Source organism: Microcoleus sp. B5-D4 (genome assembly GCF_036705145.1).
GTDB lineage: Bacteria > Cyanobacteriota > Cyanobacteriia > Cyanobacteriales > Microcoleaceae > Microcoleus.
Genome location: NZ_JAUBTV010000010.1, coordinates 1 through 57,671, shown reverse-complemented (window position 1 = coordinate 57,671; position 57,671 = coordinate 1). Strand labels below are relative to the sequence as shown.

Sequence of the window (57,671 nt, the reverse complement as noted above, 5' to 3'; positions counted from 1 at the left end):
TTTAACAGAAACTCAACTTTTTCCGGGTCTAAATCTGCCGGAGTCAAATCCTGGGGAATCGACGCTTTCACCTGGCCTTCTTCGTTTTCAGATTCGAGGTAAGCGCCGTATTTACCGATGCAAACTTTTGCCGTGATATTCTCTAATACCACAGTTCGGGCAACTTTCGCGTCAATCTGACTTTCCTGTTCCTTAACTTGGGTAGCGAGCCCGGTTTCGCCTGTATAAAACTTTTGCAAATACGGCAGCCATTTCGCCTCGCCGGTGGCAATTTCATCCAGGGTTTGTTCCATTCGGGAAGTAAAACCGGTGTCTACTAAATCGGGAAAATGTGTTTCCAATAAAGTCGTGACGGCGAAAGCGGTGAATGTCGGAATTAGGGCGTTAGCTATTAATTTCGCATATCCCCGATCGACAATTGTACCGATAATACTCGCGTAGGTACTCGGACGGCCCACGCCTTCGCTTTCCAACATTTTAACGAGTGAAGCTTCAGTGTAGCGGGCGGGAGGTTGAGTTTCGTGCCCAACTGCCCCTAAATCCTTACAATTAGGTTTATCCCCCACCTTCAGCGCCGGCAAAATTACCTCTTGGTCTTCCAACGCCGCATCTGGATCGTCGGAACCTTCCACGTATGCCCGCAAAAAGCCCGGAAAATCAATGCGTTTGCCGCTGGAACGGAAACCGGCATCTTCTACCTGAGTTTGTACAGTGACGTGAGTTTGGCGGGAATCGGCCATTTGAGAAGCCACAGTCCGCTTCCAAATCAAATCATAGAGGCGGAAATCAATCCCATCCAATCCGGTTTGCTGGGGAGTCCGAAAAGTGCTGCCGGCAGGACGGATAGCTTCGTGGGCTTCCTGCGCGCCTTTGCTTTTCGTCGTATATTTGCGGGGTTGGGGGCTGAGGTATTCGCTGCCGTAAAGTTCTTGGACGCAACTGCGCGCCGCTGCGATCGCCTGTTCGGACAAATGCACCGAATCCGTCCGCATATAGGTGATAAAACCGCGTTCGTAGAGACTTTGGGCAATTCGCATGGTTTCCCGCGCACCCAGCCGCAGCTTGCGGTTAGCTTCCTGCTGCAAAGTCGAGGTCGTAAACGGTGGCGAAGGTTTGCGGGTGACTGGCCGTTCTTCGAGATTGGTGACAGTCCAAGGTTTGTTTTGAATGCGTGAGAGTAAAGCCCGCGCCTGTTCTTCGTTCAGCAAAAGTACGCGGCGGCCGGAGATAATTTGCCCGGTATTTTCATCAAAATCGCTGCCGTTTGCAACTTTCACATTGCCGACAGTCACGAGTTTGGCATCAAATGCACCCCCCTGTCCCCCCTTACCAAGGGGGGGATTGTCCGAAGCCCCCCCCTTACCAAGGGGGGGATTGTCCGAAGCCCCCCCCTTACCAAGGGGGGGGTTGGGGGGGGTCAAAGTTGCTTTTAAATCCCAGTAACTACCTTGGCGGAAAGCGCGGCGTTCCCGTTCTCGGCGCACCAACAGGCGTACAGCGACTGATTGCACCCGGCCGGCCGACAAACCCCAAGCGATTTTTTTCCACAGTAGCGGGGAGAGTGTGTAACCGACGAGTCTGTCGAGAATGCGGCGAGTTTCCTGGGCTTGTACAACTCGATTGTCGATATCGCGGCAGTGAGTTAAGGCGTCGCGGATTGCTTCGCGGGTGATTTCGTGAAACACCATCCGCTTGATGGGCACTTTGGGTTTGAGGATTTGCAGCAAATGCCAGGAAATGCTTTCGCCTTCCCGGTCTTCGTCAGTGGCTAGAATCAGTTCTGTGGCGTCTTTGAGGGCGTCTTTGAGTTCTTTAACAATTTTCTTTTTATCTTTCGGGATGACGTAGAGGGGTTCAAAGTCTGCTTCCACGTTTACGCCCAGTTGCGCCCATTTTTCTCCTTTAACGGCTTCTGGTATTTCTTCGGCGGAGGATGGTAGGTCGCGGACATGGCCCATCGATGCCTCTACACGGTAGGTGGAGGGCAGGAAGTTGCGGATGGTACGGGCTTTGGTAGGAGATTCGACGATGACTAAGGTTGACATGGCATCTTTTAAATATGGATGGCAGCGCAGCTAGAGGGTCTAAGTTAGAGAGTTTAGGTCAGATGTCAAGGTTTCTTTCAACTTTGGGCGATTATTTTCAAACTACCTTAATTTTTAACTTACTGCCGATCGGGTGGCAGGTGACAATATGATGGGATTTTACTGCTTTGGGGGCAGAGGCTGCGAATCGCGTCTCTACAAGATGCACGGGATGATGACCTGACTTTAGCAGAATTGTCGCTAACTGGATGTTGAGACTGCTGGATGCGGGCGGATGGTTCCTCAATCTGCTTGTAACTTGAAGCTTGGGGAAGGTTGGGGCGATCGATTTTAGATTGGGAAAGATTGACTGAGTAGAGGTTTGGGACTATCGATTTTAGATTTTAGATTTTAGATTTTAGATGGGGAAAGATTTACTGAGTATAGGTTTTGGACTTTGGTACAGTACGCTGTGCAGCATCAGCGTGGCGATCGGAAAAAAAGCAATCACAGAGGATTAAAATTATTTGAGCGATCGATCGATTCTCTGAACAATGCTATGACATTTGAATTCGACCATCTTTTCATCCTTACTGATATTGGTGCTTCGGAAGCTAATCGTTTATCCTCATTCGGTTTAGTTGAGGGTGCATCTCGCATTCATCACGGACAAGGTACAGCCAATCGCTGTTTCTTTTTCCATAACGCAATGTTGGAATTGTTATGGATTCACGATCCAAAAGAGGCGAAGTCTGAACCAATTCATCTGACTCGTCTTTGGGAGCGATCGACAAATCGGAATAATGGTGCGTGTCCGTTTGGCATCTGTTTGCGTCCACCCAAAGGTTCTGAGGACACAGTTGCATTTTCTAGTTGGGCATATCGTCCACCTTATTTATCTGAAACGATGAGTATCGCGGTGGCTACAAATAGTGATGTGTTGACTGAGCCCATGCTTTTCCAAATTTCCTTTAGTAAACGTCCCGATCAATACTCTGCTGATAAGTCACAGCCTTTGGATCATGGTGTTGGTTTCCGCGAAATTACTCGCGTAGAATTAGTCAGTCCTGCTGCCAATAATCCGTCACCGGAACTGCAAGCAGTGCTTGAGAGAAATCCGCTAAAGTTACGGATAGGAACCGAGTATTTTGTGGAGCTTGGTTTTGATGGAGAAGTGCAGGGACAACAAATAGATTTTCGGCCGGGATTGCCGCTTATTATCAGTTGGTAAGGTAAGCTGTAGGAATCATACCCGTAAGCTGATGAGCTAGGGCATGAACAATTGCTAAAAATTAGGCGAGTTCCTTCGTGCCATTTGACATGGGACGCTTGTGAAAAATTACTTTTCTGGTTGCTGTATGCACGCCTCTGTATTCAACATCACCCGGATTACCAATACATGAAGCCTCGACGCAAATACTATCTACGATCGGTTTACTTACAGGCATAATTTTTCCTCTTGCCTTAGCTTGATATTTCCCACAAAGTTGGTGGATGCTATTTATAGCAAACTACAAAAAACCTTGTGACATCCTTCTGAAAAATCTGCGTCTGCTTCCTCAAAGTCGATATTTCTCAATGCTAAATGGGTAATTTTTTGCTAATCTTGCCGCAACATTCCCGAAGCTTTCGTCAGTTCCCAAAAGACGCCCCGTAGAACCAACAACCTCCGCAGCCATCGCCGCTAAACTTGTTCCGGTGGCGATATCTAGAACAAGCTTGCCCGATCGCACTTTTGTCAATTCTACTAACCGAGTTGCAGCCTGTTTGTGAAATTCATTCTCGTAGTCGGGGCGGTTGTTGAAGCCCTTGGAAGTCTGCCGTTTGTAGGCACTTAGCGAGTCAGTCATGCCGAATTACTGGTTTAACTTTCTACATTGTGGCAGTTATGGTCGATCGCGACTCTCGTCGGAGGTGACATCAGTCAGCAATCTCTACAATGCCCGCAAATGTATGCAAAACCGCTACCGAGTATCAACTCTCCGGCAACAAACACCCGCCCAATTGGGATCGCGAAGCTGTAATCCGCTACAATCTGTGTTTGGTAAAGAATTTTTACAAGTTCACAGCCCATTACAGCCTTTGCGGCTTGTACTACCCAACCTGCCTGAAAATATGGATTTTGCTACTCTTGCTGCCCAGCTAAATGCTGGAACTATCTTGCCAGAGGGAATTGTCATCATCACCCTCTTGGTGGTTCTCGTCGGCGATTTAATCGTAGGCCGCAGTTCCTCGGGTTGGACTCCCTACGTTGCCGTTGCGGGTTTGTTGGCCGCCGTCGCTGCCTTGTGTTTGCAGTGGGATAACGTTGATACCATCTCGTTTCTGGGCGGTTTTAACAGCGATGCCTTGAGTTTAGTGTTTCGTGGCATTATCGCTTTGACTGCGGCTGTCACTATTTTGATATCCGTCCGCTATGTACTGCAAACTGGTACGGCTTTAGCGGAATTCATCGGCATTTTACTAACCGCTACTTTGGGGGGAATGTTCCTCAGCGGCGCTGATGAATTGGTGATGATTTTTATTTCGTTGGAAACTCTGAGTATCTCGTCTTATTTGCTGACGGGTTACACAAAACGCGACCCGCGTTCCAATGAAGCTGCTTTGAAATATTTGTTAATTGGGGCTTCTTCTTCGGCGGTGTTTCTCTACGGGATTTCGCTGCTGTACGGGTTGTCGGGCGGCGAAACTCAGTTAAGTGCGATCGCGGCTAACCTTTCTACTGTGAATGATGGTCAATCCCTCGGTTTGGTGATTGCTTTGGTTTTTGCGATCGCCGGAATCGCTTTCAAAATCTCTGCGGTTCCCTTTCACCAGTGGACTCCTGACGTTTATGAAGGTTCTCCTACACCCGTTGTTGCCTTTCTTTCTGTCGGTTCCAAAGCAGCCGGTTTTGCCCTAGCAATCCGCTTGCTAACAACTGCTTTCCCCGCACTTATCGAACAGTGGCACTTCGTGTTCACGGCTTTAGCCATTCTCAGCATGGTGTTAGGAAATGTGGTTGCCCTCGCCCAGACTAGCATGAAGCGGCTTTTGGCTTATTCGTCGATCGCCCAAGCCGGTTTTGTGATGCTGGGTTTGATTGCAGGAACAGAAGCCGGTTACTCCAGCATGATATTTTATCTGTTGGTTTACCTGTTTATGAACTTGGGTGCTTTCGCTTGCATCATCCTGTTCTCCCTGCGGACTGGAACCGACCAAATTAGCGAATACTCCGGTTTGTACCAAAAAGACCCGCTGTTAACTTTAGCCTTAAGTATTTGCCTGCTTTCTCTGGGTGGAATTCCGCCCCTGGCTGGATTTTTCGGCAAAATATATCTGTTCTGGGCCGGCTGGCAAGCAGGACTTTACGGCTTAGTTATTCTGGGATTAATTACCAGCGTAGTTTCGATTTACTACTACATCCGCGTTGTCAAGATGATGGTAGTAAAAGAACCTCAAGAAATGTCAGACGCGGTAAAAAATTATCCCGAAGTTCGCTGGAATCTTCAGGGAATGCGGCCTTTGCAGGTCAGCGTTGTACTCACCTTGGTTGCGACAACATTGGCGGGAATTTTGTCTAACCCTTTGTTTAATTTGGCTAATGATGCTGTTACCAAAACTCCCATGTTGCAGTCGGCATTGAGTCATGTGCAACCTGTTGTGGGTGCGAAACTTGAATCTAATTGGGTGTCTCGCCGGGATTAATTTTTCCGGGTTTTGAAATAGTGGAAAACGCCTGACTCTTTGCGGTTGGGCGTTTCTTTTTTGTTGTGATATACTATTAATTATGATTTTTGACCGCAGATGTAGGCAGATCAACGCAGATTAACGCAGATTAAAGTTAGTACAGAGGCAACAATGTTAGTACAAAGTAAGGAAAAGTTTTATACTCCAGATGAGTACCGGGAGTTAGAGGAAACTGCTGAGTTTAGAAATGAATACCGCGATGGAGAAATTGTACAAATGAGTGGTGGTAGTATTAATCACAGCCGGATTATCCGAAATTTGAGTAGAGTCTTGGGAAATTTGCTTGAGGGGCAGCCCTATGAGCTTTTTCACAACGATTTGCGGTTGTGGATTCCTCGGTATCGACGGGGAACTTACCCGGATGTGATGGTGATTGAAGGGGAGCCAGTTTTTACCGAGGGACGCAGTGATGAGATCCTCAATCCGATGCTCATCGTGGAAGTGCTTTCTAAGTCTACCAAAGATTTTAATCGAGAGGATAAGTTTCGGTTTTATCGATCTATCCCTGAATTCTGTGAATATGTGTTAGTCCATCAATCTGAGTTTTTAGTCGCACAATATATTAAAACCGAATCGAATGAATGGTTATTTCGGGAATATGAGGGAGAGACAGCAACAGTTTCTTTTGCTTCCTTGGGAGTGCAAATGTCGATGAGCGAGATTTATGCAAAAGTGGTATTTGAAACCTCTGAAGCAGAAGTACAATAATCTAATTAATTGGTAGGTTTCTGCAAATCCCCGACTGCTGAATAAAATTCATTGGCGATCGAGATTGTAACCAAGAATTAGGGTATTTACTTGGTTTATTCCAGAGTTTCACAAGTTAAATTAAGAGTAAAATTAGATGAATGTAATTTGGTTACTGTTAAAGGCTTCTTGGTTAAATGTTTCCATTGCCATACTCACAGGCTTAATCAGCGGCGGTTGCAGCGCTATGTTAATTTCCCTAATTAACCGTGCAATCAGTGACAATTCCAATGGTAATTTAGTCTGGTATTTTGCGGGATTAGCAATCTTGGCTCTTTTGAGTGGCTTTGTCTCCCAATTTTTGTTAATCTACCTTTCTCAAGAAGCTGTTTACAATCTGCGTCTGAGTTTGAGCCGTGGCATTTTGTCTACTCCTTTGCGGAATTTGGAAGAGTTGGGCGCTAACCGCTTGCTGGCAACTCTGACTGATGATGTGGGAACGCTTTCTAATACTATATTTTTGATTCCTTTTCTTTGTGTTGATATCGCCGTTGTCGTGGGCTGCTTAACTTATTTAAGCACGATTTCTGGGACGGTTTTTGTTGTTGTCTTTGGTTTTCTGGTGCTGACGATTGGCACGGTGCAGTTGTTGCTCAGCAAAATGCGGAAATTCTTCGATTTAGCCAGAGAAGAACAAGATATATTGTTTAAGCATTTTCGCAGTATTACTGATGGAATTAAGGAACTAAAACTGCATTCCTTGCGCCGCCAAGAGTTTTTTACGGAACAATTGCAGGTGAGTGCTGATGCTTCCCGCGATTATAACGTGACTGCTTTGAATACTGGTGCAGTTGCGATGGGAGTTGGGCAGTTGCTGTTTTTTATGCTGATGGGTTTGTTGTTATTTTTTTTACCCAAATTTGTGCCGATTTCTACTCCGGTTTTGTCAGCTTACATTCTGACAAGTACCTATTTGATGTCTCCGTTTAACAATATTTTGCAAAGGTTGCCGGCGCTTTTTCGTGCTAATACTTCGGTGGAAAAGATAGAGAGAATGGGATTGGCTTTGGCGAGTCAATCTGAGATGAATTCAACGGTTAAACCGTTTCAAAATGCTGAGTGGGAGACACTGGAGTTAAATCGAGTAATTCACAGCTATCCGGGAGAAAAAGAAGACAGCAATTTTAGTTTGGGCGAGCTGAATTTGAAGTTTCATCCGGGTCAATTGGTGTTTATAATTGGCGGTAATGGCAGCGGGAAGTCTACTTTAGCTAAGTTGATCACTGGTTTGTACATTCCTGAATCGGGAGAAATTATCCTAGATGGCCAGCCCATTACTGAGGAAAATCGAGAGTGGTACAGGCAGCATTTTTCTGCTATTTTTTCAGATTTCTATCTGTTTGAAAGGCTTTTGGGGATGACTAATCACGATTTGGATAAGCAGGCGGCTGAATATTTGCGAGAGTTTCATTTGGAAAATAAGGTTCAGGTGAAGGATGGAGTTTTGTCAACTACGGCTTTGTCTCAGGGACAGCGAAAGCGGCTGGCTTTGCTGACGGCGTATTTGGAAGATAGACCGATTTATTTGTTTGATGAATGGGCTTCTGATCAAGATCCGTTTTTCCGGGATATTTTTTACAAGCAGTTGCTACCGGAGTTGAAGCGGCGGGGGAAAACGGTGTTTGTGATTAGTCACGACGATCGCTATTTTGATTTAGCCGATCGCGCAATTAAACTAGATTACGGTAAAGTAGAGTATGACCGATAAAATGGATAACTACCGAATTGTCGAAACTTTGACCGAAAGCCAGGTTTCCGACTTGATGGATTTGTACAAAAACGAGTTTTGGAGCGACAAGCGGACGCGGGAGGATGTTGTGAAAATGCTGGCGGCGACTGATGTTATCATTGGTTTTGTCGATGAGAGCGATTCCCTGCGGGATAGCTACGCTTCACGACTAATTGGCATTACCCGCGTCATCACCGATTTTGTCTACAGAGCGATGATTTTTGATGTCATTGTCAAGCCGACGCACAGAAAGATGGGACTGGGTGCGAAGTTGATGGATGCAGTTTTAAATCATCCAGAATTGCAAGCTGTCGAGAACTTTGCTCTTAATTGTTTGCCAAACATGATGCCGTTTTACGAGCGTTGGGGTTTCACAGATGATGTGGGCGAAATTAAGTTTATGCGGCGAACAGCAGGCTGAACTCAGCCCTTTGAAAGCCCCAATCTTTCTAGAATTACGTCTTCTTTGAAACCTACTAAAACAGCCGTTCCATCTTTAACGAAAAGAGGACGTTTCAGCAGCATCGCATCCTTTGCAAAAGCCTCTACCCACTCTTCGCTAGTCCAATTATTCTTGTGCTCGCCCAAAGCGCGGTAAGATTGACCGGAAGTATTTCGCATGGGTTGAAAACCCACAGCAGCTACCCAGCTTTGAATTGTTTCGCGAGTCGGCGGCTGTTCTTTTGTGTTAATGAACTCGTAATTAACATCGCTATCTTTGAGCCACTGGAAAGCTTTTTTGCAGGTGCCGCAGTTCGGTATTCCGTAAACTTGAATTGACATAATAATGACTGTTGACTGTTGACTGTGGACTGTTGACTGTTGCCTAATAACAACTAGCAAATGACTACTGACTAATGACTACTGACTAATGACTACTGACTAATGACTACTGACTAATCTAGCTTGTTGAACCCATTTTTGCACGCGATCGACTGAAGGAGTCAAGTCATTGCGCTGCATTGTCGCTACGTGCAGCCTTAAAACTTGTTGGTGCAATCTCTCCACGGGCATTTGAGCCAATTGAGCCGGAGAAGCAACGCCGGCGTGCAGTAACAGCCCGCAATACTGACACCCTACACTTGGAATTCGAGCCAAATTTGCCATCGCTACCCATTTATTAATATATTGAATGTTAATCTGTAATTGATTGGCTAGCAACACTTTCGCCGCTTGCGTTTTCGTCAGGCGAATTAGTTGTCCGGTTGTGGTGATGCTGCACTCTTCCAGTTGAGATTGGTTTTCCTTGCTCAATCCCGGTAAATGTGCGATCGGCCAGTCGCGTACTTGCACAGAAGTTTGAGGAGTTTTGTGAGAAATTTTCATGTTTTTTCACTTAATTTTACTTATACTTTAAAGTCTCATATATCAAACAGTCAATAGAGGCGATCGCTCATGTCACAAAATCAACCACAACCAAACAAACGAATTTGGCTGGTGGCGGCTGTTGCCGCCTTGCTGCTAATTGTCGGTGGAGTAGCACTTTCAGCCTTTTTGTCCTCGCGCCCAGACAGCATCCCGGCCCAAGAAAAGCAGGATGATGATGACGACAAAGACGATAAAAAAGACAGCAAGCAAGACGATAGCCAGAAAGAAGATAAAGATTAGACTTTGTGAAAAATGGCTGCTAATTTTGAAGTCTGGACTTTATTTATTTAATGCCAAGAATTGAATGACTGAAGTCCTTACTGCAAACCCAAGTCTAAATAATCGGTTTTTACCCATGAAAATTACAAACAGCGATAAATTGTTAGCAAATAGTTTACACCAACGGCGGCAAAAACTGGCCGGTTTAATTAATTTTCCGGTAATTTTATGGTCGGGGCGCAGCATTCCTCGCAATTATCCGGCACTTACTTATCCCTTTCGTGCCAGTAGTCACTTTCTATATTTTGCTGGTTTGCCCTTAGAAAATGCTGCCATTCGCTTAGAATCGGGGAAATTAGAATTGTTCTTAGATGACGCACCTGCTAGCAGCACTCTTTGGCACGGAGAAATGCCGAAAAGAGCAGAAATTGCCGAAATAATTGGGGCTGATGCTGCTTTTCCAATGGCCGAATTGAAAGCGCGATCTACAAATGCAGCAACAATAGCCGTTCAGGATTCTTGGACTCAGTTGCAACAGTCTCAAATTCTCGCTCGCCCTCTGGCATCGCCGAAATCGCCAACAGGAATCGACCTAGAATTAACCAAGGCAATTATATCTCTGCGCCTGAGCCACGATGCAGCCAGTTTGGTCGAATTGCGTCAAGCTGCGGCTGTTACTGTAGAAGCTCACAAAGCGGGGATGGCGGCAACTCGAAATGCTCAAATTGAAGCAGGGGTGCGCGCTGCAATGGAAAGTGTCATCATCTCAGAAAACATGACCTATGCCTATCCCAGTATAGTTACAGTACACGGGGAAGTTCTGCACAGCGAACATTATCACAATCCCCTACAAACCGGAGATTTGTTGTTAGCAGATGTTGGTGCGGAAACATCAACGGGATGGGCGGCTGATGTGACTCGCACTTGGCCGGTTTCTGGCAAGTTTTCTCCGACTCAAAGAGCGATTTATGATGTAGTTTTGGCAGCACACGATGCTTGTATTGATAAAGTTAGTCCGGGCGTGGAATATCAAGATATTCATTTGTTAGCTGCTCGGATTATGGCGGAAGGATTGGTTGATTTAGGGATTTTGCGGGGGAATGTTGAAGATTTGGTAGAAATGGATGCTCACGCGCTATTTTTTGTACATGGTATCGGGCATTTAATTGGTTTAGATGTTCACGATATGGAAGATTTAGGAGATTTGGCGGGCTATCAAGAAGGAAGAACAAGAAGCAGTCGGTTTGGGTTGGGATTTTTGCGGCTGAATCGAGTTTTGCGTCCGGGAATGCTAGTATCGATCGAACCGGGATTTTATCAAGTTCCGGCAATCTTAAATAACCCCGAAAATCGTGCCAAATATGAAGATTTCGTAAACTGGGACGAGTTGGAAAAATTTGCCGATGTGCGGGGGATACGCATAGAAGATGATATACTTGTCAGCGAAAAGGGGAGAGAAGTTTTGACAGGCAAATTGCCGACCCAAGCTCCGCAGATTGAGGAGTTAGTTGCAGTAACTAAGTAAGTATAGCCGAGTTCGATCGCACATAGGCAGTTCCATTAAAGGTGAAAATAAATAAATAAAGATGAAGAAAGGTTGGCAAACAAGTCTTTTGATATTAGTTAAAAAAGTGATCTCGCAAGTCAGAAAATTCGCAGCAATAATACTTCCACGCAGTGTTCGTAAACCTATATCCTCGCGGCCTCCGATGCAAGCTGCACCTTTGCCCAGCAACGAAGAAGAGAGGCTAGAAGCACTTCACCGCTACAACATTCTCGACACAGAAGCCGAAGCAGCTTTTGATGACCTAACAGCTTTAGCATCTTATATTTGTGGCACTCCGATTGCTTTAGTAAGCTTAATAGATTCTAACCGACAGTGGTTTAAATCCAAAGTTGGTCTGGAAGCGCCCGAAACTCCGAGAGAGTTAGCTTTTTGCGCCCACGCTATTTTAAATCCCAACGAATTGCTAGTTGTACCCAATGCTCTAGATGACGATCGCTTTGTCGGCAATCCGCTAGTAACTTCCGATCCAAATATTCGGTTTTATGCTGGAGCCCCGCTAGTAACTCCTGACGGTTATCCGATCGGCACTTTGTGCGCGATAGATACAGTTCCTCGTAATCTCACCCCACAACAGCTAGAAGCGCTGCGGACTTTAGGACGGCAAATTATCAACCACATGGAGTTGCGAATAAATATAACTAAATTAAAGCGCGCACAGATCAAGAACAAACAAGTAGAAGAAAAACTCCGTTCTACAGACGAGCAAATTGTCAATTTTTTAGAAGGAATGAGCGATGCTTTTTTTGCTTTCGACACCCAGTGGCGATTTACTTACGTCAATTACAAAGGATCGCAATTTTTGAAGCGATCGCAGGAAGAACTTTATGGTAAAAATTTTTGGGAAGAGTTTCCCGAATTCGTGAATTCTGATTTTTATAAAGAGTATCATGAAGCTGTAGCTAAACAAATTGGAGTTGCTTTTGAAAAATATTATCGTCCCTTAAAAGTGTGGTTGGAAGTCAGGGTTTTCCCTTCTCATGACGGCATTTCTGTGTTTTTTCATGATATAACTAAGCGCAGGCAGATGGAATCTGCACTCAGAAAAGAACAGAAAAAAACTGAAAGTTTACTGCTAAATATTTTGCCAGAACCGATCGTCGATCGGTTGAAGCACGAACCGGGGGTGATTGCAGACAAGTTTGAAAGAGCAACAATTCTTTTTGCTGATTTGGTGAATTTTACCCAAATTTCTACCACCATGTCCGCAACTAAATTAGTGTACTTGCTGAATGAAATTTTCTCAGCTTTTGACCAACTGAGTGAGAAGCACGGCTTAGAAAAAATCAAGACGATCGGGGATGCTTACATGGTAGCAGCCGGTATTCCCATTGAACGCCCAGACCACGCAGAGGCGATCGCCGAAATGGCGCTGGATATGCTAGCAGCAATTAAGGAATTAAATGTGAAGCTAGACGCGAAATTTGACCTCCGCATCGGGATTAATAGCGGCCCGGTGGTAGCGGGGGTAATCGGCACTAAAAAATTCATTTACGATTTGTGGGGAAATGCGGTAAATACAGCCAGCCGTATGGAATCTCACGGCATAACAGGTCGCATTCAAGTCAGTCACTATACTTATGACTTACTGCAGGATAAATATGAATTTGAAGATCGTGGCGAGATCGAGATTAAAGGTAAAGGGGAAATGCGGACTTATTTGCTGACGGGCAGGAAAATAGCAAGCGATCTGAAAATCTCAGCGTAAATAAAACTAAGACTTGAAAGTACCTGATTGTTGAGGGAAACTCCCCAGGCTGCGATCGATCGCCTCGAAGGCGCGATCGTCCGCTCGGCAGAACGGCTGCTGCAGATCAACCAAATAAGATTATGCTAGAGACAGAGATATCGGAGCAATCCTAGGCGCGGTACTCGACATTATATAAATACTAAGTTGAAGTCGTCGGAGCCTTTAATAATGGTTCAATTTCATATTCAAACCGATAGCGATATTCCAGCATCCACCCAACTATTCAATCAAATCAGGTTTGCGATCGCCTCGCGACAATTTCCGCCCGGACACCGCTTGCCCAGCACCAGACAGCTAGCCATGCAGACGGGTTTGCACCGCAACACCATCAGCAAAGTATACCGCCAGCTCGAAAATACCGGACTCGTAGAAGCCCAAGCAGGATCGGGCATTTACGTCCGCGCTCAAGGCAACGAAGTTGTAGGCAACAAACTCAAATCTCCGATCCTCGAAGAATATCCCCTTGCCAACAAAATAGTACAAGGAAGTATCGATCAACTGCTGGAACAGGGCTGTACCCTCAACCAAGCGAGGGAATTATTTTTGGCCGAAATTGACTGGCGGCTCAGGTGCAGCGCCCGCGTGGTCGTCACAGCCCCCACAGAAGACATCGGCGTGGGTGAACTGATGGCGAAAGAACTAGAACAAGCTCTCCGCATTCCCATACAGTTAGTGCCGATGGAACAGCTAGGTACTTTTTTGGATCAAATCTCTTCGGGAACTGTGATCACGAGTCGATATTTTATCGGAGAAGCAGAATCGATTTCGGCACCGCGTTCGGTGCGAGTTATTCCCGTAGACATCTATGACTACAGCCAGGAAATCCAGCTAGTCGGGAGTTTGCCGAAAGACAGTTATTTGGGTCTCGTTAGCCTGAGTCCGGGAATGCTGCGATCGACCGAAGTCATCATCCACAGCATCCGGGGAGAGGATTTGCTGGTGATGACGGCCTTGGTGTCAGACGAGTACAAGATTAACTCGATCGTGCGATCGGCCAGAACAATTTTTTGCGACCAACCGAGTTTTGCTACAGTAAAAGCTGCCATCAATGCGGCTAGAGAAGATATTATTCGTCCTCCGCAACTGATATGCTCCGAAAATTACATCGGATCTAAGTCGATTAATTTGCTCAAGCGTGAGTTGGGCTTGGGGTAAGTCAGTTGACAGTTGACAGTTGACAGTTGACAGTTGACAGTTGACAGTTGACAGTTGACAGTTGACAGTTAGCAGTTAGCAGTTGACGGTTGACCGTTGACCGTTTGCAGTTGATAGTTGTTGTTCTAATTTCCAATCACCAATTCTCAATTACCAATTACCAATTACCAATTACCAATTATCCATGACAATTGAAATCCAACCTTCAATTAATGTTAAAACGGCGATCGAAAGCCGGCGGGCCGCGCGCAGCTTTCAACCCGATCCGATTCCCCCAGCAATCTTGGCAGAGATTTTGCGATTGGGAGTGCGATCGCCCTCTGGTTACAACTTGCAGCCTTGGCGGTTTATCGTACTTCAAAACGCAGCCAGCAAAGAAAAATTAAAAGCTTGCGCCTTCGATCAGCGCCAAGTGGTAGAAGCCCCAGTAGTATTAATCTGTTGTGGCGATCGGCGCGCCGCCAGACCCGAAAACACCGAAGCCGTCATCGAATTGGGCAAAACCACAGGCGCAATGAATGACAATTTAGCAGGTTATATGCGACAAGCAATCCCGCAATTGTTCGAGAACCGTCCCTGCTTCGAGTCCCTAGAAGCTTGGACAAACAGACATACAATGCTCGCAGTAGCCCACTTAATGATTGCAGCTAAAAGTTTTGGGGTAGACAGTTGTCCGATGGAAGGTTTTGTCAGCGCTAAGGTGAAAGAAGCCTTTCAAATTCCCGAAGAAGTAGATGTTTGCTGTTTGCTGCCGCTTGGTTATGCAGCAGCACCTTTGAAACAATATGGCGGGCGTTTTGACGTGACTCAAGTTTATTACAGCGAAAGTTATGGACAGGCTTTGCAAGCTGAGATTTGAGAGTTAAGATTTTGAGAGTTAAGATTTGAGAGCTGAGAGTTGAAGGAGTCGGTACAAGTTCAAACCAATCGGAAATACCGACGATTTCGCAATCCGAAATCTAAAATCTAAAATCTAAAATTTCAAGTGGTGAGATCAGACAGAGGAGAAAATATGACAGCAGCAACGATCCAAAGCAACGCCCAAATTCTCGAAGTAAAATTGCAGCAGCACTTGCAAGCAGCCGGATTTAAAAACTTACCGCTTTATATTAGTTGTGATTTTCGAGATGAATCTTTAACGGTTGTGGGAGAACACCCGCGCAGTTTAGTTCTCAAAGCCAAACCGACTTTTGCGGTGCTAGAAGCAGCAATTCTCGAAATAGAACCAGAATCTATTCAACAGATTGGACTTTGCCTAAAAATTACCGGGCAAAAACAGCCTTATGCTTTCCATTCTTTTACCATGCACCACCCTGTTTTGTCAAGACCAAAAACAGTGCTGTTGTTCAAAAAAACCGAGAATCTCCCTGCTGAAGAAACGGGGATAGTCTTAACAGAAAATGTGGCCGAGACGGCGGATGTAGAGGAGGAGATACCCTTAGAAACGGATGATAAAGATGCGTGGGATGAAGAATATTTCCCCAATTTGTCGGAGAGTTCCAGCAATTCCGATCCGATCGCCTTTAGGGTAGCTGCAATCCCGGCAGATATTGGAGACAATCCCTTCAATCCGCTGGATATGGAAGCGGTAACAGTTCCCCAAAAACCCAAGCATTCACCTTTTGCGATGCTGGCTGCTGCAGGAATGGTCAGTGTCGCCGCGCTAGTTTTGGCCGGCGGTTATTATATGCTGAGCCGGCCCTGCGTCATCGGAGGATGTAGTGCATTAGCTAATGCCAAACAGTTGAGCGAGAATTCGACGAAGACGCTGAAAACGTCAAAAGTTGCCAACAGCCCCCAAGAAGCGCAGAAACAGTTAAAACAGGCGATCGCCCTTTTGGAACCGATTCCCTCATGGTCAATTCATCGCGGTGAAGCTCAAAACGCTCTGGAAAGCTACCGTTCGCAAAATCAGAATTTAAACTCTGCGATCGATGCAGCGCGCCTCGCACAGTCAGCAGCCCAGAAAACCCAAAATCCGCCTTATTCTGCCGAGGACGGGCAGGAAGCGCAAGCTCTGTGGCAAAGTGCGATCGCCGAACTCGGAGAAATCCCCAAAGACAGCCCAGTTTATCCCTTTGCTCAGAGAAAGACAAAAGAATACCGGAAGAATGTAGCAACAGGAAATCGGCAGTTAAGCACAGAGAAAAAAGCCGAAAAAACGCTGCTCGCGGCCAAAAATACAGCCCAAATAGCAGAAGCTCGCGAAGCCGTAGCTCAGACAGCCGAGACTTGGGCTCAAGTGCAATCAGGTTGGGAAGAAGCCCTCGTAATCCTATCAGAAATTCCCACGGGCACGACATCTTACCAACAAGCTAAACTGCTAGTTCCCAAATACGAAACCAAACTTTCAGAAGCTCGCGAGCGCAAAAATGTCGAAGGAATTTCGGAAAATGCGTATACTCAAGCTGTGACTTTAGCAGCGGAAGCTCAAATTTTTGAGGGCAAAAACGCCTGGTTTAAAGCATCAGAATCCTGGCGAAGAGCTTTGAGTTACGCGGAGCAAGTGCCGGCGGCAACTGCCTATTCTCAGAAAGCCCAACCGCTGATAGCTTCCTACAAAACTTCATTGCAGCAAGCAGAAGTAAGGTTGCAGGAAGAAAGGAACCTGCAAAAAGCCCGCACTGATTTAGATAGAACTTGCAAAGGCAACCCCAAGATTTGCGACTATACTGTTAGCAAAGGTTTGATTGCCGTGCAGATGACTCCAGGTTACGTGCAGAAGCTGCAACAAACCTTCATCCAAGCAAACAACAACAATGCTGTGAAGACTCGCCAAGCTGTAGAAAACCACGTTCAAACATTGCAAAAAGCTTTGGAGGCGATCGCCGAAAATGCCAAAATCCCGATGCAGGTGTACGATGGCGAAGGCAAGCGGATTGGGAGTCACGAACCGAAGTAGTTGTAGTTGTAGGGTGCGTGAGGGCGAAAAATTTGTCAGAGCGATCGCAATATTTACACTCACGCATCGCCAGCAATTTCACCGGGGGTCAATCCAGCTTGAAAAACTTGTTTCGCCGTCAAATTCAACTCAGGAAAAGTGGGCGACTCTATTGTCTCATCTCCCCGAAATAGACTAACTTCATACTCACCATCAACCAACTGATAAATCGAAATAGTCGGTTGCTTGGGATTCCCGATAAACCTACGGCCGCCCAAACCGAGATGATCCACAATCCAATATTCAGGAATCCCGATTAGTTCGTATTCGCCTACTTTTTTGATGTAGTCATCTTGCCAATTCGTGCTAACGACTTCAACAACAAGCGGAATTGATGCCCCTTGAGTCACAGTGGAGAAATTTTCCCACAGAGGTTCTGATGCTAAATTGGTTTCATTTAAGATCAGAATATCAGGTAAATAAGCTGACTCATTTTCCAGTGGCTTAACTAATGCTTGTTTAGGGATGAAGTATGGAAGGTTTAATCGATCGAATTGCGCGGTCAATTTTCTGGCTGAAAAACCGACAACTTTTTCATGCTTTCCTAATGGCTGTGACATTTCAACAATCTCTCCATTGTGCAGTTCATAACGTCCGTTTTCTGGCTTCCATTCCGCAAATTCTTCAAAAGTTAGCGTTTTAGTTGCTGTTTGAATCATGGTTATTCTCCTTAGTGATGGCTAGGGCGGGCTAGAAGCCCACCCCACAAGATAACTCACTCTTTGTGGAACAGGCATCTTGCCTGTTCATAAAAATACTGCCACATACAAGTTCCTACCTACATTATATTATCAATTCCCAATGCCCAATGCCCAATGCCCAATTCCCAATTCCCAATTAGCATTTGATCAATTGTGCATCTTGATTGAAAAACTTCCGGGACAATCCCTCAGTCAACAGCAGAGTTGCGATTACAGTTGCCAGCGCTAACACAAACATAATCAAAATCTGGTAAGATGCTGCATCGAGAGGACTGACACCGCTCAACATTTGACCTGTCATCATTCCGGGTAAAGTCACGATTCCTACCACCGTCATTGTATTTAAGAGGGGGATTAATCCAGCTTTGATGGCATCTTTGCGGTATTGTTTGACTGCTTGCTGCGGCGTCGAACCTAAACTTAAATGGGTTTCTATTTCTAAGTGGCTGCTATTAACTGTACTCACAAGTCTTTCGCCCGCGATCGCCCCGGAATTCATGGCATTGCCCAATATCATACCCGCTAAAGGAATCAGGTATTGCGGTTCGTACCAAGGGTCAGGTTGCAAAATTAGCAAGTTTGTATAGGCAAGAGTCAAGGCCGTACTGATAAAAATTGAACCCCAAACTAAGGGCAGTAAGTTCTTGATTTTTTTGCTGATGCGGTTGCTGGCAACCATGCTAGCAGTTGTCAGCATGATTGCTAAAACTGCTAAAACCAGCCAAGGATTTTTCCCCTCCGGGTCAAATACGACAGCGAGCACGTACCCGACTAAGATTAGCTGGATCAGGGTGCGCCCCGCCGCGATCGCGATCGCCCCCTCCAGCCCCAATCCCTGCCACGCCGAAAGCCCGATCGCGATCGCCACCATCCCCAAAGCCCAACCCAAATCTGTAAAATCTAGCTCAATTAACACCGGCCCACCCTTTAGATAACGTGATTGTTTGCCTGTCCAAATATAAGATATTTGAATAAACGTTTCAGGGAAACAGTTTTGCTGCAAGAATTTGCTTTGATAATGCTTGAAATTTATGGTGTGAAGAGTGAATAATGTTCCCCCCCTCGACTTAACCCGCCAATACGCGCAGATTGGCGACGAGATAACCGCTGCGGTGCAAAAAGTGCTTGCCTCTGGCGGCTACGTAGGCGGCCCGGCCGTGAAGAGTTTTGAACGAGAGTTCGCCGACTACACTGGAGTTTCCGAGTGCGTTGGCTGCAACTCCGGCACTGATGCGCTGATTTTGGCTTTGCGAGCTCTCAAAATTGGCCCTGGCGATGAAGTGATTACCACTCCTTTTACCTTTTTTGCTTCGGCTGAGACAATTAGCGCCGTCGGTGCAACTCCGGTGTTTGTCGATATTGACAGCGAGACTTTTAATCTGGATGTCGAACTCCTCGAAGCGGCAATTACCGACAAAACCAAGGCAATTATGCCCGTCCACATCTTCGGCCAACCGGTAGACATGACTCGGCTGATGGAAATTGCGACTCGACACAATTTAGCCGTAATTGAAGATTGCGCCCAGTCTGTCGGGGCCGAGTGGCAGTCTCGAAAAGTCGGCAGCATCGGCCATGTCGGCTGCTTCAGTTTTTATCCGACCAAAAATTTAGGCGCTTGCGGTGACGGTGGCGCGGTGACGACAAACGATCCAGCCCTCGCAGCAGAAATGCGAATGCTCAAAGAACACGGACAGTCTTCTAGGTATTTCTACGAAGAAATCGGCTACAACAGCCGTTTAGATGCCCTGCAAGCGGTGATTCTCAGCATTAAATTGCGGTATCTCGACAGTTGGAACGCCCAGCGACGGGAGAAAGCGGCACTTTACAGCGAATTTCTCTCGCGCGTGCCCGGAGTTGCCGTCCCCAAAGAATTGCCGTTCGCAAAAGGAGTTTGGAATCAATACACGATCCGGCTGACAAGTCCAGAAGACGGGCAAAATCTCTCTGGCGATTTTCGAGATTGGATGCGGGCTCAGTTGCAGGAATGCGGCATCGGTTCGATGGTTTACTATCCGTTACCTTTGCACCTGCAACCTGTTTACAAATCTTTGGGTTATCAAGCAGGTCAGTTGCCAAAGGCTGAGCAAGTTTGTCGCGAAGTCTTGTCTTTGCCGATGTTCCCGGAACTGTCGAGGGATCAACAAGAGCGGACGATTTATGGTCTGAAAGATTGCTTGGCAAAGGCCGATCGCATCCGGTAGCTGTGGCGCGATGGCATCAGTGAGGGAAATGCAGGAGGAGAAAAAAATTGCAGGGTTGCATTGCTGTGAGAATGTGCAGCGTTCAGGGAGAGCTGTTAAGTATTTTGACCGATCACTTGTACTTTTATGTACTATATTTAATGAAAAGAAACAAATTTAGGCTAGCAATCCGCCTCGCACGGGTGCATTTTCCGCTCGCCTAAACCTTGCAGTGCGATCGGTCAATGATGAAGAAGGAAGTTCGGCAACGGATTCTGTAACGGATGTAACGGATGTAACGGATGTAACGGATGTCAGGAAGAGGAAAGAGGGAAGAGGGAAGAAGGAAGAATAATTAATGTTTTAACTTTGAATTTTCGACTTTCAATCCCCGATGCTTTTATGCCCGATGGCCGATGGCCGATGGTCGATGGCCGATGGCCGATGCCCAATTCTCAATTTAACCTGTAATTTTCAGAAGATAAGAGGAAAATAAACGAGTGCCTCAGTATCAATTCACTCAGGCTAGACGCTACGATCCACAAGCGATCGCTCAGTATTACCGCAAACGTCCTTGGAAAGCAATTTGGCGCGCAATTACCGTTATTTGGTCTTTTGCAGGCTTTGTGCTGGGGATGCTGTGGGACAGTTGGCAGCATGAAGTCGCAGCACACCAGCCGGAACGGGCCACCCACCTGCGACAAATACTTACTCGCTTGGGCCCCACTTTCATTAAAGTCGGCCAAGCCCTTTCTACCAGACCGGATTTGATCCGCAAAGACTTTCTCGAAGAATTGATCAAACTTCAGGATCAATTGCCGCCGTTTGACTCGGTGCGCGCTTTCGAGATTATTGAAGCGGAACTCGATCGCCAAATTAGCGAAACCTACAGCGAAATCTCCCCCGAACCTGTCGCCGCGGCAAGTCTCGGTCAAGTCTACCGAGCTCGCCTCCTCACCGGGGAAGCAGTAGCAGTCAAGGTTCAGCGACCGAATTTGCTGCCAGTCTTGAGCCTTGACCTTTACTTAATGCGCTGGGCGGCTGGATGGTTGGGCCCCTTGCTGCCGCTGAATCTCGGTCACGACCTTTGTTTAATAGTCGATGAATTCGGTATCAAATTGTTCGAGGAAATTGATTATATCAATGAAGGACGCAACGCCGAGAAATTTGCTACAAATTTTGCCGACGACCCGACAGTAAAAGTTCCGAGCATTTACTGGCGTTATACTTCAAATTGCGTTCTCACTCTCGAATGGATTGACGGCATCAAGCTGACAGATATGGCAAGTGTTAAAGCCGCAGGTTTGGATACCGATAGTTTAATTGAAGTCGGAGTCCGTAGCGGTTTGCGGCAGTTGCTGGAACACGGATTTTTTCACGCTGACCCCCATCCGGGAAATCTGTTTGCCTTAGCGGACGGCCGCATGGCTTACATTGATTTTGGGATGATGGATCAGATGGAAGAAACAACTAAAGAAACTTTGGTTGATTCTGTCGTTCATTTGATCAACAAAGATTACTTACAGTTAGCCAAGGATTTTGTCAAACTTGGCTTTTTGACGCCAGATACAGATATTATGCCGATCGTCCCGGCGTTGGAATCTGTACTGGGTGATATTGTCGGCGAAAAGGTGTCAGATTTTAACTTCAAGACGATTACAGACCAGTTTTCGGAGTTGATGTACGATTATCCTTTCCGAGTGCCGGCGAAATTTGCCTTAATTATTCGCTCTCTGGTGACAGAAGAAGGTTTGGCCCTGACGCTGAATCCGAATTTCAAGATAGTCGAGGTGGCGTATCCTTATGTAGCACGGCGTTTGTTGAACGGAGAATCTCCGGCACTGCGGCGGCGTCTGATTGAGGTATTATTCAAAGATGGCAAATTCCAGTGGAACAGGTTAGAGGACATGATCGCGATCGCCCGATCCGATCGCAGTTTCGACTTGCTCCCCACAGCACAACTAGGCTTGCAATTTTTGCTGTCCGAGGAAGGGTCGTTTTTGAGACGCCAGCTAATGTTAGCTTTGATTGAGGACGATCGAATCCACACCGAAGAAGTTGGCAGCCTGTGGAACTTAGTCAAGGAAGACTTGCAGCCCAGTCGCCTATTCAACGTTGCTCTAGGCGCTTTGACGGAGTTTTCCACAGCAGGAGCAGCCGCGCTAACTCGATTTTAGTCATTAGTCATTGGTCATTAGTCATTAGTCATTGGTTATTTATTGGTTGTTAGTTGTTGGTTCTAATAACTAATTCCCCATACCCAATGCCCAATGCCCTGTTTGGCCAATGCCCCATGCCCAATTCCCCATTTCCTATTACCCAAATTAAGGAATTATTCGTGTATTATTTTCCAGAACCTCCCTATTTTTTAATGTCGGCTGGATTACTAGCAGGTATGGCCTCCGGCGTAGCATTTGAAGCAACTCTCAAACAATCCGTACAACAGTGGTCTAAAAATCGTTCTACTCGCACCTTGGCTAACCTGCCAAGGCTGCAATTGGTCATACCTTTTCTGGGAATGGCTGGCGGTATTTGCGTATTTTTAGCTTCGGGGATGGAGATTTTTGGCTTCCCCAAACTACTTTGTTATGCCCTAGCTTTGCCACTGACGGTACTGACTGGCTGGCTAGTTTGGACTCAGCTAGGTAAGCTTTTGATCGAGTTAGAACGCGGAGGTTCCCAAGCGCTGGATTTAGATTCTTTTGAACAATGAAAGTTAACTATCAACCTCTTTTGTGAGAAGCAAAGGGGTTGATAGTTATCTAAGATTATCCTAACTTGAGGCTTTTTGAACCGCAGAGAACGCAGAGAACGCAGAGGAAGAGAAAGAAGAAGATGACAACTTAGGCAATAATTTGTGTAATTTTTTTAAATCTAAAATCTAAAATCTAAAATCTAAAATCTAATGAGTATTGTTATTGTTACGGGTGCGGCGGGATTTATTGGCTCTAACTTAGTAGAAACTCTTTTAAATCGAGGGGACACTGTGATCGGTGTTGATGAGTTCAACGATTATTACGATCCGGAGATCAAGCGCAAGAATATTGCACGATTTGAAAAGTATCCTGGTTTTGAATTGGTGGAAGGCGATATTGTGTCTCTAAATTGGCGATCGCTTTTATCCGATGCTAAGGTAATATTTCATCAGGCGGCGCAAGCGGGAGTTCGTGCTAGCTGGGGCGACGGTTTTCGCAGCTATACCGATCGCAATATTAACAGCACTCAAGTATTATTAGAAGCAGCCAAAAATGCGCCAAAATTGAAAAAGTTTGTCTATGCTTCTTCTTCTTCTATTTACGGCAATGCTGAATCTTTTCCCACGAATGAAAACGCTTGTCCGCAGCCGGTTTCTCCCTACGGAATTACGAAATTAGCCGGTGAACGTTTGTGCGGACTTTATTACAAAAATTTTGGTCTTCCGACTACTTCGCTGCGCTATTTTACCGTTTACGGGCCCAGACAGCGCCCCGATATGGCTTTTCACAAGTTTTTTAAGTCGATTTTGTTTGACGAGGCAATTTCAATTTTCGGCGACGGATTGCAAACGCGGGATTTTACGTTTATCAGCGATTGCGTGGCGGCGAATTTAGCGGCGGCTGAGGTTGCGGAAGCTGCGGGGGAAGTTTTTAATATTGGTGGGGGAAGTCGGGTAGTTTTAAAAGAAGTTATTGATACAATACAAAGGATTGTCGATCGACCTATTCGGATAGATTTTACCGAAGCTGCGAGGGGAGACGCGCGGCACACTAGCGCGGATGTGTCTAAAGCCCAGAAAATCTTAGGTTATCAGCCGCAGGTTGCTTTAGAAGAAGGTTTAAGGCGCGAATGGGAGTGGATTCAGTCTGTGTACGGTTAGAGTACAGTTAGATGCTATCTATCCCAGAAATTCCGCAACTTAAATTGAACATTGTTGATTTTTTGAATTCGCCAACTTGTGAGATTTCTCTGCCAGCGAAATGCTGCGATTATATCATTATTTTTTAGGAAAAATCGCACTTTTTGTGAGTAGTAATGGCTTCGATAATTTTATTCAAAACTTTTTTAGAATCAGTCATTGTACTTAGCCAATAACTGCCTGAATGTAGCCGATGATAATAACTTAAATTACTCACAGCATACAAGCTGGCGCCACTTTTTAACCACAAATAATTGAAAGCGGCGACATCGGAAGCTTGCACGCAAATATCTTGATTATCCTCGGCACAATCCAGGTATTTCTGTACATTGACGAAGTAGTTTCCATCATTAATAAAATTGCGAAATAATTTAGGATTGGGATTATTTAGAATTAATTCTCGTGCTTTTTCAAGATTGATTTCTGTATCAGAAAATAATTTAAAGTTAAAGTAGGGATTTGCGGATGTCGGACAGTAAATTAGGTTGGGATTCCATGCAGTTATGTGGTAGAGTCTATCGACATAAGTTTCGCTCAAGGCATTGTCAGAGTCAAGAATAATTGCCCACTCATTTTTGCAGTGGGAAATCGCCATAATTTTGCTTTTATACGCACCAAAATTTTGCTCACCTCTGCGGATAGAAATCTTAGGTGACAAGTTTGCTATATTTGCTTGCATCCTAGAAAACTCTTCGGGAGAGGAAGCATCATCGTAAATAATAATATCATCAATCCGATCGTCATACAAAGCATTGCACAATGCCCCTACAACCAAACTAGAACGGTTAAAATGGGTAATAGCTAGAGATATTTTACTTCTGTTGGCCACAGACGGACGCCGAATTGAAGTTAAGCGAACGCCTAGAAGGCTTGTCCGCAAGTCCATCATAATTTTGTAATACTGTTGGTAAACTTTATTTTCGAGTTGTAAACTGCGAATTTTTCTGCCAGCTTTTCGGAAAATATTCATTTCTGTATTTGCCAATCTATACCTAAAGTTGATATTTTTTTGCCTGACAAAGGTTTTGGCATTTCTGTATCCGCGCACTAGCAAACTTGGGGATGTGAGTTTGGGGCATTTTTCCGGCGACTTCAAATAACGGTAATGCAGAAATACATCTCGGTAGGGAATCTCCACATCTTCACCAGCACACAATCGAGTAAACTTTGCAGCCGAAATACTCATGTAATGCAAATAAGTCAACCGTCGCCCTTTGTCATATAGAACATAATCTATCACATCAAATTGAGAAGACCAATGATTCCCCGTCACCTGTTCGGGTTGAGTATATGCAAAGTTGTAAAAAGATATTTTGCTGCGGGCAACTAAATAGTTAAGTAAAGATTGGTCAGCGCCCCGCAAAGACATAATTTCCGCTTCTCCTGATGTTAATTTTTCTATAAATTGAGAAGCATTATTTCGACTAAAAACCCCTATTTTTGACGCAAACCAACCCGCACAAAAAGTATGAGATTGCAGTTCCTCCAAGTTTAAAACTTGAGGTAATTTGGGGGAGGAAAAATCAAATATATAATTGAGGTCGGATTTGTATTGAAAATCGTTTGCTACCCAATCAAAATCATCGAGTTTTTGATAAATGTAATCTAGAGAACCCATTAACAGAGTGTCTGCGTCAAAATAGATGAATTTATCAAAAGGGCCGTCGAAACAACATAATTTTCGGTGCATCTCCAAACATTGAACAGGTTTCAAACCTTTAGATTGCCAAACTGTTTGAGCTTTTGCATGAGTTTTCCAAACTAGAGTCGCAAAGTCTTCCCAGAAATGGAGGGAATCGGTATTTTCAAACAGGGTGACATGAGGACGAGTTGCAATTTCTACTTGCACTTTTTTCATCCTGTCATCGTAGGGAATGATGCAAATAGGAATATTTTTTGCCCCGTTGACTTCGAGGCTGTTTAATAAAGCGACTAAGTGGTCGAAAACAACATCGTTTGCCAGAATATAAATGCCGTCAGCCATAGTTTTTTAGTTAATAAGTAACCCAGCGCATATATATTGCTTTTTAGGTGCGGGCAAGATGCCCACACCACAAGAAATAAAATTTATTGATTGTGGAACAGGCATCTTGCCTGTTCTTCAAAGCTTGTTGGCTGTCAGAAAAACGCCAAAATTTATGAATTGTGGAACAGGCATCTTGCCTGTTCTTCAAAGCTTGTTGGCTGTCAGAAAAACCCCCGAATTTATGAATTGTGGAACAGGCATCTTGCCTGTTCTTCAAAGCTTGTCTGTTGTCAAAAGCACCCCCAAATTTATGAATTGTGGAACAGGCATCTTGCCTGTTCTGCAAAGCTGGTTGATCATGATACAACATATGATTTTATCCTCAGCTACTGAAAGCCCGAAATATTTTTTGCACTAAATTTGGTGGTTCCTCATTGAGATAACGATAATGTTTCCAAAGTTGCCAATAAGGACTACCCGATTTAATTGGTATTCCCGCCCAGTGAATATATTTTAACCTTTTGCCTTTGTCATAAAGAACATAATCCATTTCTTGAAAATGCTTGGAACCAGCCCAGCTTCCAGGTTCGCTTGGTGAATCTTTAACAAGATTGCAGCGCTTGGCAATCAGCTTAAGAATGATATAATTTAGTATAGGTTGGTCTGTGACATTTTGAGTAAAGTCAAAATATTCTCGATGCTGCGAACATTCTCGCAAAATCTCATACATTTGTGATTCTGTAATAGTTCCTTTTCTGGATGCCCAAAAACCGCTGTTGAATACATCTTGAAGCTGGGAGTCGGTAAAGATATTCTGTTGTTGTACAGCGGGTGAAAATACATTTCGCAGTTTTTCGCTGAGGTGGTGGTAGTCGCAGCAAAAAAAGTCTACTTCTGATAGTTTGTTTAAGTTGGCTGCGATGTCTTCAAAGACGATGATATCGGTATCGATGTACAGAAATTCGTCGAGGGGGCCAAACCAGGTGGCGAGTTTTCGCATTTTGTTGGGGAGGGCTAAAAAGTTGCGATCGAACATTTGGCCAATTTCTCTGGTAAACTGTTCCACAAACTCCAGATTTGGGAACAATCGCACCCCGTGGAGACTGCTGAGGGCAGCTGCGACTTGCTGATAATTGTCGTCGAAGGGAATCAGAAAAACAGGTACTTGACAATTGTACAGACGTATGCTATTTAAAAGGGCGATCGCACTTTCGATCACCTTATCATTCGCAACAATATAAATACCGCGATTCATACATTTATCCTCAACCTTCTCAATACCCTTTTTAACAAATTCGGCGCAGAAACCTCAGTATAAGACTTTGGCGCTTCGGCAAAAATCGGACGCTGGGACGGTTCGCGGAGATAGCGGTAATGCAGGAACAAATCGCGATAGGGAAAGTCAATATTTTCGCCCGCACAAACTCTCCGAATTAAATCCGGCGGCACACCAATATAATGAATGTAAGTAAGTCGGTTTCCCTTGTCGTACAAAATTCTATCTTGCTCTTCAAAATGTTTAGAAGTGACGCTACACCCAGTTTTTTCGCCATCCGGGAGGCTGTAAGCAAAATTATAGCTATTCATCCCCGTTTTCATCACCATATAATTGAGCAACGGCTGTTCTCCCGCACCTTCATACAGCATTTCCGCCTCGCCCGATTGCAGTTGAGCTAACAGCCATTCCCTAGTGTTTTGCTCAAACAATCCTTGCTTGCTGGCATAAAATCCCGAACAAAATATTTCCGAGTCTATCCGATTTTGCTCAAAAACTTCGAGGAGTTTTGGTGACTGAATATTGTATACTTTAGTTGGATCTCGAAATTGAAAATCATAAACCACAAAATCCGATGACTCTAATTTCTGAAAAACCGCATCAAGGGAATTCATCACCAAAGTATCCGCATCCATGTAGATAAATTTTTCAAACGGGCCGTCGAAAGCGCAAAAGCGCCGATGTGCGCCGTAAAGCCGGAATTTTTTGCGGTTCAAACGCTCTGGTGCCGCTGCTTGCATAAATTTATCCCATCGCTGAATTGAGGCGCTATCTTTATAAATAAAGACGTTGGGACGGTTAACAATTTCAGCTTGGATTTGCTCTATTTGGTCGTCGAAAGGATAAATGCAGACGGGAGTATTTGAGCCTAAGATAACTTCAATACTGTTGAGCAAGGCAATTAGTTGGTCGTAAACTGTATCGTTGGCAAGCGTGCAAATTCCATTCATATCTATTAGTCCGCGAAGGCGGACTTTGTTTGTGTAGAAGCGGTTTCAACCGCCGAATCATTTAAAGGGTAAAAGGATAGAAAAGACTCCTCGCGGGAAAACTAGGACTAGGGAGAAACCGACGCTACCGCAACGCGAAACCCCGCGTAGGGCTCGCGAGCGAGTACGAATAGCGAGAACTGATTGGCACTGCGGCAAGAGTACGCCTTGCTGATCCAGGAACCGCCACGCAGCACCCGGCAACCCCCTGTGCAACTTTCCCAGGAACTTCCGTCAGTTGGTGCGCCGTTATAGTTCGAGTGCCACGCAGCGGTGCGATCGCTGCACCACTCCAAAACATTGCCGTGCATATCGTACAGTCCAAAGGCATTGGGAGGAAAAATCCCGACATCGGTTGTTTGGTGGCGGTAAAGTCCTTTGGGGGCGTTTGCGTAGGGTTTGTATCCGTCATAGTTGACTAATTCCGGGGTAATAGTTTCCCCAAAATGAAATGGGGTTGTTGTTCGGGCACGACAGGCGTATTCCCATTCTGCTTCACTCAGGAGGCGATATTTTCTCCCGGTTTTTTGCGATAGTTTGCCACAGAATTCGACGGCCATATCCCACGATACTTTTTCTACAGGACGTTTTTCACCTATGTAATAGGATGGGTTGTTTCCCATCACTGCTTGCCACTGTGCTTGGGTGATGGGATATTTGCCTGCAAAAAAAGCGGGTACTGTTACTTGATGCTGCGGACGTTCGCTATCGGAACTATATTTTTCTGTTGCTGGGGAACCCATCATAAAAGTGTCGCCGGGAATATAAACCATTTCCAGCACAACTCCATTTCCTAAGTCTTCTGCGAAGAAGTGAGCATAATGACGGCGACGACTGTTTTCTTTTCCTTCAGCATCCACTGTTATCACATCGAAGTCAAAAGTAGGAAAATATTTTTGTAACTGCTCTTTTATATTTGGTTCATCTCTATCCTTCAACAGCGAATAGGCTGCAAACTTCACCGCCATTGATTCATCTTGCAGTACCCCAATTATTAAATCTAAACCTGCATCTCCATATTTGATCGCTTCAGACAATGCAGCAATTTTTACCTCAACAATCAGTGAAGCCAAACGACTCTTAACACCCGTAATGCCACCTAAAACAGCAGCACCTATGGGGGGAGGATTTTGACCGCCGAGTACGGCATCGTATTCTCTGGGTTGATTTTGGTTTTCTGTCATTGTGCTATTTCCTAAGATACAAAGTTAGACAGCCAATTGAGCAAGTTCAATTCGTGGAGAATGATTTGTCTGGCTTCAGCAATTTTATCCCTGGCTTCATGCCAATAATCCGCATTAGCCACAACCTCTTGAATAAATTCAACTCCTTTCTCATCCAGACTGGGAAGCCGCAGAAAGCTCCCCGCCGGCAGCAATTTATCCGCCGCAGAACCGCCGTAATAAATTGGCAAACACCAAGCTAACAAAGCATCCCAAAGCTTCTCGCTGACATACCAATCGTTTTCGGCATAATTTTCAATAGCTAAGTTGTAATAGTATGGTGCGACAGCGTGCCATTTATTGTTTACAGTGCCGTTCCCGCGCGCCCAAGTTGGCAAGTTTCGCCCGTAAAGGTCAAAATTTAATTCTCGTTCTTGCAGCAATTTGATAAAGTCTAATCTGTGGCGGTGATTGGCGCTGCGGCTAACACCTGAAGTAATCCAAGAACAGGATTTAGTTTTAGGCGGCGCAGGCATTTCATCTAGTTCTCGAAACGAGTTAGAGTGATACCAAATCGCGGGCATATAATTGGGGTTGGGTGCGAAGTCGTCTGGCCCGGAAATGTAACCGCAGTAAAGTTTGGCTTGTTCGTAGTTGGCTTTGGTAATTTCAATAACTTCTGGTAATGGTGGCTCGCGGATCAGGTAAATTATGCGTTCCTTGGGGACACCGCGCAATTTGTCTCGAATGTCATTTTCTGGAGTTTGGGGGCTTGGACGGCGGATTTTGTCGAGCCAGGATTGCTGTTTTGGCGATCGGGGAAAGTCGAATTGATACATGAGTAAAAAGTCTGGTTCGGGGTGGTTGGCTAGCATTTGAATGTTTCCCCATTTGCCGAAGTTTTGGGGGGTTTGTTGCCACAGCCAGTCGCTTTGGTTCATGCCTGGATAGGTGGTGATTGTGCCGATAAATTTTGGGTTCATTATTAGTAATAAATCTGGTTTTTGCGTGTGGGCGGGGCGGGTTTATGAGATTATTAATTTGAGGCGATGATTGTTGGTAAAACCCGCCCCTACTAATAATAAATGTGGTTTTTGCGTTGGGCAGGGCGGGTTTATGAGATTGTTTATTTGAGGCGATGATTGTTGGTAAAACCCGCCCCTACGGAATTTTGAATTATCGGATATCGCACTGACTCTTCGACATAAACCATAATTTTCTGTAGCCTATTTTCCCAGGAAAATTGCTTGACAAAATCCATCGTCTCTGCATAACCTGCGACCTTCCTGGGATATTTTGTTAAACAAGCTTGAATGCTTTTTGCAAATTCATACGGGTTATCCGGTTCGCACCAAGTAGCAGCGATATTTCCCGATTTAAATTCCATTAAAGATGCAATCTCCGTCGCTACAATCGGAGTTCCTGATGCCATGTAATCAAAGAATTTTAAAGGAGATGTGAACGTCGCGGCCTCTGTCAAACAGTGCGGGTGAGTCAAAACATCGGCTGCTTGCAGCAAGCTAGCAAGTTGATTTTGAGGCAGGTAGCCGAGAAATTTAATGTTGTTAACTTGCTTGGATTTGGCTAATTGCTGGTAGGCTGTTACTTGGGATGAATCACCGCCCGCGATCGCAAATTGAACTCGCGGCAACTCCTTAGCCACATCCACCAACATATCAACACCTTTAAATGGGTAAATTCCGCCTGCATAAACTGCTAAATGCTGTCTGTCATCTTCTAATAATTGCTGTCGCCAATTCTGGGCTGCTTCTGTTTGTCTGGCGAGAAACAAAAGGTTAAAACCGTTGTGCAGCGTAATTACTTTTTCCGGTGGCATCCCATTCAAAATCATGCTGTCTCGCACTGTATCGGCAACAGTTACGGAAATCTGAAACAGAGGATTGCGGACAATTTCTGATTCAAACTGCTTGTTTTCATGGTGATGCTGTTCGTAGATAGCGGGAATTCCGTTTTTAACTGCTGCTTTGACAAAGTTCCAGTCGCGGGTGTGGACAATTTGAGTCGATTTAAGCAGGTGAATCGGTAAGTAGTATTTTGATACTATTGTACTCGAACTCGTCCACTTGCTGTCCCAAAAATCGATCGGCCACGGCATCGGTAAATCTGCTACTTTTAATTTATCTTGAATATTGTAAATTTTGGCAAGTTTGTCATCGGGTTCCCTGGGTTGAAAAGGAAAAAGCCAATCAACCGGATTCAAAGCACTCCAGCCTTTGCGGAGGTATACCAACACTGCTGGATAACCGAGGTTTGCTGCGGCATTGGCAGAGTGTGCAACTTGAACTAAGCTCGCTACATTGGGTTGGGGCAAGATATTTCGGGTAAAAAATACATAATATTTGGACATGGTAATTGGTAGTTAGTAAGTGGTAATTAGTAATTGTTGACTGTTGACTAATGACTAATGACTACTTTTTAACAGCCTGACGCTTAATAGTATTTTCTATAAATTCTAAAGTAGTGAAAATATTAGCAGCAGAGTGAAATGATTCTCGGATTAACTCGTCTCTTTCTTCGGGAGAGTCTACCATTTCATCTACTAGCATTTTGAGGTAAGCTATCATGGGAGTCAGGCGAGTGCGAATTTCGTAAGAACCTCTAATGAGAGCTTCATCGCGAGCGGTTTCTTCGGCAAATTGCACTGAATACAAGCGAGTGTAGTATCCTCCTTTTGCTAGCAATTCTTCGTGGGAACCCATTTCTACTACTTGTCCGCGATCGATCACGGCGATTTTGTGGGCTTTTTGGACTGTGGAGAGGCGGTGGGCGATTACTAAGGTTGTGCGATCGCAACTCAATTTCTCGATCGCCGCTTGCACGTACCTTTCCGAAACCGTATCCAGCGAACTCGTTGCCTCATCTAAAATTAAGATTTCCGGGTTTTGCAGCAGGGCTCTAGCAATTGAAATTCTCTGACGCTGCCCTCCCGATAAAATCACGCCCCGATCGCCAATTTGAGTATCCAACCCCTCCGGCAACAGTTGGATAAACTCATAAGCATTCGCCCCCTTCGCTGCTTCCACAATTTCTTCCTCAGTCGCTTGGGGTCTAGCATAAGCAATATTTTCGCGCACTGAAGCATTAAACAAAAACGTATCTTGGCTAACAATACCCATAGCTTGTCTGAGACTTTTCAAGTCAAATTCGCGCAAATCCCTGCCATCGATCGAGATATTACCTTCAGTAGGATCGTAAAATCTCGGCAGTAAGTCTGCCAAAGTTGACTTACCAGAACCCGAAGTTCCTACCAAAGCCAAAGTAGTGCCATGAGGTAGAAATAAATCAATTCCTTGCAAAACTAAATTTTTGTGGTTAGGATAACTAAAAGATATTTTATTAAAATGAATTCCCGATCGCAAATGAGTGTACGGCACAGGAGCCTGCCCACTAAAAGGCTTCATAAATGGCTTGTCGTCCCGCCTCAAAAAATCATTAACCACCTCTACACTAGCCGACGTATTAGCAAATTGACTGCGCCCGCTATTCAACTGTGAAATTAAAGGAATCAATCGAAACAGTACCAATAAATAGGTTAATAAAATGGTAGCAATAGACTCTATCTCATTCGCAAATATTGTGCGACCTATAAATACAATCAAAATTATAACTATCAAATTAACAACTTCGTTAATTGGGGCGATCGCCGCATAATTTACCTGAGCCTGAAAATCCGCTTGTTCTCGCCTTTGAATTAAATGCTTGATGCGCTGATACTCCCTTTCCTCGTTCCCCGTTGACTTGACCAGCCGAATCCCCGTAATGGTTTCCAGCACCCTAACCGAATAATCTTTCGACATTTCAGAAAGCAGGTGGCCAAAATGCTTGGAACGGTTAATAATATATTGATTGGCCCAAGCAACTAACGCCAGCAAAACTGTAGCTGTCACCGTCAGTTTCCACGAGATCGAAAGTAGCAGACCCACAAAAACCAAAACCGTGATTGAGGTAGTAAACATTCCGATGGCCGTACCAACTGCACTAGCAGTCCGACCAATCTCTCCGCCCAATCTATTAATTAAATCGCCGACTTTAGTTTTAGAGTAAAAATCTAAATCTACTTCTAACAACAACCGCAAACCTGCTTCTCGCAAATCAAAAGTCAAAGATCGCGTCAAAGAAGTAGCTACTAAAGTATTGATATAACTCGCAACATTTTTAAAAAAAATTGCCAGCACAACCGCCCCGGTCATCAACATTAAACGCTGATTTTCGGGCATTCCCTCAAAGGGATACATCAAAGTTTTAATTAGAGATGGAGCGCCGCGCAGCTCGATAGCGTGATCTAAAAAACTTAAAAGCACTGGTACAATCAGAGTAGTGCTGATACCGTTGAATAAAGCGCCAGAAAAACCCAGCATCACGGTTAAGAGAATCCTGCCGGGATATCGTCTGGCAAATTTTAGGAGTAGCTTATTGGCAGACATGAAGCATTCCCAGCTAAACAGTACGGCATCTCAAAATATTCTTTAATAACAGCCAGTTTTTCTTCCTCCCGTGAGTCGGTTTAAAATAACATTTACATACCTGCGATTATATCTGAAAGTATCGGTTTCATTGCTTGAATACTATATTTTTTCACACATCTTTCCCGAGCTTTCATTCCTTGTAAATTAGCCGCTGTCAAATTTTGAAATATCCATTGAATTTTTTGTGAAATTTGAGCGGGAGAACCCGGATCGACTAAATAACCCGTTCCTCCTAAAATTGCTGGAATATCCCCTACTCGCGTAGACAAAACAGGCTTAGCCATTGCCATGCCATCTGTCAGCTTGAGCGGAAACTGAGCCACGGCTGTGAGAGTTTCTCGCTGAGGAACAACGACAACATGAGCCGCCGCTACAACGGACGGCATTGTCTCCACTGGAAACCTTGGCAGTTTAATAATCCAACGCCCCCATTGTTTCACAAGTTTATCATCATAATCATCATAAGGACTCCCACCGACGATCGCTAATTTTAAATCGGGCTCATTTAACTGTTCGAGGGCCATCAAAACATCCTCAACACCTTTGTGAGGTCGCGGTGCCCCCGGAAACATCAGAACTCTATACCCGGACAAGCCGTAACGCTGTCTGCTCAATTCAGGATTGTATTTAGCAGGGTCGAACATTGCAGTATCCTTACCATTAGGCAAATATACACCACCAAAACGCTGTTGTAAAAACTCAGTATCAACGGTGACTGCATCCGCACGGTGAATGAGACTTTCCATCCACTTGAGATAGAGGGGATGATCTGGTTCTCTCAATTGACCGTTGTGTTTAAAAATATCTCGATAAAGTTGTTTGAAAGATGGACGGTATTTCCATTCATCTCCGCCGTACCAGCTCAGTTCCCAGTCGTCTATATCTAAAATTATAAAGTGGCGAGTATCCAGTTTTTTCAGCAGTGATAACCCAAAGCTTGTAGGTTTAGGTTTGACTGCATAAATAATATCCCCATCTATTTTTTTCCAAAGTTTTTGAGCATCCATTAAAAACCCCGGATAATTTTTACCCGGTATCGCACATACCGGGATATCTCTGGGAGGAGTAGCATACAATTCCGTGCCAAACTGAAATCCCACAACTTCTACATCACATTTAAGCTCTATCAAGACTTGAGCTAATAAAAAAGCACGAATTGCACCTCCTCCTGACAAATCGCTCACTACTAATGAAACTTTCACTGAGTATTTTGTTTAAAACATTTGTTTAATTTTCCTGCTTAACCGAGCTTTTGTCAAGGCGATGGGGACTCACGCACTCCCGACCAAAGCAACCGGGTTTTTAACCAGGGCAAAGGGCAGCAACGCGTCTTTTGGTAAAAAAAACACAATGATGAACCCCAGACTGTTATTCCAGCCAGCAATAATTCTTATAGGTAAATTTTCGGATATGTTGAGGCTAATTTTTTTTATTTTGGGCAGAATTTTGTTGCTTTTGATGCAGTTTGCCAACAAACTTTAATTATTTTAAACGCCAGGGATTGTTAAGTTGATTTGGTAAAAATATTTTAGCCATGCGATCGACTATTCTAGTAAAGAGCGATCGCGTCACGTTCTTCGCGTACTGAGGGCGGTAAGGATAAGTGCAGTGCATTACTTTAATCGGTTTGTCGATCCTATAAACATCTTTCCACTTATCCAAGTAGTTGTAAACAGGGGACAAAACTGTCATTTTCGGTTTCACCGATTCCACAGCCGCTGCAAAAGCACCCTGGTCTTTCAATAATAGCACATTTTGATTTGCAACTACGATGTCGAAATATTTCTTAAACTTTATAAACAATTCCTGAGTTTTACTGCTTTTCGTAAAAGCGATAAATCCGCCATTGTATTGAATGCTATTTTCATTTAGCGGCAACCCGACAGACTGCAAAGTTGACAGAATATCCTGCTTGACTCTTAATAAATTTGCCGCTTTAGCAATGGCAGGCTGCACATCTTCCGTCACCAGCAAATCTACTTCATCAAGATAGTCAAAAACTTCATCTATTGGCGACAGCAAACAAATATCACAATCCATATAAATAGTTTTCTCAAAAACAGATTCCCCGTACAAAGCCAGCTTAGCTTGTCGCGACGCCAAAACAGGATTTTCATTAGAAGGTGCAGGTTTCAATATGACATTTCCGAACACCTGAAGTAAAGGATATAAAATTAGAGGTACTCTATCTATTAAAATAATAATCGGTTCCCGGTGAAACTTCCTAACAGACGCCAGAAAATGAACGCAATCCTGGAAAGAGTAAAGACCGGTTAAAATAGTGATAAATCCCTTGACTGCTAATTTATTTGAATTCATTGATTTACGTATTGATTTACTTATTTACCGAGCGTGTGTCCACTCCCAAAAGCTCTCACTCCAGTCATCTCGCTCGTGAAAAATTCCTTGCCATTCATAAAAATGTACAAAATCTTTCAGATTAATTGTTTTATTGACATCGCGGATCATGTAAAGAGGTTTATCTCCATAAAAAGAAGCCCACATAGTATAACTGCTAGGCGGCCCGACAACATAGTCGCATTCAGCCAAAGCATACATATCTTCAATTAAATGACTGCTGCCAAATCCACAGTTAAAACTCTCCAATAAACTCGGATTTTGCGGAACATTAGAACAAATCAAAAACTTGATTATTTTTCCGTCAAATAGCCTTACCACAGAATTCATGACTTCTAAATATTGCTGAGTTGTGTAAAAGTATCTCCCCTTTTGATGCTGAGCATAATCTCCTTGACGGATGTGAATTCCGACGAGCAGATCAGAGTTATTTTTTAAATTCAATATCAAACGATATACATTGATTCTATATCGCTCTAATGGTGCAAAGTATGCTCTAATTGGGTCGGCGTACTTGTGTAAATAGGGGACATCTTCTACAAACCAGCCATCTCGAAATAGCCAGCCTTGAAAAAAAACAATTGAACCGTGCTTGATTTGTTCGATGTCCTGATATTTGAGCCAACTAAAAGGTTGTTTTCGGGTTATTTCTTGCGTTTTGAAAATTTTTTTGTGGCTTAAATACTTAATACAATTATAATATTTGCTTCTGACAAACTTGTTGCCTGCTGCGGTAAAATATGGAGGAGGATAACAACACAAAAAATCCCCGGCGGTTCCCACAAAGAATTCTGCATATTCGTCAAAAGCAGGATTGAGAACAGTCAAATTATGCTCGATCGCCCAAGCAATGAAATTAGCAAAAAGCAGCAGTCGGTTGCCCAGTTGTCCCGATTTAGCAGATATTATTAGCATATTGTATTTTTGGGGCGGGCTGGACGCCCAACCCCTACTCCCCACAAGAATTCAATCAAACTTTGCTGTAATGGTAAGGTGCGCTGCACCTTACAGACTAAGAGTTGTGGCGTTTTTGGTGCCACTGCCAAGCATGGGAGATAATGTTCTCAATGTCGGGATATTCTGGAGACCAGCCCAAGGTTTTGATGGCTTTCTCGCTGCTGCCAGCCAAAGCAGGTGGGTCTCTCGGACGCCGATCGCACTCAACAGCTTTAATCTCTTTTCCCGTCACTTGGCGAGCCGCTTCTATCACCTCTTTCACCGAAAACCCGCCGCCGTTGCCCAAATTAAAGAAATCAGATTTGCCACCATTTAGCAAATATTCTAATCCCAAAATGTGAGCAGATGCCAAATCGTTAACGTGAATGTAATCCCGAATGCAAGTACCGTCAGGAGTCTCGTAATCCGTGCCAAAAATCGCGATCGAATCTCGTTTACCCAAAGCCGCGAACAACACCAGTGGGATCAGGTGAGTTTCAGGATTGTCATCCTCTCCTAACAACCCGTTAGGGTCAGCCCCAGCCGCGTTAAAATAGCGGAAACAAACAGACTTGAAATCATACGCAGCGTCAAAATCCGACAAAATCCGTTCTACCATTAACTTAGTAGCACCGTAGGGATTGATCGGGTTTTGTGGGTGGTCTTCTGTGAGCGGGATTTTCTGCGGTACGCCGTAAGTCGCGCAAAGGGATTGTTAAGTTGATTTGGTAAAAATATTTTAGCCATGCGATCGACTATTCTAGTAAAGAGCGATCGCGTCACGTTCTTCGCGTACTGAGGGCGGTAAGGATAAGTGCAGTGCATTACTTTAATCGGTTTGTCGATCCTATAAACATCTTTCCACTTATCCAAGTAGTTGTAAACCGGGGACAAAGTTGTCATTTTCGGTTTCACCGATTCAACAGCCGCCGCAAAAGCGCCCTAGTCTTTCACTATTAGCACATTTTGATGCGCCACTACCATCTCGAAATATTTCTTAAACTTTATAAACAATTCCTGAGTTTTACTGCTTTTCGTAAAAGCGATAAATCCGCCATTGTATTGAATGCTATTTTCATTTAGCGGCAACCCGACAGACTGCAAAGTTGACAGAATATCCTGCTTAACTCTTAATAAATTTGCTGCTTTAGCAATGGCAGGCTGCACATCTTCTGTTATCAGCAAATCTACTTCATCCAGAAAATCAAACACCTCATCTATTGGCGACAGCAAACAAATATCACAATCCATATAAATAGTTTTCTCAAACAGAGATTCCCCGTACAAAGCCAGCTTAGCTTGTCGCGATGCTAAAACAGGATTTTCGTGTTTCGGTGCGGCCTGCAATCTCACATTTCCGAACACCCAAAGTAAGGGATATAAAAATCGCGGGACTCTATCTATTAAAATAAGAATCGGTTCGCGGTGAAACTTCCTGACAAGCGAATTTCAAAGGTGGTACCCGCCACGTGATTTATCCGTGGAATCAATCCAAAATCTAAAATATAAAATCCTCAAGCCCCCGAGTTTATCTCGCGCAAGTCAATCCAAAATCTAAAATCTAAAATCTAAAATCGAATGACTGAAGCTAGAAAATGTATGCAGTCTTGAAACGAGTACAATCCAATTAAAATGGTGAGAAATCCTCTATCCATATCTTTTATCTAACGATAGTAAAAATCGAAATTTAATAAGGCAATTAACTGTGTTTTTAATAACCGATAGAGATATTGCCAATTCTCAAACTGCAATTTATCCCAAACCTTATCCCAAAAGGTTCTTACTTGATTTTTTTGCCAGTCCCAATGAGCCAAAGAATGCTCCCTAATTTGAGCGAGTTCCTGCCACCCGTCATTACGAATATTCCAGCCAACTTTAGCAGTTGCTAACCCAATGGGATTACCGTCTTTTGTTTTGACTTTTTGCACTTCAAAAAATCTTCCAATCTTTCCCATTCTTGAATAAACTGAATTTCTTTCCCATTGTCTCTCGCAATTACGAACAAGTTTTCGGGAACAAAACTTACATTTTTCAATGGAATTTCTAGCTTTTTTGCTAATTTGTGAATTGCCTCTTTTCTCCCCGGCAATGATTGATTTGGTGGATGTTCTAGAATGGGAATAAACCCTTTACAAGTAATTCCTGGCATCCATTCTCTCTCCGGCACTTTTCCTAGGATTCTTGTATCTGCATCCACAAAAATTGTCACTCGGCATAATTCTAAGGCTTTTTTTAGTGCAAATCGTTTATCATTCTAACAATAATCTACACCTTCGCGACTTTTTTTAAAGGCGAAAACATTCGTCAAATCCTGAAAGTCATTTGGGTTGTCAGTACAAACAACTAGCATCGTCCCTAGAGAATGAGTTTCTAAGTCTGCTGCTAGTTGTTTGGCTAATTCGCGATACTTTTTCCCAAAAGCTAAGGTGCAAAAACAAAAATCTTTGTGAGTGTTTAACATTATTTAAGACTCTATTTTTGCACTTTTTTTATTTGAGTTTATGCTAACTGTGACGCTTTTGATGCCAGTGCCAAGCATGGGATATAATATTCTTGATGTCTGGATATTCTGGAGACCAGCCCAAGGTTTCGATCGCCTTTTTGCTGCTGCCAACCAAAGCAGGCGGGTCGCCCGGACGCCGTTCACGCTCAACAGCTTTAATCTCTTTTCCCGTCACTTGGCGAGCCGCTTCTATCACCTCTTTCACCGAAAACCCGCCGCCGTTGCCCAAATTAAAGAAATCAGATTTGCCACCATTTAGCAAATATTCTAATCCCAAAATGTGAGCAGATGCCAAATCGTTAACGTGAATGTAATCCCGAATGCAAGTACCGTCAGGAGTCTCGTAATCCGTGCCAAAAATCGCGATCGAATCTCGTTTACCCAAAGCCGCGAACAACACCAGCGGGATGAGGTGAGTTTCAGGATTGTGATCCTCTCCTAACAACCCGTTAGGGTCAGCCCCAGCCGCGTTAAAATAGCGGAAACAAACAGACTTGAAATTATACGCAGCGTCAAAATCCGACAAAATCCTTTCTACCATTAACTTAGTAGCACCGTAGGGATTGATCGGATTTTGCGGGTGGTCTTCTGTGAGCGGAATTTTCTGCGGTACACCGTAAGTCGCGCAAGTAGAAGAAAACACAAATTTCTTCACGTCAGCAGCGATCATTGCTTCCAAAAGCGTAATAGTGCCGATGACATTGTTGCGATAATATTTAGCTGGGTCGGTAACAGATTCGCCCACGTAAGCGTAAGCAGAAAAGTGCATTACAGCATCAATCTTGTGCGTAGCAAACAAGTTGTCTAGAAGAGTGCGATCGTTCGTGTCGCCAACTACTAACTCCACCTGCAAAGCCCGATCTACTAAATCTCTGTGACCGTAAACTAAATTATCCAAAATCACCACACCATAACCGGCGTTTTTCAGCGCTAATACCGCATGAGAGCCAATATATCCAGCTCCGCCCGTCACCAAAATAGTTTGTTTTTCTGCACTCATTTTCTTCTGCCTGTTTTTGTAGCTGGGATTGCCAAAAGCCTTGTTAATTTGAGACTTCCACATCTGACGCTTTCACGCTCGGCGTGACCCGGAGGATTCAAGCGAAATATATAGGCTTTGCTGTGCGGGACACGATCGCACTCCTAAAAAACGCTTTTTACACTCCAGATAGATGCTGACTGTGCAAGTCTTTCTGTTCACTCGATAAACTTGAGGCGACCAATTTGGATATAATCAAATATCCGATTAATCTGATGTCGATCCTCTTCTGAAATTTTATCATCTGACAGGATAGCCGAAGTCAAAACTAAGTGTTCCCTGCGAGTGATCTTTCCAGACGCTACAATCCGATCGACTTTTTGAGAAATTGTTAAGTTCGATTTGTTGTGAGCTGTTCGCATTTATTCGATCGCTTTTATGCAAAAATAGTTAAAGTGGATTGCCGTTCTTGACCAAAAAATAATGCGTACCCGACCGCAAATCAATTTGCTCAACAGCAGAAATAACCTATCAGAGTTTTACTTCCCAAGATAGATATGCGGACTTAATAAATCTGCAATCCGCCTTGGGATAGCGTTCAGACTAACTTAATTATATAATATTTTTCCGAGAGAGGCACTTTTATATGCAGGTTTATCGGCTTCCGGTACTGTCCGACAATTACATTTTCTTGCTGCACGACCCCGATCGCCACACAGCAGCCGTCGTCGATCCAGCACGATCGCAGCCAGTATTAGAGCAACTGCAAGCACTCGGAGCCGAATTAACCGCAATTTTCATTACCCACCACCACAGCGACCACATAGGCGGCAATCAGGAACTGATCGATCGCTTTCCCCAAATTAAAGTTTACGGTGGCGCAGAAGACCGAGGCAGAATACCCGGACAGCAAGTGTTTTTACAAGCGGGCGATCGAGTTTCTTTCGCCAACAGAACCGCCGAAATCTTCTTCCTACCCGGCCACACAAAAGCTCACATCGCCTACTATTTCCCCCCCAGCAACCCCAGCGAAATCGGCGAGTTGTTCTGCGGCGACACCTTATTTGCTGGAGGCTGCGGCAGGCTCAAAGAAGGCACTCCCGCCCAAATGTTAGCCTCTCTGGGACAACTGCGAAACTTGCCCGATAGTACCAGAGTCTGGTGCGCCCACGAATACACGCTGAACAACCTGCAATTTGCCTTGAGTGTGGATGGCGACAATCCCGATTTACAGCAGCGCTTCGCCGAAGTCAAGGAAGCCCGCAGTCGATCGCAACCTACAATACCATCATCGATCGGTCTCGAAAAAAGCACAAACCCATTTTTGCGCTGGGATTTTCCCAACATCCAATCAGCCGCCAACACCTCCGATCCAGTGCAAACCTTCGCTCGATTGCGCGGCATGAAAGACCACTTTTGACCGAAAGCATCCAGGATACAAGCCCCCGGATTCATCTCGCGCAAGTCAATGCTTCAATTCTTTAATCTAAAATCTCAAATCTAAAATCGATTGACCTTAACGTTTTTGTTGTTTCAGGTAACTCTTAAACTTGAGTATCGGTTCGCTCAACCACCTGTCAAGTCTTTGGTATTTTACGTGAAAGCTCGACAGCCCCTTAAACTTATTTGGGATTTTTTCTAGTTCGTCCTTAAACGGTGTCTGAAACAACATAGCGAGCCATAATTGATTGGGGGCGGAGCTTTCCCACGGTTTCGGTCTTGATATAAAGTGCATCACTTTACTTGACATATCATCAGTCTTGTAGTTGTTCCATATTTGGTCTAATTGCTTCCACCTTCCCACTAAAACTGAATTTAATGCACCTTGATCGCGATCGCCCCAAACGTGGGTTCTAGCGTTTTGGAGCAACTTTTCCGACAGTTGCTCTTCCTCCCAAAGCTTCATGTTGTAAACTAAAACACCACTATTGAAATAAGGGTTTAGATCTAGATAATTGTTGGGATTTCCCCAGACGTTGGGTGCGGCTGCTATCGGCAGAGTTGGAAAATCTAGGTTCCACAGCGGCTTTAAGCTGCCCAGAACGATCGTATCGCTGTCGAGCCAAATCAGCCTTTCTGTTTCTTTGGTATATTTTCGCGGCTCCAATTTAACGTAAGGAAGTTTAGAACCTGATACCGAAAGAAGTTGGTCGTAATTAGATTGCAATTCTTGCCATTCAATCTGGTATTTGCAACAATTCTGTAACTGTTCCTTTTGCGGTGAATATATCCTGCTAGATACAACGGTAATTTTGACCTGCTCCTTCCCAGATTGGCTAACATTCAGATCTACAGACTTGAGAAGTGCTGCTAACCCCAGAATATAGGTGCGATCGGCTGCTGTGAATATGTGCATAGGATTAAGTTTGTGAGATGAATGGCAAACGTGACACAAACGTTGGGACTGGAGGAAGTAGGCGACCCTGTATTGAGGTAAATGCGATCGCCCATTTACCGTTGAGACGAATAAAATCTTGCCTAAATTGCCGGTTAGATTTACACAAAGAAACGGGGTTTCTAAGTAGGTAGGCGCGAATAAAGTTTATAATGTAACAGAATGTAAGGCGGGCGTAACAAAAGCGATTGCTTCGTTTCACTCGCTGCGAGAGAGGGGTTATGTATTTTCAAGCTTCATCTACTTATTTAGTTGTGTGCAAGTGCCATCTGTTCGCGCCCGAAAACGAGCAACAGGCATTGGTAATATGCAGCAATGCGAAAAATAATGAGACGGACTAACCTGGCATTTGAAACAGCCAAAAAATTCCCCGTCGCCTGTGCTGAATCCCGCAAATGGTTCAGACGTGGGACTCTACGATAAAATAAATTGTCTAGAGAGCGATATTACCGCAGAACGATCGACATCTATCTTAGGTTTGAAGTGTCATCCTGCTCAAGTCAAAAGTTCCTCTGGTTATTTCCCTATTATTAATCGCGCTTTGCTTTGCCCAAAGTAAAATGAGCGTTGTTAGAAACCGATGCAAAACCCACGCAATACTGAACCCCAAGCAAAAATCGACCCCTCTGTTTCAACGGATTCTAACAAAGCGTTCTACCCAGCCCCGCCTTTGCCCACAGATGTAGGGATGATTCTGCAATTGGCAGATGGTAGCATTCAGGGCTGCAATTCTCACGCCCAGGAGCTGTTGGGGATGACAGCAGAACAGATGCTCTTATGCACTTCAATCAACAGTCGGTGGCAGACTCTGCGTGAAGATGGCTCGGATTTTCCCGGCGAGACGCATCCGGCGATGGTGGCGCTGCAAACCGGGCAACCATGTTTAAATGTCATCATGGGCTTTGATCGCCCACAGGGAGAATTGATTTGGTTGACGCTCAATTCTCAACCTTTATTTCAGGGAGATCGATCGACTCCCTATGCCGTAGTAACAACCTTCACTCCTATCGCTCAACAAAAGCCCGAACCAGTCTGTAACGCGCCCGCGCCCCAACTGTCAGACACCCTCGAAAGTATTTCGGACGGGTTCTTTGCTTTGGATCGAGACTGGCGATTTACCTACCTCAATTCGCAAGCGGCGCGGTGGCTGAATCGATCCTCGAAAGATTTGATTGGCAACAGCATTTGGGAAGAGTTTCCCGAATCAGTGGGCAGTTTGTTTGAGCAGGAATATCGCCACGCCGCCACCTTCCAAGTTACAGTTAGTTTTGAATCTTTTTATCCGCCGCTCAATGCTTGGTATGCGGTACGAGCCTATCCGATCCCATCGGGGCTTGCCGTTTATTTTCAAGATGTGACTCAGCAGAAAGCGGATCGGGCTGTTTTTATTCAACAAGCGCAAACGGCACACCAACAACTAGCAGAAATCGAGGCGATTTATGCTAGTGCGCCGATCGGACTTTGCTTCCTCGATACTGAGTTGCGGTTTGTCCGCCTCAACGATTGGCTAGCAGAAATTAACCGAGTTCCAGCCGCCGCCCACATCGGCAAAACATTGCGCGAAATCTTGCCAGAAATGGCAGATGATTTAGAGCCACTTTACCGACAAGTTATTCAAACTAAAGTTCCACTTCAACAGCTCGAACTTCGCAGGACGAACTCAGCACAGCCGGGAGTCGAACAGGATTGGCTGTTGAGTGTCTATCCACTGAGGGCCGAGGACGATCGCGTGCTGGGAGTGAATGTGACGGTGCATGAAATTACCGAACGCAAAGCTACCAAAAAAGAAATTCAACGGCTCAACCAGGAACTAGAGCGACAAATTAATGAACTCGAATCGATACTTGATGCTGTACCCGTTGGCATTACGATCGCCGACGACCCACAGTGTCAAGTAATTCGCGCTAATAGGTTTGCCCAGTCGATGTTGAAAGTGTCGCCCGATACCAATGTTTCTGGAACCGGAGAGCAAGCCGCAGTCCTTCCCTTTAGACGATTCCGCAACGGACTAGAAATTCCGGGAGAACAACTCCCCATGCAACTGGCTGTGGCTTCCGGCGTCCAAGTGCGAGATATGGAAATTCAAATGGTGCGCGAGGACGGGGTGGCCTTTGATTGGTTGGTGAATGCGGTGCCGTTATTTGACGAACAAGGCGCAGTTCGTGGCTGTGTGGCGGCGTTTATGGATATTACCGAGCGCAAACAAGCTCTTGCTGCTTTGCACCGCTCTGAGGAACGCTATCGCACTTTGTTTGAGTGCCTAGACGAAGGCTTTTGCGTCATCGAAATGCTGTTTGACAAAAACGAAAAGCCGATCGATTACCGCTTTTTAGAAGTCAATCCGGCCTTCTTGAAACAAACCGGACTCGAACAAGCTGTGGGTAAAACGGCGCGCCAGATGCTTCCGGATCTCGAAGATTATTGGTTTGAGATCTACGGCAAAGTCGCGCTGACGGGGGAGTCCTTGCGCTTCGAGCACGGCTCGGAAGTCATGAACCGCTGGTTCGAGGTTTTGGCGTTCCGCACTCCTGAGCCGCAGAGCCGAAAAGTCGCCATACTTTTCAAAGAAATCAGCGATCGCAAACAATCGGAGAATCTCCTGCGGCAACAGGAAGAGCAACTGCGACTGTTCGTAAAACATTCGCCTGCGGGGGTGGCGATGTTTGACCGCCAGATGCGGTATATGCTGGTGAGCGACCGCTGGCTGGCAAGTTACGGGCTCGGCACTCAAAACATTGTGGGCCGATCGCACTACGACATCTTTCCCAATTTGCCCGATCGTTTGAAACAAATCCACCAGCGCTGTCTGGCGGGAGAAGTCGAAATCTGCCCTGAAGATCGGTTTCCCCGCCCTGATGGCTCGATCGACTGGGTGCGCTGGGAAATTCACCCTTGGCGAACCAACACTAATGAGATTGGCGGCATCATGATTTTTTGCGAAATCATCACCGAGCGCAAAAACGCTGAACTCGCGGTGCAAGCGGCCAACCAACAAGTCAGCAATATTATAGAAAGTATTACCGATGCCTTTATGGCGATCGATTCACAATGGCGCTATACCTACGTTAATGCCACAGCAGAAAAACTGCTTTCTCGATCAAGAGCCGACTTGTTAGGTCGATCGATCTGGGAGGTATTCCCCGCCGAGAAAGAATCCAATTCGAGGGCATATCAAGAATTTCATCGAGTCGTTAACGAGCAAGTTTCTGTCAAATTTGAAGAGTTTTCGCCGTCGCTCCAGATGTATATAGAAGTGAGCGCCTATCCTGCGGCAGAAGGACTTACGGTTTATTGGAGCGATATTAGCGATCGCAAACGCACTGAAGAAGAACTGCGGCAAAAAAATGCGATTTTGAACGTAATTAACGAGTCAGCACCCACACCAATTTTTGTCAAAAATCGAGAAGGACAGATTATTTATGCAAATCCAGCCACGCTGGAAATAATGGGCAAATCTGCTTCTGAAGTAATTGGGGGTCGCGATATCGATTTATACCCAGTAGTAGAACTTGCAGTCACAGTCACGGAAAACGATCGGCGCATTATGGAATCCGGCCAAACAGAAGTCCTCGAAGAATCTCACGATGGCATTCGGACATTTCTGGTAATGAAAGCTCCCTACCGCAATCAGGCGGGAGAAGTCATCGGCCTGATTGGCATCTCCAGCGACATCACAAATCGCAAACGAGCAGAAGTCGCCCTGCAAGAACAAACTAAGTTACTGCAAGTAATTATTGACAGCATTGGTGATGGTTTGATTTTGGCCAACCAACAAGGCGAGTTTGTGTTGTTTAACCGAGCCGCCGTAGGAATATTCGGTCAGCTATCGAATGAAAAATCTTGTGAGGAATGGTCGAGCACTTACGGACTATTTTTGGCAGACCAAAAAACCCTTTTCCCCGCCGCTGAACTACCTCTAGCCAGAGCAATCAAAGGTGAATATGTCAATGATGTAGAGGTATTTGTCCGCCGCGAAGATGCTGAAGGTCGCTGGATCAGTATCAGCGGTTATCCGGTAGTTGATACTAGCAACCAAATCAAAGGCGGAGTGATTGTCTGTCGGGATATCACAGAACGCAAACAAGCTTTATCAGCGCTGCAAGAAAGCGAAGAACGATTCCGCACTATGGCTAACAACGCTCCTTTTATGGTATGGGTAACAGACTCCACAGGCTATTGCACTTTCTTGAGCGAAACCTGGTATGAATTCACAGGTCAAACTGAGGAAACAGGTTTAGGATTGGGTTGGATAAACGCCTTGCATCCAGAAGACCGAGAACAGGTCAAGAACGCATTTTTGACCGCCAACGAACGCCAGGAACGGTACAGCGTGGAATATCGCGTCGGGCGCAAGGATGGCGGATATTCTTGGGCGATAGATGCGGCTGCTCCCCGATTTTCCGAAAGCGGACAATTTGAGGGTTATATCGGCTCTGTAATCGACATTACAGAGCGCAAACAAGTGGAAACCGAGCGTGATATGGTTCTTAAATTAGAACAAACTGCCCGCACGGAAGCCGAGCGAGCTAACCGCATTAAAGACGAGTTTCTGGCGGTGCTTTCTCACGAGTTGCGATCGCCCCTGAATCCGATTTTAGGCTGGTCGCAACTGCTCGTCGGCGGCAAGCTGAAGCCGACTCAAACTGCCAAGGCTTTTGAGACGATCGAGCGCAACGCCCGACTGCAATCTCAATTAATCGAAGACTTGCTTGACGTGTCTCGGATTCTGCAAGGAAAACTCAGATTGAATGTGGCTCCGATGAATCTGGCAACCATTATCCCGTCTGCTTTGGAAACCGTGCAATTAGCCGCCGAAGCTAAAAAAATTCAAATCCAAACAATCTTAAATCCCGATGTCGGGCAAGTTCTCGGCGATACAAGTCGCTTGCAACAAATTGTGTGGAATTTGTTATCAAATGCAGTGAAATTCACGCCCGAAGGCGGTAGAGTAGAAGTTAGATTAGGGCAAATCGAACACCAAGCTCAAATTCAAGTCACGGACACAGGTAAAGGTATTGTTCCCGATTTCTTGCCTTATGTTTTTGACCATTTCCGACAAGAAGATGGCGCTACAACGCGCAAATTTGGAGGCTTGGGACTGGGATTGGCGATCGTTCGCCAACTGATCGAACTTCACGGCGGAACGGTGTTTGCAGAAAGCGCAGGAGTTGGTCAAGGAGCGACGTTTACGGTGAGATTACCGCTATTAAATGATGATTCTAGAAGGCAGGAGGAGGAAGCCGTTAATGGGGCTGCTAGTCCCGATCTCTCATCCTTGCCACTAGCTGGATTGAGAATTTTGGTGGTAGATGATGAACTCGACTCGCGAGATTTTGTCGCTTTCGTGCTTGAGGAAGCGGGTGCAGAGGTGATTTCCCTGTCATCTGCTGCTGAGGCGCTAGAGTCGATCGAACAAACTGCACCGGATTTGCTCGTCAGCGACATCGGAATGCCCCAGATGGACGGATATATGTTGATCCATCGCATCCGCACTCAGCTTGCGCCTGAGTATCGGCAGTTGTTGGCGATCGCCTTAACGGCCTATGCTGGAGAAGCCAACGAGCGCCAAATTTTGCAAGCCGGATTTGACAAACACTTAGCCAAGCCGATCAATTCGACCCAGTTAGTTGCTACTGTAGCGCGATCGATCGCCCAGCGCCTTGAAAATAAAGCCTGAGTGCTCTGTAAGACATTGCACTGTAGTTGATTTTGCTCATTACAGCACCCCCGTTTTGCGTAATTTCAAACTGAATTTGCCCGTTAAAAATATTATCCCTGTTTCTTCCCTCGAACCTCGAATCTCGAACCTCGAATCTCAACATCCATCCGTTACATCCGTTAAATCCGTTACATCCGCTACATAATCCGTTGCCGAACTCCCTTGCGATCGCCCCTCAAACTTCGCTATTATAAAAAGTTGCAGTTAAAACCCCACAACCCACGATCATGGCCAAGCGCGTTCAATTAGTTTTAAATAAAGATGTCAGCAAACTCGGCAAAGCTGGCGACGTAGTAGAAGTAGCCCCAGGCTACGCCCGCAACTACCTAGTACCCCAAGGAATGGGATTTAGAGCCACTCCGGGCATTCTCAAGCAAGCAGAGCGCCGCCGTGAAGAAGAAAGACTGCGCCAGCTAGAACTCAAGCAGCAAGCTGAAGTCCGCAAAACCGCCCTCGAATCGGCTGGGCCTTTCATCATCTCCAAGCAAGTTGGCGAAGCAGACGCGATTTTTGGTACTGTCACCAACCAAGAAGTAGCAGAACTGATTTTCAACTCTACCAGTCAAGAAGTCGATCGGCGCGGCATCACTCTGCCCGAAATTCGCCAAACTGGTACATACAAAGCTGAAATCAAACTACACGCAGAAGTTACTGCCGAAGTTGATATTCAAGTGGTTCCGATGTAATTAAGAGTCATGAGTCATCAGTCATTAGTCATTAGTTGTTAGTCATTAGTCATTAGTTGTTAGTCATTAGTCATTAGTTATTAGTCATTAGCTAAGAACTGAGTACCGCTAACTAATATTATGTCCGGTCGATTACCCCTAATACGGTAGGGGCGGGTTCACGAAAAATATCTGCCAATAATTGACAATCTCAAAAACCCGCCCTTTTAATCGCTCGATCGGAGATGATATAAGAAGTGAGTAACGCTAACTAATGACTGAGGACTGCTAACTTGCAGATTTAAAACTGACGACTAATCACTGGCAACTAATAACTATAGGATTTACGCAAAAAATGGTTTAAGCCGCTATAGGTAGGAATAAGGTGCGCCCATAAGCAGCCTAAAGATAGAGCTGGTGCGTAAGTCCTAAACTAATGACTAATAACTAATGACTAATAACTAATGACTAATAACTAATGACTAATGACTAACAACTAATGACTGAGGACTATTGACTAATGAGCGATTTGATGCCGACAAATATAGAGGCAGAAGAAGCAATTTTGGGCGGTATTTTAATTGACCCCGAAGCTATTTCCCGAATTGCCGAACTGCTGCGACCGGAGTTTTTTGCCATCACCGCTCATCAAGTCATTTATCGATCGGCATTAGGGCTATTTTTACAGGGTCAACCTACCGATTTAATGACGGTAACAACTTCGCTAACCGACCGCAACCAGTTAGAGCAAGTAGGAGGACTAACTAAATTAGCACAATTAGTCGATCGCACAGTTTCCGCAGTCAACATCGACCAATATGCAGTTTTAGTTGAAGACAAATATCAGCGCCGCAAATTAATCGAAGCTGGCAACAACATAGTACAACTAGGTTACGAGACGGCAACACCACTAGAAACAGTCTTAGACCGCGCCGAACAAGAAATTTTCAGCATAACTCAAGAACGCCCGCAACAGGATTTAGTGTCGATCGGCGAAACACTAAACCAAACATTTCAAGACCTAGAAAATCGCAATGAAGGCCTGACACTTCCCGGTATTCCCTGCGGTTTTTATGACTTAGATGCTATGACAGGAGGCTTTCAGCGATCGGATTTAATCATCGTTGCAGCCAGGCCGGCGATGGGCAAAACCGCTTTTTGTACCAACATCGCCCACCACATCGCAGCCGGACAGCAAAAATTGCCGGTTGCCGTTTTCAGCTTAGAAATGTCGAAAGAACAGCTAGTGCAGCGCATCCTGTCGAGTGAAGCCAAAATAGAAAGTAACAGGTTGCGATCGGGTAGAATCAGTCAAAACGAATGGGAACCAATTAGTACAGCCATTGGCAATTTATCAGAACTACCGCTGTTTATTGACGATACTCCCAATATTACCGTCACAGAAATACGATCGAAAGTCCGCCGCCTCCAAGCAGAACAAGGGGGAACCCTAGGATTAGTCTTGCTAGATTACCTGCAATTAATGGAAGGTACCAGCGACAACCGCGTGCAAGAACTATCTCGAATTACCAGAAGTCTTAAAGGTTTAGCCCGCGAACTCAACGTGCCGATTATTGCCTTATCTCAGTTGAGTCGGGGTGTGGAAGCGAGGACAAACAAGCGACCGATGATGTCTGATTTGAGAGAAAGTGGATCGATCGAGCAAGACGCAGATTTAGTAATTATGCTCTACCGCGATGAATATTACAACCCTGATTCGCCCGATCGCGGAATTGCAGAAGTAATCATTACCAAACACAGAAACGGCCCCACAGGAATCATCAAACTCTTATTTGACGCCCAATATACCTGCTTTCGCAATCTGGCATCTCCGAAGCGATCGTAAATCAACCAGAACATACACAAAAACCCGGTTTCTTAAAAAAACCGGGTTTCTAAACACCGTAAAAGTTTTACGTTGAATTATATTGAGCTACCTAGCCAGCGATTTTCAACAATTCCACATCAAAAATCAGCGTAGCATTAGGAGGAATCACCCCGCCCGCACCGCGAGCACCGTAACCGAGATCAGGGGGAATAATCAACTTGCGGCGGTCTCCAACTTTCATCGTACCGACGCCTTCATCCCAACCCTTAATTACTTGACCCACGCCAATTTTGAACTGAAAAGGAGAATTGCGATCGCGCGAACTGTCAAACTTCGTGCCATCCTCCAAAGTTCCAGTGTAGTGCACCACAACCGTCTGGCCGGTTTTTGGAGTCGCCCCATCACCCTCTTTCAATTCAACATATTTCAGACCTGAATCTGTGGTGACAGTTTTCTCAGTATTATCAGTCATGTTATTGCCAGCGATAGTAGCTGGTACCTCCGGTAAAGTAGCATCAGCTACTAGCAAGTTATTTTCATTCAAAGACTGCGCTGACAATTTCTCAATAGCAGTCTCTGGTAAAAGATTGTTCAATTCGGCTGCAACTGCTTGGGACCCAGAACCGCCCATTTGAGCGACTATCAAAAACACAAAGCAAACCAGCATTACTCCCAAGCTGACTAGAACTCCTCGCAAAATTAACCCTCCTAATACTTTTAACCACGATATCTCAGATATCTAAGACATCTAGTACAACAAGAACTACCAAATGTTATCTGAACTTTTCCACCAAAAAACGGCAGGTACCAGATAATTTTAAAGGCAAAAGTATGAAGTCAAAATGTTTGTAATTCTACATAAATGGCTTCTACATAAGTGCCTTTTTTAGCCTTCTGCCTTCGGGTGACAATCTTATCACAAGATAGCAGCGAACTTCTCGCGGGCGTTAGCGAAGCCCTCGAAGAGGATCGAACTCAGCGCCAGTTACGGTTTTCTAAATCGCGCATCTGACGTTCCAAACGATCGAGCCTTCCCCGCAACTCATCCATTTCCGACTGTCGGGGAACTCCCATATCTTGCAGCATATTCCGTAGTTGCCGCTGCAACTGCGTATCCCAATTGCCCTGTTCAGACTTCAGGTGTTCGGTCATGTCATCGACAAAGGTTTTGGCTTGCTCAGGATTGATTTTGCCATCTTTGACCCATTGCTCGCTCACTTCCTGCAATTTCTCTGCCACCAGGGAAGTAGTACCAATGCCCAGCATTACCAGTTGTTTGAGTAAGTTGCTATTGTTATCCATAGATTTTTCCTAATGTTTGCCCTTTCATACCCGATCGGCTCAGGTCGCCTGCTGTCGCTGCGAAACCATCTGTAAACTTAAAGTTACATCAGCGCACAACTACCTTTCTATTTTGGAGTATCCAGCCGCCTGATGGCGAGGCGATCGCGCTAATCGGCGTTCGGAAAACCCGCTAATGAGCCTACCCACCACATTACCCCATAACCCTGCTGTCTATGCCTGATTGCCCCCGCTGTCACCAACCTGTAGAGGCCCAAGCCCTCGCCTGTCCACACTGCAAAATCCCCCTCAAAGCTTTCGGTCATCCGGGTATCCCTCTTTATAGATCAAAACCCGAAGAATTTCTGTGCACTACCTGTATTTATCACGCAGATGACACTTGCAACTACCCGCAACGTCCCTTTGCCAAAGAATGCACGCTTTATCACAATCAAGCTGAGCCACTTGTGCCACAGACGATTCCTTACAGCAGCGGCGACGGGCTGCAATCGATCAAAAATTGGTGTCAGCGCCATCTGGTTTGGTTAGCATTATTAGGTTTAATTATTATTAGCATTGCTCTGTCGATTTAATCGGATTGTACAAAGCGTAGAATAGAGATATCTCTGTTAATCTGGGTTGCTCTATTATTCTCTAAATTATTCATGAGCTACGTATTCGGCATCGACGGCGGCGGCACTAAAACTATCTGCCTTTTAATGGATGACAACCACCTTGTTTTAGGACGGGGTGAAGCAGGGCCGTCAAATTATCAAACCCTGGGAATTGAGACAGCAAAACAATCCATCCAATTGGCGATCGAACGAGCAGTTCTGTCCGCTCAGGTCGAGGCTGTAGGCAATCTCAACATAGAAGCAATTGGTCTGGGACTAGCAGGCGTCGGGCGTCCAAAAGATCGTGAAATAGTGCAATTTGTAGTGCAGAACTTGCAGTTGACGAATACTTTACCAGTAACCAGATCATTCCTACCCAGGAATATAGTAATTTCCAGCGACTGCGCGATCGCACTTGCTGGCGGTACAGGCCATCCAGTGGGTATCGCCGTTATTTCAGGAACCGGTTCGATTGTTTTCGGGCAAAACCGTCACGGAAAAACTAAACGAGTCGGCGGTTGGGGATACATTTTAGGCGATGAAGGCAGCGGATATAACATCGCCCTTGAGGGTTTGCAAGCTGCTTTGAAGTTCTATGACGGACGCGAAGATTTTACCGTGCTTGCGGAAAAATTTCAAACGCATTTAGGCCTCAATAACCTAGAAGAATTGGTAGAAGTCGTTTACGGGCGCGGTTGGGGAGTCAAAGAAATTGCAGCCTTAGCGCCGATTGTCGAGGGAGCAGCAGCAGAGGGCGATCGCGTCGCTGACTGCATTATCAATAATGCTGTGGCAGAATTAACCTATTCAACAAAAATAGCCATTTCAGCGCTATTTAACCAAACAGAAGAATTTGAAATTGTGATCGTAGGAGGTGTGTGGGGCGGAGAGGCAAATTGCCGAGGTCGGTTTGAAGCCGCCATAAGTGCGATCGCCCCAAAAGCTAAGGTAATCTCGCCCCGATACGAACCAGCTTTCGGTGCTGGATTGTTAGCTTTAAACGCTCTCAACAATTAACCTGGTGATCCGAGCCATCATGCTGGGATTTCACCTTAACTAATTAGATGCTAAGGGGGACGATGAACCGAAATCTCTCCTTTATCCTCCTTATCTTCCCAATCTTGCCCAGTTTCTCGCTCTTTCCAAATTTTAAAATTTTCGATTATCGACCTTATCTTCCCAACTGGTAGAATTCCAGCCTGCCATAATCAAAACATCAGATGAATGCGAAACAAGAAACAAATTTAGCAGTAGTGCGTTCCTAAGTAAACCAAAACCGAAGCAAGGAGACAATTTATATGATTACTTCTCAAAAATGGCGTTCAGCAACAGCAGCAATCCTCGCACTGGGCATTACAGTTGGAACCAGCGCGCCGCTGGTGGTAGCTACTCCCGCAGAAGCCCAACAACGAATTTCACAATTTGATAGCATCCGAATTCCGTCGGGCAGTGTAATTCCAGTTAGCTATGAAAAAGACAAAATAGTTGTCACCCGCGAAGAAACTGCACCTTTAACTTTAACAGTAGCGCAAGACATCCGCACACCTCAAGGCAGAGTATTAATCCCCAGAGGCAGCCAGATAGTCGGGACACTGCAACCTGTCAGAAGAGGCAATCAAATGGGTACTCAATTTGTTGCCAGAGAGTTAGTTATCAGCCGCCGCCAACGCTATCGGATTGACGGAAATTCAGGAATTATTACCAGAACCGAAAGAGTCCAAAAAGGTGCTGGCACAGGTTCACTAGCGCAAGGTGCAGCCTTGGGTGCAGCAGCAGCAGCAGCACTAGCAGGCATTACCGGCGACAAAGCCATCGCCACTGAAGAAGTATTGGGAGGCGCTGGGATCGGCGCTATAGCTGGAGTATTGTTGGGGCGGCGCAGCGTTGACGTACTCGTGATTCGCCCGGAACAAGATTTGGCAGTGAGATTGCGATCGGACATCGTACTCCGCTAATATTGGAATCTTCCGATTAATTATTTGCAGTAAAACATTGTCGATCGCTAACTTGTGGTCTCCCGATAATTGGCTAGGCATACTATTAAGGTTGTGCCTAGCCATGTTTGTTGGCGGAATTATTGGATGGGAGCGCCAACTCAGAAACAAACCAGCGGGATTGAGAACTCATATGCTAGTTAGTATGGGTTCTGCACTGTTTGTTTTAATGCCGCTGGCAATGGGGAAAAATGAAAACGGAGGAGATGCTGTAGCGCGGGTAATTCAAGGCATTGCTGCCGGGATTGGGTTTTTGGGAGGCGGAGAAATCCTGCGGCAAAATCACCAGGAAAGAGGTAAAGTTGAAGTTCACGGACTCACATCTGCCGCCGCTATTTGGGTGTCAGCAGCTTTAGGAACTGCTGCCGGATGCGGGTTGTGGCAACTAGCATTAATTGGCGCTTTAATGTCGCTGTTTGTTCTGAGAGTTATTAAAGAGTTAGAGCGTCGGAGTCGTAGGAAATAGTCTCAGTGATGAGATAAAAGCTGGTATTATAACCCTTATTACTTTTGTAGTAACGGCGGAAGCAGGAGCGAGCTTTATGAGGGTTAAAGTCCTCACTACTAACTAATTTTATTGCGGTCGATGGAGGGGAAATAATATTAGCTGTTTCATGCCAACTCCAGTTAATCATTGATCATAAGCTGTCGCGCATTTAAATTATATATTCGGGGCGGGCTAGAAGCCCAACCCCTACTCCCCACAAGAGTTTGATTGTTTTTTGACATATAATTTAAATGCCGCAACAGCTTAAATTGTTTGCCATCATCCCAGCCATACCTGTCAAGATGGTGAAAAAGGGGCCTTACACAATTTGAGGATGATTATTGTGGGCATTGGTGTCAACAAACACGTTAAACCTCATTCCGGCAGGGGTTTCAACAAGAGCCTCAAAGCCAAAGTCCTCGCTATGAGGACTAATGAGTTCTTCAGTCCTCTTTGAGAGGACTTTCGCTATGAGACAGGGAATTCATTCCCTGGCCGACTTCCGGGTGAGCGGGAGGACTGGCGGACTAAAAGGGAGCATCTCAATGAAAGCAGCAAAGCTCGAAATTGGAATTAGGAGTCAGGAGTCAGGAGCCAGGAGAAAAGAGTCAGAAGGAAGAAGAAAGAAGTGTTTTTGCAAATATGAGATGCTCCCGACTAAAAACTTAAGTTGACACTAATATATTGTGGGGTGTTCCGCCTGGTGTGAAAATACACGCCTTCGGGCTACGAGAGCCCATTCCACAAAAAAACAATCCAAATCACCCCGCAATTATGCAACGCCTAAAAAGTGGCTCAAACGCTTGAAATCTCTGCGTGGGGCGATCGATAAATCTTCTCCATTTGATAGAGAATTAACACTACATAACTTTTCAAGCATAATGCTCAACTGTTACGAAGCAAACACTTCGACTACACCTTGACAGGTCTAGTCATCCAAGCCTGACCTTTGACGAGTGAAGTCCTCACTATCAACTTAAATATTCATTTTAATATTTATTTCAATTTTATTGAATTGGCTCAACACCCATTGAACCCAAATACCAATATTTTTAAAATTAATTAGTAGATAACTGATCCAAATAATTATAGCTTTCCAGCCTTTATGGAGGATAACAATTAATAGTTGTCTTGCCAGATAGGTGAATAAAAAATTAATTACTATCCGCGAAATCTTGCCTTTTTATCAATTCCAAAGACTCTTGCGTCACGCGACCCGCCATCGCAGCTAACTGCAAGCTCATAAAAGCATTCAAATCTTCCAAATCACACTTGGCTGAGGAAAAAATTTTCTGCATTTCATTTTCCGCTTCCAAACTCAGATATCCAGCGGCAATAGCTTGTTTTACAACTTCACGAACCTGCACTGTAGAAATGTCCCTTACTAAATTTTAACGAATCAAAAGCCAACTAATTACTAACAAGAAGTTTCGGAAGGCGTCTCGCCAAAGATTTCAAACTTTTTTAGCTCGCGAGACTCTTGTTTCACTCCTCCGGACATAGCTGCTAGTTGCAAAGCCATAAAAGCATTTAAGTCTTCCAAGTCATACTGGGTGGTAGTTAACATCCGCCGCAGTTGATTTTCGGCTTCAAGGGTTAGATAGCCCAGAGCCAGAGCTTGCTGGGCGAGGTCGCGAATTAGTACCATAACACTTCGGGATTTTATTGGTTCAAGCCTCAGTATCAACTGTTTTCACAGAATCAGCAGTGACGGCTATTGCTCAATAGGTGTGACATTGTGACGGGCCACTCGTGACAGCCGGAGTCGCAGAGTGTGACTAAGTATTTGCACGGTTGTGACGGCGATCACGCGGGGGATACCAGAGGAGGAGTCGGAGAGTGGGGAGTCGGAGAGTGTCCGGGTGTCTGGGTGGGGAAGTCGGAGAGTGTCCGAGTGGAGGAGTCGGAGAGTGGGAGCATTTTTCTTCTTCCCTCGGACTAATGACTAAGGGTGAGAATTAAATAAAATCCACTTTTCATGACTGTTGTGGGATGGGCGTCCCGCCCGCCCAGAAAGGACGGGCGGGAC

Annotated in this window: 53 protein-coding genes and 1 pseudogene (1 of these 54 running past the window's edge); 24 read left to right on the top strand and 30 right to left on the bottom strand. The window is 45.1% G+C overall.

Going from position 1 to position 57,671, the window contains the following annotated elements:
* Nucleotides 1-2,045, bottom strand: the 5' portion of a protein-coding gene (gene topA, locus QUB10_RS07165; protein ID WP_333200809.1) for a type I DNA topoisomerase. Its footprint begins 781 nt before the window's first position; the window shows 2,045 of its 2,826 coding nt (coding positions 1-2,045); it begins with the start codon at nt 2,043-2,045; its stop codon lies beyond the left edge, outside the window.
* Between the two features lie 436 nt (nt 2,046-2,481).
* On the opposite strand from topA, the gene QUB10_RS07160 reads away from it, so the two are divergent.
* Complete coding sequence (locus QUB10_RS07160; protein ID WP_333200807.1) at nt 2,482-3,255, top strand: VOC family protein; 774 nt, start codon at nt 2,482-2,484, stop codon at nt 3,253-3,255.
* A 61-nt stretch (nt 3,256-3,316) separates the two neighbouring features.
* Here the strand turns inward: QUB10_RS07160 and QUB10_RS07155 are convergent, their stop codons facing one another.
* A complete protein-coding gene (locus tag QUB10_RS07155; RefSeq protein WP_333200805.1) occupies nt 3,317-3,472 on the bottom strand; it encodes a hypothetical protein in 156 nt (51 codons plus the stop codon).
* Between the two features lie 111 nt (nt 3,473-3,583).
* The gene (locus QUB10_RS07150) at nt 3,584-3,874 is read right to left on the bottom strand and encodes a hypothetical protein (protein WP_333200802.1); all 291 of its coding nucleotides are present in this window, start codon (nt 3,872-3,874) and stop codon (nt 3,584-3,586) included.
* Between the two features lie 265 nt (nt 3,875-4,139).
* On the opposite strand from QUB10_RS07150, the gene QUB10_RS07145 reads away from it, so the two are divergent.
* From QUB10_RS07145 to QUB10_RS07130, 4 genes are all read left to right on the top strand, one after another.
* The gene (locus QUB10_RS07145; protein WP_333200940.1) at nt 4,140-5,711 is read left to right on the top strand and encodes an NAD(P)H-quinone oxidoreductase subunit N; all 1,572 of its coding nucleotides are present in this window, start codon (nt 4,140-4,142) and stop codon (nt 5,709-5,711) included.
* Between the two features lie 153 nt (nt 5,712-5,864).
* On the top strand, nt 5,865-6,461 hold the full coding sequence (locus QUB10_RS07140) for a Uma2 family endonuclease (protein ID WP_333200801.1): 597 nt from the start codon (nt 5,865-5,867) through the stop codon (nt 6,459-6,461).
* A gap of 136 nt (nt 6,462-6,597) precedes the next feature.
* Entirely contained in the window at nt 6,598-8,208 is a 1,611-nt protein-coding gene (locus QUB10_RS07135) for a cyclic peptide export ABC transporter (RefSeq protein ID WP_333200799.1), read from the top strand.
* Nucleotides 8,198-8,650, top strand: coding sequence for a GNAT family N-acetyltransferase (locus QUB10_RS07130; RefSeq protein WP_333200797.1), 453 nt, complete (start codon nt 8,198-8,200; stop codon nt 8,648-8,650). The genes QUB10_RS07135 and QUB10_RS07130 overlap by 11 nt, the downstream gene beginning before the upstream one ends.
* A gap of 2 nt (nt 8,651-8,652) precedes the next feature.
* Here the strand turns inward: QUB10_RS07130 and QUB10_RS07125 are convergent, their stop codons facing one another.
* Together QUB10_RS07125 and QUB10_RS07120 are read right to left on the bottom strand one after the other, a co-directional pair.
* Entirely contained in the window at nt 8,653-9,012 is a 360-nt protein-coding gene (locus QUB10_RS07125; protein ID WP_333200795.1) for a Spx/MgsR family RNA polymerase-binding regulatory protein, read from the bottom strand.
* A gap of 99 nt (nt 9,013-9,111) precedes the next feature.
* Complete coding sequence (locus tag QUB10_RS07120; RefSeq protein ID WP_333200793.1) at nt 9,112-9,555, bottom strand: DUF4332 domain-containing protein; 444 nt, start codon at nt 9,553-9,555, stop codon at nt 9,112-9,114.
* Nucleotides 9,556-9,624: 69 nt separating this feature from the next.
* Here QUB10_RS07120 and QUB10_RS07115 point away from each other — a divergent pair, with 69 nt between their 5' ends.
* The 6 genes from QUB10_RS07115 to QUB10_RS07090 all read left to right on the top strand — a co-directional run bounded on the left by QUB10_RS07115 (nt 9,625) and on the right by QUB10_RS07090 (nt 17,187).
* Nucleotides 9,625-9,837, top strand: coding sequence for a hypothetical protein (locus QUB10_RS07115; protein WP_333200791.1), 213 nt, complete (start codon nt 9,625-9,627; stop codon nt 9,835-9,837).
* A 115-nt stretch (nt 9,838-9,952) separates the two neighbouring features.
* Nucleotides 9,953-11,341: an aminopeptidase P family protein gene (locus QUB10_RS07110; protein ID WP_333200790.1), complete on the top strand. Its 1,389-nt coding sequence runs from the start codon at nt 9,953-9,955 to the stop codon at nt 11,339-11,341.
* 184 nt (nt 11,342-11,525) lie between these two features.
* On the top strand, nt 11,526-13,088 hold the full coding sequence (locus tag QUB10_RS07105; protein ID WP_333200788.1) for an adenylate/guanylate cyclase domain-containing protein: 1,563 nt from the start codon (nt 11,526-11,528) through the stop codon (nt 13,086-13,088).
* 210 nt (nt 13,089-13,298) lie between these two features.
* The gene (locus tag QUB10_RS07100; protein WP_333200786.1) at nt 13,299-14,285 is read left to right on the top strand and encodes a GntR family transcriptional regulator; all 987 of its coding nucleotides are present in this window, start codon (nt 13,299-13,301) and stop codon (nt 14,283-14,285) included.
* A 184-nt stretch (nt 14,286-14,469) separates the two neighbouring features.
* Nucleotides 14,470-15,144 carry a nitroreductase family protein gene (locus tag QUB10_RS07095; RefSeq protein ID WP_333154114.1) on the top strand — a complete coding sequence of 225 codons (675 nt, stop codon included), beginning with the start codon at nt 14,470-14,472 and terminating at the stop codon, nt 15,142-15,144.
* 153 nt (nt 15,145-15,297) lie between these two features.
* Nucleotides 15,298-17,187: a hypothetical protein gene (locus QUB10_RS07090; RefSeq protein WP_333200784.1), complete on the top strand. Its 1,890-nt coding sequence runs from the start codon at nt 15,298-15,300 to the stop codon at nt 17,185-17,187.
* Between the two features lie 59 nt (nt 17,188-17,246).
* Here QUB10_RS07090 and QUB10_RS07085 read toward each other — a convergent pair whose 3' ends face one another.
* Nucleotides 17,247-17,885: a Uma2 family endonuclease gene (locus QUB10_RS07085; protein WP_333200782.1), complete on the bottom strand. Its 639-nt coding sequence runs from the start codon at nt 17,883-17,885 to the stop codon at nt 17,247-17,249.
* A 178-nt stretch (nt 17,886-18,063) separates the two neighbouring features.
* Entirely contained in the window at nt 18,064-18,843 is a 780-nt protein-coding gene (locus tag QUB10_RS07080; protein ID WP_333200780.1) for an ABC transporter permease, read from the bottom strand.
* A 127-nt stretch (nt 18,844-18,970) separates the two neighbouring features.
* Here QUB10_RS07080 and QUB10_RS07075 point away from each other — a divergent pair, with 127 nt between their 5' ends.
* From QUB10_RS07075 to QUB10_RS07055, 5 genes are all read left to right on the top strand, one after another.
* Nucleotides 18,971-20,128: a DegT/DnrJ/EryC1/StrS family aminotransferase gene (locus QUB10_RS07075; RefSeq protein ID WP_333200778.1), complete on the top strand. Its 1,158-nt coding sequence runs from the start codon at nt 18,971-18,973 to the stop codon at nt 20,126-20,128.
* Nucleotides 20,129-20,339: 211 nt separating this feature from the next.
* The gene (locus tag QUB10_RS07070) at nt 20,340-20,462 is read left to right on the top strand and encodes a hypothetical protein (RefSeq protein WP_333200776.1); all 123 of its coding nucleotides are present in this window, start codon (nt 20,340-20,342) and stop codon (nt 20,460-20,462) included.
* A 145-nt stretch (nt 20,463-20,607) separates the two neighbouring features.
* On the top strand, nt 20,608-22,284 hold the full coding sequence (locus QUB10_RS07065) for an AarF/ABC1/UbiB kinase family protein (protein ID WP_333200773.1): 1,677 nt from the start codon (nt 20,608-20,610) through the stop codon (nt 22,282-22,284).
* Between the two features lie 116 nt (nt 22,285-22,400).
* The gene (locus QUB10_RS07060; RefSeq protein ID WP_445300361.1) at nt 22,401-22,820 is read left to right on the top strand and encodes a hypothetical protein; all 420 of its coding nucleotides are present in this window, start codon (nt 22,401-22,403) and stop codon (nt 22,818-22,820) included.
* A gap of 192 nt (nt 22,821-23,012) precedes the next feature.
* A complete protein-coding gene (locus QUB10_RS07055; protein WP_333200771.1) occupies nt 23,013-23,963 on the top strand; it encodes an NAD-dependent epimerase/dehydratase family protein in 951 nt (316 codons plus the stop codon).
* Nucleotides 23,964-24,087: 124 nt separating this feature from the next.
* Here the strand turns inward: QUB10_RS07055 and QUB10_RS07050 are convergent, their stop codons facing one another.
* The 18 genes and pseudogenes from QUB10_RS07050 to galE (QUB10_RS06965) form a co-directional block, all read right to left on the bottom strand.
* Entirely contained in the window at nt 24,088-25,986 is a 1,899-nt protein-coding gene (locus QUB10_RS07050) for an Npun_R2821/Npun_R2822 family protein (protein ID WP_333200769.1), read from the bottom strand.
* A gap of 43 nt (nt 25,987-26,029) precedes the next feature.
* A complete protein-coding gene (locus tag QUB10_RS07045) occupies nt 26,030-26,338 on the bottom strand; it encodes a hypothetical protein (protein ID WP_333200767.1) in 309 nt (102 codons plus the stop codon).
* 12 nt (nt 26,339-26,350) lie between these two features.
* On the bottom strand, nt 26,351-27,223 hold the full coding sequence (locus QUB10_RS07040; protein WP_333200765.1) for an Npun_R2821/Npun_R2822 family protein: 873 nt from the start codon (nt 27,221-27,223) through the stop codon (nt 26,351-26,353).
* On the bottom strand, nt 27,220-28,194 hold the full coding sequence (locus QUB10_RS07035; protein ID WP_333200763.1) for an Npun_R2821/Npun_R2822 family protein: 975 nt from the start codon (nt 28,192-28,194) through the stop codon (nt 27,220-27,222). Before QUB10_RS07035 ends, QUB10_RS07040 begins: the two co-directional genes overlap by 4 nt.
* A 107-nt stretch (nt 28,195-28,301) precedes the next feature.
* Nucleotides 28,302-29,417 (bottom strand): formylglycine-generating enzyme family protein, encoded by a 1,116-nt coding sequence (locus tag QUB10_RS07030; RefSeq protein ID WP_333154097.1) that lies wholly within the window; start codon nt 29,415-29,417, stop codon nt 28,302-28,304.
* A gap of 11 nt (nt 29,418-29,428) precedes the next feature.
* Nucleotides 29,429-30,379 (bottom strand): glycosyltransferase family 10 domain-containing protein, encoded by a 951-nt coding sequence (locus QUB10_RS07025; RefSeq protein ID WP_333200761.1) that lies wholly within the window; start codon nt 30,377-30,379, stop codon nt 29,429-29,431.
* Between the two features lie 143 nt (nt 30,380-30,522).
* Entirely contained in the window at nt 30,523-31,764 is a 1,242-nt protein-coding gene (locus QUB10_RS07020; RefSeq protein ID WP_333200760.1) for a glycosyltransferase family 4 protein, read from the bottom strand.
* Between the two features lie 61 nt (nt 31,765-31,825).
* Entirely contained in the window at nt 31,826-33,841 is a 2,016-nt protein-coding gene (locus QUB10_RS07015) for an ABC transporter ATP-binding protein (protein ID WP_333200758.1), read from the bottom strand.
* A 92-nt stretch (nt 33,842-33,933) separates the two neighbouring features.
* Nucleotides 33,934-35,085 carry a glycosyltransferase family 4 protein gene (locus tag QUB10_RS07010; RefSeq protein ID WP_333200756.1) on the bottom strand — a complete coding sequence of 384 codons (1,152 nt, stop codon included), beginning with the start codon at nt 35,083-35,085 and terminating at the stop codon, nt 33,934-33,936.
* Between the two features lie 280 nt (nt 35,086-35,365).
* The gene (locus QUB10_RS07005; RefSeq protein WP_333200754.1) at nt 35,366-36,202 is read right to left on the bottom strand and encodes a hypothetical protein; all 837 of its coding nucleotides are present in this window, start codon (nt 36,200-36,202) and stop codon (nt 35,366-35,368) included.
* Nucleotides 36,203-36,226: 24 nt separating this feature from the next.
* On the bottom strand, nt 36,227-37,156 hold the full coding sequence (locus QUB10_RS07000) for an alpha-1,2-fucosyltransferase (protein WP_333200752.1): 930 nt from the start codon (nt 37,154-37,156) through the stop codon (nt 36,227-36,229).
* A 97-nt stretch (nt 37,157-37,253) separates the two neighbouring features.
* Nucleotides 37,254-37,889: pseudogene (galE, locus tag QUB10_RS06995) on the bottom strand (UDP-glucose 4-epimerase GalE); the annotation flags it as partial.
* On the bottom strand, nt 37,796-38,080 hold the full coding sequence (locus QUB10_RS06990; RefSeq protein ID WP_333200750.1) for a hypothetical protein: 285 nt from the start codon (nt 38,078-38,080) through the stop codon (nt 37,796-37,798). The gene QUB10_RS06990 and the pseudogene galE (QUB10_RS06995), both read right to left, overlap by 94 nt.
* Nucleotides 38,081-38,119: 39 nt before the next feature.
* Nucleotides 38,120-38,524: a hypothetical protein gene (locus QUB10_RS06985; RefSeq protein ID WP_333200749.1), complete on the bottom strand. Its 405-nt coding sequence runs from the start codon at nt 38,522-38,524 to the stop codon at nt 38,120-38,122.
* A gap of 317 nt (nt 38,525-38,841) precedes the next feature.
* Nucleotides 38,842-39,105, bottom strand: coding sequence for a hypothetical protein (locus QUB10_RS06980; protein WP_333200747.1), 264 nt, complete (start codon nt 39,103-39,105; stop codon nt 38,842-38,844).
* Nucleotides 39,063-39,386: a hypothetical protein gene (locus QUB10_RS06975; RefSeq protein WP_333200745.1), complete on the bottom strand. Its 324-nt coding sequence runs from the start codon at nt 39,384-39,386 to the stop codon at nt 39,063-39,065. The genes QUB10_RS06980 and QUB10_RS06975 overlap by 43 nt, the downstream gene beginning before the upstream one ends.
* 45 nt (nt 39,387-39,431) lie before the next feature.
* Entirely contained in the window at nt 39,432-39,638 is a 207-nt protein-coding gene (locus QUB10_RS06970; RefSeq protein ID WP_333200743.1) for a hypothetical protein, read from the bottom strand.
* Nucleotides 39,639-39,681: 43 nt separating this feature from the next.
* Entirely contained in the window at nt 39,682-40,680 is a 999-nt protein-coding gene (gene galE, locus QUB10_RS06965) for a UDP-glucose 4-epimerase GalE (RefSeq protein WP_333200938.1), read from the bottom strand.
* Between the two features lie 625 nt (nt 40,681-41,305).
* Here galE (QUB10_RS06965) and gloB point away from each other — a divergent pair.
* A complete protein-coding gene (gene gloB, locus QUB10_RS06960; RefSeq protein ID WP_333200742.1) occupies nt 41,306-42,079 on the top strand; it encodes a hydroxyacylglutathione hydrolase in 774 nt (257 codons plus the stop codon).
* A gap of 96 nt (nt 42,080-42,175) precedes the next feature.
* On the opposite strand, the gene QUB10_RS06955 is transcribed toward gloB, so the two are convergent.
* On the bottom strand, nt 42,176-43,015 hold the full coding sequence (locus QUB10_RS06955; RefSeq protein WP_333200740.1) for a glycosyltransferase: 840 nt from the start codon (nt 43,013-43,015) through the stop codon (nt 42,176-42,178).
* A 619-nt stretch (nt 43,016-43,634) separates the two neighbouring features.
* Here QUB10_RS06955 and QUB10_RS06950 point away from each other — a divergent pair.
* The 3 genes from QUB10_RS06950 (at nt 43,635) to dnaB (ending at nt 51,284) form a co-directional block, all read left to right on the top strand.
* Complete coding sequence (locus QUB10_RS06950) at nt 43,635-48,731, top strand: PAS domain-containing protein (protein ID WP_333200738.1); 5,097 nt, start codon at nt 43,635-43,637, stop codon at nt 48,729-48,731.
* A gap of 269 nt (nt 48,732-49,000) precedes the next feature.
* Nucleotides 49,001-49,459, top strand: a complete 459-nt coding sequence (gene rplI, locus QUB10_RS06945; RefSeq protein WP_333175112.1) for a 50S ribosomal protein L9 — start codon at nt 49,001-49,003, stop codon at nt 49,457-49,459.
* Nucleotides 49,460-49,958: 499 nt separating this feature from the next.
* Complete coding sequence (gene dnaB / locus QUB10_RS06940) at nt 49,959-51,284, top strand: replicative DNA helicase (RefSeq protein ID WP_333200736.1); 1,326 nt, start codon at nt 49,959-49,961, stop codon at nt 51,282-51,284.
* Nucleotides 51,285-51,375: 91 nt separating this feature from the next.
* Here the strand turns inward: dnaB and QUB10_RS06935 are convergent, their stop codons facing one another.
* Together QUB10_RS06935 and QUB10_RS06930 are read right to left on the bottom strand one after the other, a co-directional pair.
* A complete protein-coding gene (locus tag QUB10_RS06935) occupies nt 51,376-51,963 on the bottom strand; it encodes an FKBP-type peptidyl-prolyl cis-trans isomerase (RefSeq protein WP_333200735.1) in 588 nt (195 codons plus the stop codon).
* Nucleotides 51,964-52,241: 278 nt separating this feature from the next.
* The gene (locus tag QUB10_RS06930; RefSeq protein WP_242723321.1) at nt 52,242-52,568 is read right to left on the bottom strand and encodes a phasin family protein; all 327 of its coding nucleotides are present in this window, start codon (nt 52,566-52,568) and stop codon (nt 52,242-52,244) included.
* 215 nt (nt 52,569-52,783) lie between these two features.
* Between QUB10_RS06930 and QUB10_RS06925 the strand changes: the two genes are divergently transcribed.
* The 4 genes from QUB10_RS06925 to QUB10_RS06910 all read left to right on the top strand — a co-directional run bounded on the left by QUB10_RS06925 (nt 52,784) and on the right by QUB10_RS06910 (nt 55,621).
* A complete protein-coding gene (locus QUB10_RS06925; RefSeq protein ID WP_333200733.1) occupies nt 52,784-53,140 on the top strand; it encodes a zinc ribbon domain-containing protein in 357 nt (118 codons plus the stop codon).
* Nucleotides 53,141-53,212: 72 nt separating this feature from the next.
* Complete coding sequence (locus tag QUB10_RS06920) at nt 53,213-54,178, top strand: BadF/BadG/BcrA/BcrD ATPase family protein (RefSeq protein WP_333200731.1); 966 nt, start codon at nt 53,213-53,215, stop codon at nt 54,176-54,178.
* 281 nt (nt 54,179-54,459) lie between these two features.
* Complete coding sequence (locus tag QUB10_RS06915) at nt 54,460-55,116, top strand: hypothetical protein (protein WP_333200729.1); 657 nt, start codon at nt 54,460-54,462, stop codon at nt 55,114-55,116.
* Nucleotides 55,117-55,219: 103 nt separating this feature from the next.
* Nucleotides 55,220-55,621 carry an MgtC/SapB family protein gene (locus QUB10_RS06910; protein WP_333164719.1) on the top strand — a complete coding sequence of 134 codons (402 nt, stop codon included), beginning with the start codon at nt 55,220-55,222 and terminating at the stop codon, nt 55,619-55,621.
* 1,175 nt (nt 55,622-56,796) lie between these two features.
* On the opposite strand, the gene QUB10_RS06905 is transcribed toward QUB10_RS06910, so the two are convergent.
* Together QUB10_RS06905 and QUB10_RS06900 are read right to left on the bottom strand one after the other, a co-directional pair.
* On the bottom strand, nt 56,797-57,009 hold the full coding sequence (locus QUB10_RS06905; RefSeq protein ID WP_333109614.1) for a hypothetical protein: 213 nt from the start codon (nt 57,007-57,009) through the stop codon (nt 56,797-56,799).
* Nucleotides 57,010-57,059: 50 nt separating this feature from the next.
* On the bottom strand, nt 57,060-57,290 hold the full coding sequence (locus tag QUB10_RS06900) for a hypothetical protein (protein WP_333200728.1): 231 nt from the start codon (nt 57,288-57,290) through the stop codon (nt 57,060-57,062).
* Nucleotides 57,291-57,671: the final 381 nt, after the last annotated feature.

What these genes read in the sequence shown, in the direction of transcription:
- QUB10_RS07155 (WP_333200805.1), bottom strand. Translation starts at nt 3,472, where the DNA reads ATGCCTGTAAGTAAACCGATCGTAGATAGTATTTGCGTCGAGGCTTCA.
- QUB10_RS07150 (WP_333200802.1), bottom strand. Translation starts at nt 3,874, where the DNA reads ATGACTGACTCGCTAAGTGCCTACAAACGGCAGACTTCCAAGGGCTTC.
- QUB10_RS07145 (WP_333200940.1), top strand. Translation starts at nt 4,140, where the DNA reads ATGGATTTTGCTACTCTTGCTGCCCAGCTAAATGCTGGAACTATCTTG.
- QUB10_RS07140 (WP_333200801.1), top strand. Translation starts at nt 5,865, where the DNA reads ATGTTAGTACAAAGTAAGGAAAAGTTTTATACTCCAGATGAGTACCGG.
- QUB10_RS07135 (WP_333200799.1), top strand. Translation starts at nt 6,598, where the DNA reads ATGAATGTAATTTGGTTACTGTTAAAGGCTTCTTGGTTAAATGTTTCC.
- QUB10_RS07130 (WP_333200797.1), top strand. Translation starts at nt 8,198, where the DNA reads ATGACCGATAAAATGGATAACTACCGAATTGTCGAAACTTTGACCGAA.
- QUB10_RS07125 (WP_333200795.1), bottom strand. Translation starts at nt 9,012, where the DNA reads ATGTCAATTCAAGTTTACGGAATACCGAACTGCGGCACCTGCAAAAAA.
- QUB10_RS07120 (WP_333200793.1), bottom strand. Translation starts at nt 9,555, where the DNA reads ATGAAAATTTCTCACAAAACTCCTCAAACTTCTGTGCAAGTACGCGAC.
- QUB10_RS07115 (WP_333200791.1), top strand. Translation starts at nt 9,625, where the DNA reads ATGTCACAAAATCAACCACAACCAAACAAACGAATTTGGCTGGTGGCG.
- QUB10_RS07110 (WP_333200790.1), top strand. Translation starts at nt 9,953, where the DNA reads ATGAAAATTACAAACAGCGATAAATTGTTAGCAAATAGTTTACACCAA.
- QUB10_RS07105 (WP_333200788.1), top strand. Translation starts at nt 11,526, where the DNA reads ATGCAAGCTGCACCTTTGCCCAGCAACGAAGAAGAGAGGCTAGAAGCA.
- QUB10_RS07100 (WP_333200786.1), top strand. Translation starts at nt 13,299, where the DNA reads ATGGTTCAATTTCATATTCAAACCGATAGCGATATTCCAGCATCCACC.
- QUB10_RS07095 (WP_333154114.1), top strand. Translation starts at nt 14,470, where the DNA reads ATGACAATTGAAATCCAACCTTCAATTAATGTTAAAACGGCGATCGAA.
- QUB10_RS07090 (WP_333200784.1), top strand. Translation starts at nt 15,298, where the DNA reads ATGACAGCAGCAACGATCCAAAGCAACGCCCAAATTCTCGAAGTAAAA.
- QUB10_RS07085 (WP_333200782.1), bottom strand. Translation starts at nt 17,885, where the DNA reads ATGATTCAAACAGCAACTAAAACGCTAACTTTTGAAGAATTTGCGGAA.
- QUB10_RS07060 (WP_445300361.1), top strand. Translation starts at nt 22,401, where the DNA reads ATGCCCAATTCCCCATTTCCTATTACCCAAATTAAGGAATTATTCGTG.
- QUB10_RS07055 (WP_333200771.1), top strand. Translation starts at nt 23,013, where the DNA reads ATGAGTATTGTTATTGTTACGGGTGCGGCGGGATTTATTGGCTCTAAC.
- QUB10_RS07050 (WP_333200769.1), bottom strand. Translation starts at nt 25,986, where the DNA reads ATGGCTGACGGCATTTATATTCTGGCAAACGATGTTGTTTTCGACCAC.
- QUB10_RS07045 (WP_333200767.1), bottom strand. Translation starts at nt 26,338, where the DNA reads ATGTTGTATCATGATCAACCAGCTTTGCAGAACAGGCAAGATGCCTGT.
- QUB10_RS07040 (WP_333200765.1), bottom strand. Translation starts at nt 27,223, where the DNA reads ATGAATCGCGGTATTTATATTGTTGCGAATGATAAGGTGATCGAAAGT.
- QUB10_RS07035 (WP_333200763.1), bottom strand. Translation starts at nt 28,194, where the DNA reads ATGAATGGAATTTGCACGCTTGCCAACGATACAGTTTACGACCAACTA.
- QUB10_RS07030 (WP_333154097.1), bottom strand. Translation starts at nt 29,417, where the DNA reads ATGACAGAAAACCAAAATCAACCCAGAGAATACGATGCCGTACTCGGC.
- QUB10_RS07025 (WP_333200761.1), bottom strand. Translation starts at nt 30,379, where the DNA reads ATGAACCCAAAATTTATCGGCACAATCACCACCTATCCAGGCATGAAC.
- QUB10_RS07020 (WP_333200760.1), bottom strand. Translation starts at nt 31,764, where the DNA reads ATGTCCAAATATTATGTATTTTTTACCCGAAATATCTTGCCCCAACCC.
- QUB10_RS07015 (WP_333200758.1), bottom strand. Translation starts at nt 33,841, where the DNA reads ATGTCTGCCAATAAGCTACTCCTAAAATTTGCCAGACGATATCCCGGC.
- QUB10_RS07005 (WP_333200754.1), bottom strand. Translation starts at nt 36,202, where the DNA reads ATGAATTCAAATAAATTAGCAGTCAAGGGATTTATCACTATTTTAACC.
- QUB10_RS07000 (WP_333200752.1), bottom strand. Translation starts at nt 37,156, where the DNA reads ATGCTAATAATATCTGCTAAATCGGGACAACTGGGCAACCGACTGCTG.
- QUB10_RS06990 (WP_333200750.1), bottom strand. Translation starts at nt 38,080, where the DNA reads ATGACAACTTTGTCCCCGGTTTACAACTACTTGGATAAGTGGAAAGAT.
- QUB10_RS06970 (WP_333200743.1), bottom strand. Translation starts at nt 39,638, where the DNA reads ATGTTAAACACTCACAAAGATTTTTGTTTTTGCACCTTAGCTTTTGGG.
- galE (WP_333200938.1), bottom strand. Translation starts at nt 40,680, where the DNA reads ATGAGTGCAGAAAAACAAACTATTTTGGTGACGGGCGGAGCTGGATAT.
- gloB (WP_333200742.1), top strand. Translation starts at nt 41,306, where the DNA reads ATGCAGGTTTATCGGCTTCCGGTACTGTCCGACAATTACATTTTCTTG.
- QUB10_RS06955 (WP_333200740.1), bottom strand. Translation starts at nt 43,015, where the DNA reads ATGCACATATTCACAGCAGCCGATCGCACCTATATTCTGGGGTTAGCA.
- QUB10_RS06950 (WP_333200738.1), top strand. Translation starts at nt 43,635, where the DNA reads ATGCAAAACCCACGCAATACTGAACCCCAAGCAAAAATCGACCCCTCT.
- rplI (WP_333175112.1), top strand. Translation starts at nt 49,001, where the DNA reads ATGGCCAAGCGCGTTCAATTAGTTTTAAATAAAGATGTCAGCAAACTC.
- dnaB (WP_333200736.1), top strand. Translation starts at nt 49,959, where the DNA reads ATGAGCGATTTGATGCCGACAAATATAGAGGCAGAAGAAGCAATTTTG.
- QUB10_RS06930 (WP_242723321.1), bottom strand. Translation starts at nt 52,568, where the DNA reads ATGGATAACAATAGCAACTTACTCAAACAACTGGTAATGCTGGGCATT.
- QUB10_RS06925 (WP_333200733.1), top strand. Translation starts at nt 52,784, where the DNA reads ATGCCTGATTGCCCCCGCTGTCACCAACCTGTAGAGGCCCAAGCCCTC.
- QUB10_RS06920 (WP_333200731.1), top strand. Translation starts at nt 53,213, where the DNA reads ATGAGCTACGTATTCGGCATCGACGGCGGCGGCACTAAAACTATCTGC.
- QUB10_RS06915 (WP_333200729.1), top strand. Translation starts at nt 54,460, where the DNA reads ATGATTACTTCTCAAAAATGGCGTTCAGCAACAGCAGCAATCCTCGCA.
- QUB10_RS06910 (WP_333164719.1), top strand. Translation starts at nt 55,220, where the DNA reads ATGTTTGTTGGCGGAATTATTGGATGGGAGCGCCAACTCAGAAACAAA.
- QUB10_RS06900 (WP_333200728.1), bottom strand. Translation starts at nt 57,290, where the DNA reads ATGGTACTAATTCGCGACCTCGCCCAGCAAGCTCTGGCTCTGGGCTAT.